The sequence below is a fragment of the Streptomyces inhibens genome (genome assembly GCF_003389455.1).
Taxonomy (GTDB): domain Bacteria; phylum Actinomycetota; class Actinomycetes; order Streptomycetales; family Streptomycetaceae; genus Streptomyces; species Streptomyces inhibens.
Genome location: NZ_QUAC01000077.1, coordinates 57,547 through 115,217, shown reverse-complemented (window position 1 = coordinate 115,217; position 57,671 = coordinate 57,547). Strand labels below are relative to the sequence as shown.

The window sequence follows — 57,671 nt, the reverse complement described above, 5'->3', positions numbered from 1 at the left end:
CCCCTACGCCCAGCAGCAGCAAAATCCCTACGCCCAACCACAGCCACAACAGCAGCCGGGGCCATACCAGCAACCCCACCAGCAGCAGCCGGGACCGTACACCCAGCAGCCCCACCAGCAGCCGGCCCCCCAGCAGCAACAGCAGCACAACCCGTACGCCCAGCCACAGCAGCCCGGCCCGTACCAGCAGCAACCGGGTCCGTACGCGCAACCCCAGCAGCAGAACCCGTACGCCCAGCCGCAGCATCAGCCGAACCCCTACGCCCAGCAGCCGCAGCAACAGCCCGGGCCGTACCAGCAGCCGAACCAACAGCAGCCCGGCCCGTACGCCCAGCCCCACCAGCAGCAGCAGCAGCAGCCGGGACCGTACACACAGCAGCCTCACCAGCAGCCCCAGAACCACAACCCCTACCAGCAGCAGGCCCCGCAGAACCCGCAGCACCCCCAACACCCGGCAGCAGCCCCCGACACCGCGGCCGGCACTTCACCGACCCCGGATGCCAACCACCCGGACAATCGGCCCGAGACGGACGCAACCGACACCACCCCGCGCCCCGACACGGACGGACGCGCACCTGCCCAGGAGACGACGGACTCCCAGGCGCCCAACGATCCGGGGACATCCCCCGATCATGTTGCGGACAACGACGCCGAACGCCCCGACCAAGCCGAACGCCCCGACGACTCCTCTCGACCGGAGGAGAACGCCGAAGGCAATGAGGTCCCCTCGGAGCACAAGGCCGAGTCCGACAACCAGGACCAGGCCGACCACACCGAACATGCCGACCACGGCAATCCGTCGGAGGACTCAACCCACTCGGACCACTCGGACCACGCAGAAAACTCGGACCACTCCGACGACTCGGACCGGTCCGACCAGGACGACCCCACCCCCTCCTCCGAAACCCGCAACCGCGAGCGCCCGGGTGGCCTCGACGGCCCCACCGACGAGCACCAACAGCACGTCCAGGACTCGATCCCCAAGGACGAGAACGGCGAACCACAACGCCACCCCGACCCCGACGACGGCAACTGGGTCAACTCCATCAACGACCCCGGCCCCGACGCCCCCGGCCGCAACAACAACTGCGTCGACGCCGCCCTCGCCACCGCCGACACCTACTCCGGCAACCCCACCGCCGCCGCCCACCGCACCCCCGACACCAACCCCGACGGCACCCCCTCCGACCGCGGCGAGAACAACGGCCGCGACCGCATCGAAAACACCCTCGGCGCACGCTTCAACGACTACGGCAACGGCCGCGACGCCTTCAACCGCCTCGAAAACGACCTCCGCAACTCCGGCCACGGCTCACAAGCCGTCATCGTCACCCAGGACCGCAACGGCCGCGCCCACGCCTGGAACGTCGTCAACCACAACGGCAAAATCACCTACGTCGACGCCCAAACCGGCAAACGCAGCGACAAGCCCCTGCACGACGGCTCCAACGGCGTCCACGCCATCCCGCTCGACGCCAACCGCCAACCCGCCCCGAGCACTAAGGCCACTCCCTCCCGGGACGCGGCAAACAACAACCGCCGACCGGCCGCCGAACCCGCCGGCAGTGGCGACGGCAAGAAGCACAAGCTCTCCCCCGACGACATGGAGATCGACGAGGGAGCCGCCCAGAAACATCAGAAGCCGAACGACTACACGCCGGACAACACCTCCGACGTGGACATGCCCGATGCCGACGACCCGCACCACCAGACTGCAAGTGAGTCGCGCAAGGCACGAAACGAAGACCTTCCGCAGCCTGAAGCGTCGGACCTGAAGCATTCGAACCGTCCACCCGACACGTCCCAGGGTCTGGTGCGGGAGCACGAAAGCGTCGGCACCCCGGTCCACAGGATCGAGCTGCACCCCGAAAACCCTGCGGATAATCCTGCCTACACACACCTGCGCGAATGGGCGAAAGACGGACGTCTGGCCAACCTCCTGGAGGTGGCCGCCAATAGGCGAGCCGCCTACGTGGACGTCACGCAAGGCGTCGCGGATGCCAGGAATGCTCTCCACGACGCCCGAGCGGAGCACGCGAAGGCACTCAAGGAAAACGACGAGAACCCGAGCGACAAGAACGCGCAAGCCCTGGCGGATGCCGCAGCGAAGTACGAACAGGCAAAGCAGGATCACGCGGCCGCACGGGATGCCGTCAAGGACACGGACATACCTCCGACCGCCTTCACGGAGAAGGAACTCCGAGAAATCCTCGGCCCCGACTTCTCGCGTATGAATGACGGCCATCGACATGTCGTCATCGCCACCGTGGCCCGCATGAGCTTGGCATTCCACGCGAACAACAGCGTAGGAAGCAGCCCCGAGCGTGCACCCGACGGCCAGACGCCTTACAAGGGTGCGGCGCGGCAGCAGCAAAAGGACCGGGAAGACCCGGCAACGGAGTTCGACGAGTCGGCCGCCGCCGCCCGCCGAGCGAATACGGCAAGCGGAAAGGGGAAAGCCAACCTCATACCGCCGAAGTATCGCGAAAAGGGAAGCGCGGCCTACAAGGCGATGCAGGACCTCCAGCGAGCAAAAACGGGTTCGGACAAGGCAAACATCACGCCGCGCTTTGCGACGCTCCTCAAAGACGCAAAAGACAATGTCCCCGACTTCTCCGAAAAGAACTACGCCGTTGTGGAAGTCGTGGACTCCGACGGCAACAGCACATACATTGTCGATTCGTCAGTTCCTGCCCAGAGCGACGGAGCAACTCCGCGCCATTCCGAGCGACACATTCTCCAGTGGATAAATCGCCTCAATGCGACCAAGGGGAAGGAGGGCTATACCATAGCCGGGCTCTACACCGAGCGAGAGCCGTGCGGAACCCCCAAGGAGAGCCCGGGGCACGCCGACTGCTCGCTGGAGCTGCGCAAGGCACTGGCCGAGCAGAAGATTCCGGTATATTACAGCACCACATATCGCGAGGACACCGATGGACGCGCTGAGGCACAGCAAGAGAAGCGCGCCGAGCTGGAAGCCAATCGCGACAAATTCATCGAGGAGAACAGCCACCTCTCCGAGGCGGACCTGAAGAAGCAACTCAAGAAGGAGGGGCTCACTGACGCGCAGATAAATACTCGAGTCAAGGAAGCACGCTCGGATAATGAAACAGAGATGTCGGCGGAGATGGAGAGCCATCTGCACGTCATCAGTGAACTCTGGGCGCACACCCGAATCTCGATGCTGAATCGCAAGCAAGCAGGGACGTCAGTAGAGGCATAATGGGCAACCAGGAACGGTCACCGAACATCACGTCGAGCGAGGATGCCGTTTCCCTCATCACCGAGTGGTGGGGGGACGAGCGCCCCGGCGGCAAGTGGATCCATGTGGCGGACACTTCAGGGCGCGACGGCGCCAAGGTTCTGCGTGAGGTCCACCGCACCATCGCCGGTAGTGTTCTGCTGGATGCCACCGGGCGTACCGCCGAAGAGTTGCACACCGAAATACTCGGGGTTCTTGGCGTTGACCTCTCTGCGGGCAGCCGTCGAAATTGGCGCGTGTCGGTGCGGAGACTGGAAGAGCCTCGGCTCGTCCTCGTCATCAACGCTCATCGGGCAGGAGTCACTCGCTTCTCGTACGAGCCGGAACGCCTCCTTTCCCGAACAGTTCAGGGATTGAGCGGCGGCAAGGCTGGACTGGTCGTTCACAGCGGGCCGTTGCGGCGCTCCGTACGCGCACCCGTCGCGGTGCATGTGGAGGGGCCGGAGTCCACGCATCGCGACTGGCCGCAGCCTGTCCGTGCGCTGGCCCTGTCGGAACCGCGCGTCGTGCCCCTGCGCATGTGGGCTGAGCTCACCGCCGCTCTGACCGGCGAACAGCTGACGGAGTCAGCCCTTCTGGAGGTCTTGGAGGAGTTTCCGGCCGAGCTTGCCTCCGACGAGAGCGGCGTCCGGTTCACGGACGAAAGCCTCGCCGAAGAACTGCGCCGCAATGCCGGTGAGCGGGACGTCGAAAACGTCAACCGGCACATGGTCCAGTGGCTGCGTGACATCTCTCCGGAATTCCAGCACCCGGAAGGGTGGAGCAAGCACGGCCACGAAGGCGCCTATGTCGCGACCGGACTTGCCATGCATGCCGCACGTGCCGGCTATTACCAGGGGATTCCCGCAGACTACGAAGGGCCTGCGAGGGTCTTCGGTGATCTGCTCCAGGACGGGCAGGCAATAGCGAACGTCTCCCAGCTCCTGCTGCTGGACGCCGCTGCCTGTGCGAGCTTCGGCACTCTTCCCGGCAACTCGGCCGCTGCGGACGCCTCCTACCTTTGGCTGTACGGCATGATTCCGGCCGCGCAAGGAGAGTGGGCTGCCTGGCTGCACCTCATGGCCACCGCACGCGGCGATGACGCGTTCGCCTCCGCCATCGCCGCTTCGGGCGTGGACCTCCCGTGGAAGGCGAAGTGGACGCAGTGGCGGCCGCCAGGTGCCTACCACCATCGCTACCTCTCATTCCGCGCCTGCGACGGCATGACCGAAGTGCAGTGGCAAGGACGACCAGCCATTGCCGGCCTCTACGACGCCGACGAGTCCACGACTCTCTGGGACCCCCTCACCGGCCGGCTGTTGGCCGGGCCTTGGTACGGAGAGGACATTCCGGAGGAGCACCTTCCCGACCTGTCGTGGCCCGATGAAGAGGAAGATTCGGGACCCACGACGTTTGACGAGCTTTTCGAAGCCATGCCGGACGAGCCTGCGGTCCACGACCTGCTGCTCGCCGCTCCCCCGCTGGTCCTTGAGGAGGTGACCGTCCTGGGTGGTGTCGGCGGCCTGTTCGCCGTCAAGCCCGCGGCAGGAGAAGCCTTCACCGGGACCAGCTCACCTGAAGTGCGTCCCCTCTCCGGCCCGTACGTGGCGGCAAATGAAACGACGCCCGTCGACGCACCACCGCCCGGTCCGGCGGACCTGATCGAGTTGTACGGCGCCGACGAGTTCCGGAAGTTCGGAGAAGGAAAACTCCCCACCGGACTCACCGACCCGGCAACCCGGCGCACTCTCACCGACATCGGCCTGCCCGCTGTGGATGAGAGCGGCATGGCGATCTACCCCTGGGGATGGGCCGGCCGGCTGCCCGAAGCCTTGGAACAGGTCTCCTGGCCGTCGGGCATCAGCGCCCCGGAAGGGGCCGGTCCGCTCTTCCAGATCGGGTTCTGGATGGGTGGCGACCTGGTCATCGACGGCCACTCAGGTCAGGTGCTCCGCATCCCCACAGAGCCGGATGAGGAACATCTGGCGGCCTTGCCCGCGGCCTGCAGTCTGGAGAGCTTCCTCACCCTGGTCGGTTTGTGGGTCACCGGCCTTCGCCTCAAGGCCGTCATCGAGGATGACGACGAGGTCCACCTGTTGCGGCAGCACGTGCAGAGCGCCCAGTTGCTCGTCGATGAAACAGGCGCGGAAGCTCCCGCGTGGTCGTACGCCTTCCTTAACGACTGACACCGTGAGAGGGCTGACCAGCGCGCCGGCACGAGAGAAAGGGGCTTGGCCGAAGCATGGGCATACCTCCTGAAGCTCACCACCCCGCACGTGCCGTCACCGTCGTCAGCGACTGGTGGCAGGGTCTTCGCAGCCCGGTGGCCCGCCAGCATTTCTTGTCGACCCGTCCGGAACGAATGGCGGGGCGATTCTGCGAGAAGTCCACCGGCGCGTCGAAGGCAGTGTCGTCGTGGACGCCCAGGGGCTCACCACGGAGGAGGTTCACAAAGAGGTCCTCGTCGCCCTCGGGGTGGACGCGTCGCAGGGCAGCCGGAGTCGCTGGCGGAACTCTCTGCGGGAGATCTCCACAGCTCGTCCGGTGCTGCTCGTCAATCTTCACCGGGCGGGCCCGACCCGGCGTTCATACGAACCAGAACGTCTGATCTCCCGAACCGTCCCGGGCCTGAACAGTGGCAATGTCACCGTGCTGGCGCATACCGCTCCGCGCGACCTCCCCGAGCGGTCCGAGGCGATCTTTCGACTGCCGGAGAGCGAGACCGCGGAAGGGCTGGAATCCCCTCTTCTGCGGGCTGGCCCTGGCCGAGCCCCGCGAAGTGCCGATGCGGATATGGGCTGAATCGGCGAGCGCCCTGACCGGTGAGCCGGTCGCCGAGACGGCCCTCAGCCGGCTTGTCGACGATCGTTCCGATCTCCTAACGAGTGACGGCGCTGTACCGGCCCACGTCGGGCGGCACAGCGGTGATTGTCAGGCGCCCGTTCACAACGACGTTTCCTACGGCTGGGCCATCGGCGGCCGGTGACAGCCGAGGCGCCGGTGATAACCGAGCCGCCGGTGATAACCGAGCCGCCGGTCGGTTCGTAGAGATGCAATGCGCGCTTCACGGTCGTGCGGCAGAGTGGCGGTTGCAGCGTGCAGTGATCGACGATCAACAGGAAGCAACAGACGGCGGGTTACGAGCGCAGCGGGCGACGGGCCATGGCGGGGATCGAGAGACGGCGAGTGCTGGCGGCCGGCGGCGGGATCGCCCTGGCGGCGGGCTTGGCCACTGCGTGCGGGTCCAACACCGGCCGCAACGCCGGGGGTTCGGGTCCCGAGATCAGTCAGTGGTACCACCAGTACGGGGAGCCGGGGACCCAGCAGGCCGTGAAGCGGTATGCGGCGGAGTACAAGAAGGCCGAGGTGCGGGTGCAGTGGCGGCCCGGGGATTACGACCGGCAGACCGCGGCCGCCTTGCTGACCGACTCGGGGCCGGATGTCTTCGAGGTCAACGGGCCGTTACTGGACCAGATTCAAGGTGGGCAGGTCGTCGATCTGACCGATGCGGTCGAGCCGGTCAAGGACGACTTCAACCAGGCCGTGCTGGCGCCGAAGATCTGGCAGGACAAGATCTGGGGCATCCCGCAGGTCGTCGATATGCAGCTGCTCTACTACCGCAAGAGTGCGCTCAAGGATGCGGGGGTGGAGCCTCCACAGTCGCTCGACGAGTTGGTGGACGCAGCCAAGAAGCTCAGCACGAAGAAGAGCAAGGGGCTTGTCCTGGGGAACGACGGTGGGGTGGGGGTGCTCAGCGGGACTCCCTTGTTCGCTGCCGGGCTGAGTCTGATCAGCGAGGACGGCAAGGTCGGGTTCGATGATCCGGCGGCGGCCCGGACGCTGGGGAAGATCCGGCAGCTGTACGCGGACAAGTCCTTGCTGCTGGGGGCGCCTACGGACTGGTCCGATCCGGCCGCGTTCATCCAGGGGCTGACCGCGATGCAGTGGTCGGGACTGTGGGCGTTGCCGCAGATCAAGAAGGCGCTCGGGGACGACTTCGGCGTCCTGCCGTTCCCGAAGGACGGCTCAGGGGGCAAGCCGGCCGTCCCGGTGGGGGCGTACGGTTCGGCGGTCAGTGGGCGCGGCAAGCGCAAGGCGGAGGCGAAGGCGTTCGCCAAGTGGTTGTGGGTGGACCGGACCGACCTCCAGCAGGACTTCGCGTTGTCGTACGGCTTCCATATCCCGGCGCGGATCTCGTTGGCGAAGAAGGCCAAGCAGCTGCGGAAGGGTGCGGCGGCGGACGCGGTGCGGTATGCGACGGAGTACGGGCATGCCGAGCCGTTGCCGTGGACAACGGCGGACCGTACGGCGTATCAGGACGCGCTGAGCCGGATCATCAAGGACGGGGCCCATCCGGAGAGTGAGCTGAAGGCCGTGGTGTGGAAGGTGAACGCCGAGCTCCAGCGGGTCAAGGAGGACCGCGCCCGCCTCAGGGAGGCGTACGAGGAGCGCAAGGATGCCATGCAGGCGGAAGCGGCCGCACGGAACGCCGACGATCCGGACCGTGAGAAAGTCAAGGCAGAGTATGACCGTGACATGAGCCAGTACCGTGGTGAGTTGTTGCGAATTTGGATGGCGGCAGCACGGGCCAAGGACGCTGGTGTGGTGCCGCCCCAGACAGCCCCCTGAGTTGACCGGAGTGCAAGAACGTGGGGTCACCTCCAACTGCCCTTGGGGAGCTGGAAGCTTGGCTCAGTGAGCCGCGGCGCAAAAGCGGCGTGCTCGTATTGCGCGGCGCCACCGGTTCCGGTGCAGGGCCGGTACTCGACGACGTCCGTCGACGTGTGCCCGACGCAGTGCTCGTCGACTGTGTCCATCTGAGTGCCGAGGAAGTGGCGATTCATGTACTGCTCGGTCTGGGGGTAGATCCGGAGGCTGCTTACGAACGGCGATCGAGCCTCTGGAGTACGCAAGGGCTCATCAATCGTGATGCGGTCGTGCTACTGGCCAACGCCCAATGGGCAGGGCCCACGATCACATCGACGGAGCCCGGGCGTGTGCTCCGTATGGTCGCGGAACGCTTCGGGCGCGATGACCGCAGGTGTCTGCGAATCGTGGTGGAAGGTGATACCGAACGTGCCCGGATCCCCCACCGCCGCCACTTGCAGGAGGTATTGCTCACTGGCAGCGACGAGTCGGGCAGCGCCGGAACTCCTCAAGAGGCCAGTGCCGTGTCGCAAAACCGTGCCGTTCAGCTCCTCTCTGCGGCCGAGACGCCGACGGTTGCCTTTCCTGTGTGGTCAGCGCTCTGCGAAGCTTTGGAGCACCGCACGGACGAGGGAGAACTGCGGTCACTCGTCGCCCAGTACCCGGACCATCTGGCTGTAGGAGCTGCCGAGGACGGCACCGAAAGCGTTGCATTTACCACACCAGTGGTGCGGTCAATGGCTCGCGCGGCAAGTGCCCTCTCTCCCATGGAGCAGCAGCGCCTTTTCCGTCACCTCTCCGCGCACGCCGGCCCGCCCGAGCTGGCTCGCTACGCCGCTCAGGCTCTGCCGCTGCACGCGGCGCTCGGCGGTGCCCTCGAGGAGTTGCTGGGCAATGGAGAGATGCTTGCCCGAATTGATCGCTACGGGCTGCTGCAAGGACTGGCAGCGGCCTGGCCGGCCGGTGTGCCACAGGGCACTCTCGCAACGGATATTCACTATCTGGAAACGCAGCGAGTTGATCCCGTCTCGAATGGCGAGTGGGATTCCTGGTTGCATTGGGCGGCTGTGAACCGTGGGCAACGCGATATCGCAGACGGACTCGCGAGCGCTGGCGTCGATATGCCCTGGCGGACGCTCTGGTCCCATCAGCGGCCGTACGCCGTATTCGGTCCGGTGGACGGCGAAGTGGGACGTGTCGACCAGGTGCGCATTCAGCGCAGGGATGAAGTCCCGGTCGCCGTCATACGGCGGGTCGTCCAGTACGACGACATGGGCGGGCCATTGAATGAGCAGTATGTGGAGCGTGTCTTCACTCTCGATGACGGCACGGAGGTGGGCGCGGAGAGGGTCGTACGGATTCCGCACACCCAGGACACGCCCAGGCCGGCGGAGTTCCAGGAAGACGCAGCGCTACCGGCGCCCAGAACTCCCGACGTCAACAAGAGCATCAGGCCTGCCGGGCCAGGTCGCTGGGTGATCGGTGGACAAGGCGGACTCTACGCAGTGAACGTAGTGGCCTCGGCCGATTCCGAAACGGGAGTGTGGGGCGGCGGACCGTACCTCGGACCTGTGACAAGAGCGGCCACATGGCAGTGTCCTGAGGAGGCGCTTGCCGATGACGCCCCTTCGAAGTCATGGCTGGAGAGGGTTTTCGGTACCGGAAGGTGCCGGACAATTGCCGACGCCGAGCTGCCCGACGGGCTGCGTAATCCAACGGCCCGAGAGTTCTTGAGCACGATTGGCCTGCCGTACCTGAACGGACAGACCCCGTTTCTCTCCTTGCTTCCCCTGGACGAACAAGGGCTCCCGGAATTCGAATGGCCAGAAGACGCCCCGGACCAGAGGCCGATGGCCCCTTCTACCGGATCGGCTCATGGATGGGAGGAGCCGTGGTACTGGACGGATCGAGTGGAGCAGCCCTCCAGGACACGGAGAGCGGTTATTCCACAGTCCTCTTGGCCGGCAGCCTTCCGCAATTCGCCACGGTGCTACGGCTCTACTGTGAGTACCGCATCAGTTGGTTGCCCACCCTCGCTGAAGCCGTGGATGCCCGGTGGAGCCTCAGGGAATGGGTCGAGGAAATCGACCCCGCCACGGAGACCGGCGATCACTGGGACGAGGTTTTTGAAGGCGAATTGGACGATTCCGGATCGTACTGATGGACGTCCGACCTCAGCGCCCTTGCGAATAGCACAGATGAGCAGTACTTCTGCGGGTGCCTCCGTGTGATTCATGGAGGCAGGGTGGCAGCCCGCGCCCGGCCTACGCGGTCTGGTTTTGCTTGAGCTCCGGTTCGCACCGGACCGCTTTGCCGACGGGGAGTGGGGGGATGCCCCGGCGGGCTGAGGGCCTACGGCTGCTGCGGGGAGACCATGGGTCGGGTGAGGGGTGGCTGATGGGTGATCAGGGAATGTGGTAGGCCGTTCCGGGGTTTGGTTCGTAGAGATGCAATGTGTGTGTCACGGGCGTGCGGCAGAGTGGGCGGTCGCACCGTGTGGTGATCGACGATCACCGGCAGGCAGCAGGTTACGAGCGCAGGGGGCGACGGGACCATGACGGGCATCGACAGGCGGCGGCTGCTGGCGGCCGGGGGCGGGGTGGCTGCTGCGGCAGCGCTCGCCACGGCGTGCGGGTCCAACACCGGGCGGGGCGGCGGGGGTTCGGGGCCGGGGATCAGTCAGTGGTACCACCAGTACGGGGAGCCGGGGGTCGAGCGGGCCGTGAAGCGGTATGCCGCGGCTTACGACAAGGCCAGTGTCTCGGTGCAGTGGCGGCCGGGCGACTACGACCGGCAGACGGCGGCGGCGTTGCTCACCGACGCGGGGCCTGATGTGTTCGAGGTCAATGGGCCGTTGCTGGACCAGATTCAGGGGGGCCAGGTCGTCGATCTGACGGCCGAGGTCGAGCCGGTCAAGGATGACTTCAACCAGGCCGTGCTGGCGCCGAAGATCTGGCAGGGGAAGATCTGGGGCATCCCGCAGGTCATCGACATGCAGCTGCTCTACTACCGGAAGAGTCTGCTGAAGGACGCGGGTGTTGAGCCGCCGCAGACGCTCGATGAGTTGGTGGACGCGGCGAAGAAGCTCACCACGAAGAAGGCCAAGGGGCTGTTCCTGGGGAATGACGGTGGGGTGGGGGTGCTCGGTGGGACGCCGCTGTTCGCCGCCGGGCTGAGTCTGATCGGGGAGGACGGGAAGGTCGGGTTCGATGATCCTGCCGCGGCCCGTACGCTCGGCAAGATCCGCCAGCTGTACGCCGACAAGTCGCTGCTGCTCGGCGCCCCCACGGACTGGTCCGATCCGGCCGCCTTCATCCAGGGGCTGACCGCGATGCAGTGGTCGGGGCTGTGGGCGCTGCCGCAGATCAAGAAGGCGTTGGGGGACGACTTCGGGGTGCTGCCGTTTCCCAAGGACGGAGCCGGTGGGAAGCCTTCCGTGCCTGTCGGTGCGTACGGTTCCGCCGTCAGCGCGCGCAGCAAGCGCAAGGCGGAGGCGAAGGCGTACGCCAAGTGGCTGTGGGTGGACCGCACCGAGTACCAGCAGGACTTCGCGCTCTCGTACGGCTTCCACATCCCGGCCCGGATCTCGCTGGCGAAGAAGGCCAAGGAGCTGCGGGAGGGCGCGGCCGCGGATGCGGTGCGGTTTGCGACCGATCATGGCTATGCCGAGCCGCTGTTGTGGACGACCGCGGACCGTACCGCCTACCAGGACGCGCTGAGTCGGATCATCAAGGACGGCGCCAACCCGGAGAGTGAGCTGAAGACCGTGGTGCGGAAGGCCAATGCCGAGCTTGAGCGGGTCAAGAAGAAGTGACGGGAGTGACAGGAGCGGCTGAAGGGGCGGTCAAGGACGTACCGGGCGCGCGGGCCGCGGTGGTGCCGGGCGGCTTCGGGCGCCCCTCCCTCGGTGCCCGGCTGCTCGGCCCGCAGCGCCGCAACCTCTGGTTCTGGGCCTTCGTCGGGCCGTTCGCCATCGGGCTGGGGCTGTTCACCTACGTACCGCTGGTGTGGAGCGTCTATCTCAGTTTCTTCGATGCGCACAACACGGTGAGTCCGACCGGCGAGGAGTTCGTCGGGCTGGACAACTACGCGTCGATGCTGACCGATGACGCGTTTCTCGGCAGCCTGGGGACGTTCCTGCTGTTCACCGTCTTCATCGTGCCGGCCACGTACGCGCTCTCGCTCGCGCTCGCGCTGATGGTCAACCGGCTGCGCTTCGCCCAGGCGTTCTTCCGGTCGGTGTTCTTTCTGCCGACGGCCTGCTCGTATGTCGTCGCGGCGGTGATCTGGAAGCTGTCGATCTTCAACGGGGTGCGGTTCGGGCTGGCGAACACCGTGCTGGGGTGGTTCGGCGCGGATCAGACCGCCTGGCTGTCCACCACCGATCCGCCCTGGTACTGGCTGGTCATCGTGACCGTACGGCTGTGGCTGCAGGCCGGGTTCTACATGATTCTGTTCCTGGCCGGGCTGCAGCGGATCTCGCCGCAGTTGTACGAGGCGGCGGCGGTCGACGGGGCGCGGCCCGGCTGGCAGACCTTCCGGCACATCACCTTTCCGCAGTTGCGCGCCACGTCGGTGGCGGTGGTGCTGTTGCTGGTGATCAACGCGTTCCAGGCGTTCGACGAGTTCTACAACTTGTTGAGCGATGCGCGGGGTTATCCGCCGTATGCCCGGCCTCCGTTGGTCTATCTCTACTACACGGCGCTGGGGCGGGATCAGAATCTCGGGCTGGGGAGTGCGGGCGCGGTGATTCTGGCGCTGATCATCGCGGTGGCGACGGTGGTGCAGGCACGCTGGTTCGGCCTCGGCCGCAAGGAGGACTGAGCACCGATGCATGACGCTCTGACCAGGGCCGGGCGCGCGCTGCGGGTCGTCGTCCTGATCGCCCTCGCGCTGCTGTTCCTGATCCCCTTCTATCTGCTGGTGCGCAACGGGCTGGCGACCGAGCGGGACATCACGGCGCCCGATTGGAGGTTCTTCCCGCACGCTCTGCAGTGGTCGAATCTGACCGAGGTCTTCGACGACCCGAGCCTGCCCATGGGGCGGGCGCTGCTGAACTCCACGCTGATCGCGGTGTCGACGACCGTGGGGACGGTGGTGCTGGCCTCGCTCGCGGGGTACGGCCTGGCGCGGATCCCGTACCGGCACGCCAATGTCGTCTTCTACGCGATCCTGGGGACGCTGATGGTCCCGGCGGCCGTGACGTTCGTGCCGAGCTTTGTGCTGGTGTCGTCGCTCGGGTGGATCTCGACGCTGCGCGGGCTGGTCATTCCGACGCTGTTCAGCGCCTTCGCCTGCTTCATCTTCCGGCAGTACTTTCTGGGCTTCCCCAAGGAGCTGGAGGATGCGGCGCGGGTCGACGGGCTCGGCTACTGGCGGACGTACTGGCGCATCGTCGTCCCCAACACCCGGCCGGTCTTCGCCGCGGTCGGCACCATCGTCTTCATCGGCGCCTGGAACGCGTTCCTGTGGCCGCTGGTGATCGGGCAGGACCAGGAGGCCTGGACAGTACAGGTGGCACTGTCGACGTTCACCACCGCGCAGAACCTCAATCTGCATGAGCTGTTCGTGGCCGCGGCGGTCTCGATCGCCCCGTTGGTGGTCGTCTTCCTGCTGCTCCAGCGGTACATCGTGGCGGGGGTGGAGCGTAGTGGGATTGATGACTGAGGCCTCGCGCAGATGGCTGAGGCCTCGGTCGGATGACTGACGCCTCGCGCAGACGACTGACGCCTCGGTCGGATGACTGACGTCTCGGTCATCGATGCTCCATGCATTGATGGCGGGGGCATGGGGTACGGTGCGTGGCATGAGCACGCACCCGATCTCCCGTGAGGGGGAGCCGCGCGACCGCGGCCCCCACGGCGAGTGCGCGCCCCGCGGCCTGAGCTTTCTGCGCCGCCGCGGCCGGGTGGGGTCTCCCCCGGCCGGTTGTCGCTGTACGGCCTGACTTGAGGGACGGCCTGACGGCCTGACCTGCGGGACGGCTCGGCTCGGCCGCCGCCACGCGACATCACTCCCCTCTCCCCCAGCACGGCTTTCTCTGCCTCACCTCCTCCCCCCAGCGCGCCTCCCCCTTCCCTCCAGGAGGACCAGTTGACGACCCTCGCCGATGTCACCCCCGCCCCCACCCCGCCTCTCCGCCCGCACCGCATCCCCGCCGACGGGCTGTACGAAGGGCCTCGCCCCCTGCGCCGTACGCCCGACGGATGGGAGGACCGGCCGTACGAGCTGTTCGAGGTCGTGCCGCAGGCCGCCACCATCGGGGCCGAGATCCGCGGGCTCGATCTGTCCCGGCCGCTGTCCGAGGGCCTGCGCGCGGAGCTGAACCGGGCGTTGCTGGAGTGGAAGGTGTTGTTCTTCCGGGGCCAGCATCTGAGCTCCGCCGCACAGCGCGAATTCGCTGGTAATTGGGGGGAGTTGGAGACCAATCCGCTGCTGGCTCCGGGCGATTCGAAGGATGTGGTCCGGTTCGACAAGGCGGCCGGCGGGGCCCCTACGTTCGAGAACGTATGGCACACGGATGTCACGTTCCGGGAACGGCCGGCGCTGGGTGCGGTGTTGCAGTTGCGCGAGGTGCCGCCGGTGGGCGGAGACACGATGTGGGCCGATATGGCGGCGGCATACGACAATTTGCCGATGGAAATCAGAGCCCTGATCGATGGGGCACATGCGGTGCACGACTATCTCCCGGGCTTCGCACGCTTCTGCACCGCGACCCAACTCGCGCCATTCCAGGCGGAGTTCCCACCGGTGGAGCATCCGGTGGTGCGCCGCCACCCGGAGACCGGGCGGCGGATGCTGTTCGTCAACGCGTCCTTCACCACCCGGATCGTGGGGTTGGCGAAGGCGGAGAGCGACCGGCTGCTGCGGGTGCTGTTCCAGCAGGCGCACGTCCCGGAGTACCAGGTGCGGTGGCGCTGGCAGGCGGGGGACATCGCGTTCTGGGACAACCGTGCCACCCAGCACTACGCGGTGAACGACTACGGGACGCACCGCCGGGTCGCCGAACGGGTCGCCATCGCCGGCGATCGCCCGTACTGACGGCGAGACGATCGCCCGTAGTGGCCGCGGGCCGCACCCGATCGCAAGCCCTGCCCGGCCACGGACCCTGCCTGACCTCCGGCCCCGCCTCACCGACGCGTCTCACGCCAGCCGTTCGTACGCCGGCCCCTCCGCCTGGCGCGCGCCGCGCAGCAGGGCCGCGCCCAGCGGGGTGAGGGTGTGCAGCACCGCGTTGCCCTGCCGCAGGGTGACCAGGAGGCCGGCGTCGCGGAGGACGGTCGCGTGCTGGCTGGCGGAGGCGAGCGAGACATCGGCGCGGCGGGCGAGTTCGCTGGTGGTGCAGCCGACGCCGACGCCCTGGAGTATCGCGGAGCGGGTCTGGCCGACGAGCCGGCCCAGGGAGCGTTCCGGCGCGACGTGCGGGGTGAGCCGGGGCGCCTGGTGCTCGACGGGGTAGACCAGAACGGGCGTCAGATCCGGGTTGTGGAAGGTGACGGGGGTGCGGCGGCAGAAGTACGAAGGCAGCAGGAGCAGCCCCCGGCCGCCCAGATGCAGATCGCGGTCCACCGGATAGTCGGCCTCCAGCACGGGCGGGCGCCAGCGCATCATCGGAGGCAGCGAGGCGAGCAGCCGGTCCGCGCCGCCGTCCAGCAGCGCCCGCCCGCGGGTGGCCCGGTCGGCCTCTATTCGGCCCTGGACGCGCGACCAGTACGGGGCGACCGCCGCCTCGTAGTAGCGCTGCAGTACGCCGGCGAGCCGGCCGAGGGCGCGGGTGTCGCCGTCGGCCATCGCCCGTATCCACGACGGGAGCGGACGGGTGGCCGTGGAGAGCCGGGAGAGCTCGTCGCAGAGGCGCGCGGCGGGTGTCTCGCGCAGTGCGGCGAGTGCGTCGGCCATCCCCAGGAGCCCTTCGGCGGGCGTCAGGAAATCGGGAAAATAGCCGCGCGTGGGCACGAGTGGCGCCAGCAGTCGCGCTTCGCCATTCAACTTTCCGCGCGTTTCCGATCGCCATTTGCCGAACGCCGAATCGTCACGTCTGTCACGCAGGCGATGAAAGCTTAAGACGGTCTCCCACAGTGCGTCCGGGCGTGCCGCAATGCGCACACGGGCCAGATCGAGTCCACTGAAATGGACGCGTAACACCGAACCCCCACCCTTGGTTTCCTCAGTCGGCCCCCGGCACGCCTGAGTATGCACGCCAACACACCCGGTCACCATGCCCTTTTGGCCAGACTTGAAAGTGGTCGCGCCACCCGGCGGGCCGGAGGAATGCTTGTACTCAATTCGACGGCGGCGCGAACGGCCCGGATTGCTCGATCCCGTGGGGGGTGATGGGCAAACAACCGACCGCTCGGCAGCCCCGTTGAAGGCCGCCTTCCCACGCCGACTGGGGTGGCGGCAGCTCCCGAGGGGGGAGTCCGGAGAAAGCGAGGGCGGCACCTCCGCACAGGTGCCGCCCTCGTCGGGCTGACCTGCGCAAAGTCCCCTCGACAGGGCCCTGATGTACCTCAAACACCTCCGCACCCGACCGGGTGAACTCCCCCACTCGTACGAGCGACATCGTACGACCACCAAGAGTGCCTGCTGCAACGCTCTCCGCGTGCACGAGTCACCAGTGCTCGGGCATCGCGTCCTCAAGAAGGAGTCAACCGTGAGCGTTCGCCGTTTCCTGCCGACTGTCCTCGGCGCCGTAGCCCTCATCTTCGGACTGTCCACCGCCGCCGCCCCGTCGGCCGCCGCCGACCCCTGCGGGTTCTACAAGACCGGCAGCGACGCCTTCTACAACCACTGCACGAGCGACGGCTCACGCGTGGTCATCAAAGTGAAAGTGGCATGGGGCCCCGACTACGAGCGCTGCGTAACCCCCGGCAAGACGTGGCTGGGTTCGGCCGGCAAGATCCAGGGCGCGCACTACGTCGGCCGTACCTGCTGACCCGGCATGACGGCGGGCCCGGGGCGCCGCGCCCCGGGCCGCGCAGATAACAGCGCAGATCACACCGCAGATCACAAAAAGTGAGGGCGGCACCTCCGCACAAGGTGCCGCCCTCATCAGGGTGCCGGAGCCGACAGCCAGGCGGCTGAGGGTCGGTGCCTACGGTCGGCTCCGGTGGGTCTGGTCCAGGTCACCGCGAGCGCGCTCGGCGCCCGCGGTGACCCGGCCGGATCGGTCAGCGGCTGTCGCTGCCCTTCGACTCGGCGGCCGCGCGGCCCGCCTCCAGTCGTGCGACCGGGATGCGGAACGGGGAGCAGGAGACGTAGTCCAGGCCGACCTCGTGGAAGAAGTGGACGGACTCCGGGTCGCCGCCGTGCTCACCGCAGACCCCGAGCTTGAGGTCGGGGCGGGTGGCCCGGCCGGCCTCGGCGGCGTTGCGGACCAGGGAGCCCACGCCGTCCTTGTCGATGGTCTCGAAGGGGCTGACGCCGAAGATGCCCTTCTCCAGGTACGCGGTGAAGAAGCTGGCCTCGACGTCGTCGCGGCTGAAGCCCCAGACCGTCTGCGTGAGGTCGTTCGTACCGAAGGAGAAGAAGTCGGCGGACTCGGCGATCTGACCGGCCGTGAGGGCGGCGCGGGGCAGTTCGATCATCGTGCCGAGGGGGAGCCGGAGGTCGACGCCGTGGGTCTTCTCGACCTCGGCGATGACCTGCTCGGCCTCCTCGCGGACGATCTCCAGCTCCTGGACGGTGCCCACCAGCGGAATCATGATCTCCGCACGCGGGTCGCCCTTGGCGTTCTTGCGCTCGGCGGCCGCCTCGGCGATGGCGCGCACCTGCATCGCGAACAGACCGGGGATGACCAGACCGAGGCGCACACCGCGCAGGCCGAGCATCGGGTTCTGCTCGTGCAGCTTGTGCACGGCCTGGAGGAGCCGCAGGTCGTTCTCGTTGGCGTCCTTACGGGCCTCGGCGAGGGCGACGCGTACCGACAGCTCGGTGATGTCGGGCAGGAACTCGTGCAGCGGCGGGTCCAGCAGCCGGACCGTCACCGGCAGCCCGTCCATCGACTCGAACAGCTCGATGAAGTCGGCCTTCTGGAGCGGCAGCAGCTGGCTGAGCGCAGCCTCCCGGTCGGTCTCGGTGTCGGCCAGGATGAGGCGCTCGACCATCTCGCGGCGCTCACCGAGGAACATGTGCTCGGTGCGGCACAGGCCGATGCCCTGGGCGCCGAACCGGCGGGCGCGGGCGGCGTCCTCGGCGTTGTCGGCGTTGGCCCGTACGCGCAGCCGGCGCACCCGGTCCGCGTACGCCATGATCCGGTGGACGGCCTTGACCAGCTCGTCCGCGTCGTCGGCGCCGGCGTGCATCCGGCCCTCGAAGTACTCCACGACCGGGGACGGCACGACCGGCACCTCGCCGGCGTAGACCTTGCCGGTGGAGCCGTCGATGGAGACGACGTCGCCCTCCTCGATGACGGTGCCGTCGCTGGTCGTCATCTTGCGGGACTTGGTGTCGACCTCCAGCTCCTCGGCGCCGCAGACACAGGTCTTGCCCATGCCGCGGGCGACGACGGCGGCGTGCGAGGTCTTGCCGCCGCGGGAGGTGAGGATGCCCTCGGCGGCGATCATGCCGTTGAGGTCGTCGGGGTTGGTCTCCCGGCGGATCAGGATGACCTTCTCGCCGGAGCGCGACCACTTGACGGCGGTGTACGAGTCGAAGACGGCCTTGCCGACCGCCGCGCCCGGGGAGGCGGCGATACCGCGGCCGATCATCTCGGACTTGGCGCCCAGGTCGAAGCGGGGGAACATCAGCTGCGCCAGCTGCGCGCCGTTGACCCGCTGGAGGGCCTCGGCCTCGTCGATCAGGCCCTGGTCGACGAGCTGGGTGGCGATCCGGAAGGCGGCACCGGCGGTGCGCTTGCCGACCCGGGTCTGCAGCATCCACAGCTTGCCGCGCTCGATGGTGAACTCGATGTCGCACAGGTCCTTGTAGTGCGTTTCGAGCGTCTCCATGATCTGCATCAGCTGGTCGTACGACGCCTTGTCGATCTGCTCCAGGTCCGCGAGCGGGACCGTGTTGCGGATACCGGCGACGACGTCCTCGCCCTGCGCGTTCTGGAGGTAGTCGCCGTAGACGCCCTGGTGGCCGCTGGCGGGGTCGCGGGTGAAGGCAACGCCGGTGCCGGAGTCGGGGCCGAGGTTGCCGAAGACCATCGAGCAGACGTTGACCGCGGTGCCGAGGTCGCCGGGGATGCGCTCCTGGCGGCGGTAGAGCTTGGCGCGGTCGGTGTTCCAGGAGTCGAAGACCGCGCGCACGGCGAGGTCCATCTGCTCGCGCGGATCCTGCGGGAAGTCCCGGCCGGTCTCCTTGGCGACGATGTCCTTGAAGTGCGCGACCAGGTTCTTGAGGTCGGCGGCGTCGAGGTCGACGTCGACGCGGACGCCCTTGGCCTGCTTGGCCTCCTCCAGCGCGTCCTCGAAGCGTTCGCCGTCGACGCCCAGCACGGTCTTGCCGAACATCTGGATCAGGCGGCGGTAGGAGTCCCACGCGAACCGCTCGTCGCCGGCCTGCGCGGCGAGGCCGGAAACCGATGCATCGGAGAGGCCGATGTTGAGGACGGTGTCCATCATGCCGGGCATGGAGAACTTCGCACCGGAACGCACCGATACGAGCAGCGGGTCGTCGGCCTGGCCGAGCTTCTTGCCCATCTTCTGCTCAAGGGCGTCGAGGTGCTCGGAGACCTCGGCACGCAGTGCCGCGGGCTCGGTGCCGCTGTCGAGGTAGACCTTGCAGGCTTCAGTGGTGATCGTGAAGCCCGGAGGGACGGGAAGTCCCAGGTTGGTCATCTCGGCGAGGTTCGCACCCTTGCCACCGAGAAGGTCCTTGAGGTCTTTGTTGCCCTCGGTGAAGTCGTAGACGAACTTCGCGGACGAAGGCTGGGTTACGTGGGGATCTTGTGTTTCCGGCACGGCACTGACTCCTCGCCGACGGGCTGCCCTGACGGCGAGGAACATACCCAGATCGAAGGCGTATGGGTACGTCCACTTGGTCGACATACGTGTGTAACCAGTCGTCCGCCAGCAGATCGAAAGTGATCACGCATCCGGCAGACAGTTCATTACCTGAATGCATCACTCCGCTACGCGTTCGGATTGGGCAAAGTGTGCTACTCACTGCGACGGATGGGTTAATCAATCGAACGCATGAGCCGTGGCACCCGGTGCCACCATTGGAGAGGTGGAGCCCTGTCATTAACGCTCATCTGAGCCCACCCCCTATCAGGCGTGGCGAGAATCACGCGCTCATGTGTGACTCGGTCCCATCATTTGGACCCCCCTGGGCTACCTGATCAAGGAATGCGTCCACCAGGGCGCGCGCCCGCTCCCGTACGGCCGGCAGATCTGCGCGCAATTCGGCCACCAGTTGCTCCGGGTCGACCCCCAACTCGGCCGCGATCTGCGTCCCGTCCTGGTCGAACCAGGCCTGTAGCACCTCCGGCGTCAGCTCCGGATGGAACTGCACCCCCCAGGAGCGGCCGCAGACGAAGGCCTGCGGGCCGACGTCATTGCGCGCCACCTCCCGGGCGCCGGGCGGCAGCAGCCAGCGCTCGCCGTGGAACTGGAACCAGGGGCCGGGCCCCACCAGTTCCGGTTCGTCGGTCGCTATCCGGCTCCAGCCCAGCTCGAAGCGGGGCGCGGCCTCGATGTCCCCGCCCAGCGCCGCGGCCAGCGCCTGACTGCCGAAGCAGATGCCGAGCACGGGTATGCCGGCCTCGTGCGCCGAGCGCAGCAGGGCCAGTTCGGCCTCGATCCAGGCGTTCCTTCGTGCCACCGACCACGGGGCGCCGAGCGTCAGGATCAGGCCATAGTTCTCGGCCGGTGGGAACGCCACGCCGACGTCCGGATTCGTATACCGCTCGGCCGGCACGACGAGCAGTTCGTCGAGCTCATAGCCCCGTTCGGCCAGCCGCTCGCCCACGTGGCCGGCGGTGGACAGATGGTCGTGAACGATGACCAAGGCACGCATGGTCGGCACTCCCCTCCCGTTTCGATGAGCCGTACGGTTAGCCGTTTGGACTCAAACTTCATTATCGCCGTTCTCGGTGCCGCTTGCCCAGGAGTAGCGGGAGTACCGCCAGCGCCGCGAGCAACGCGCCGGCCGTGACCGGCAGTGCGGTTGTGTGCAGGGCGTCCGCCGATGCGGCCGCCGTCCGCACCGCGGTGGCTCCGCCGGCCCCGTGCCGGTCGGCGAGGGCCAGGAAGATGCTCCCGTACGCCGCGACGCCGACCACCTGCGCGAGCTGCGGGACGGTGGTGAGCACCCCGCTGGCATCCGAGGCATCGGCCGGGGCGATCTTGGACAGGGCCAGGGTCAGCAGCGGGCTGGTGGTGTACCCGAGGCCGAGCCCCCATACGAGTTGCAGCACCGGCAGTACGAGACCGCCCTGGCCGCCCTGGCGCATGGCCAGTCCGATGCCGAGGTAGCCGGCCGCCGCGAGGGTGCAGGCCACCGCGATCATCGGCAGATGCCAACGGGTGGGCAGCTTCTGCCAGGTGAGGCTGCCGGTGGCGACGCCGAGGGCCAGCGGTGCGAAGGTCAGGCCGGCGCGGGTGGCGGACTCGCCGAGCCCCGACTGCAGATGCTGGGAGAAAGAGAAGAGAAAGCCCGCATACCCGGCCATACCGAAGAACAGCGAGGTCGCGCCGCACACCAGATGGCGTGACCGCAGCACCCGGCCGGGCACCAGCGGCGCACCGCCCCGGCGCGCGACCGCCCGCTCGACGACGACGAACAGCGCGAACATCGGGGCCGCGGCGGCCAGACAGACCGTCGTCCACAGCGGCCAGCGCTGCTCATGCCCCAGGACCAGCGGTACGACCAGCAGCAGCAGCGCGGCCGTCAGCGTGACCAGGCCGGGCAGGTCCAGGCCCTTGTCCGACCGGGGCAGCCCGCGGGGCAGCAGCCGTACCGCCGCGAGCAGCAGCGCGAGCCCGACGGGCACATTGATCAGGAAGACCGGCCGCCAGCCGGTGCCGAACAGATCCGCGCTGACCAGCAGCCCGCCGGCGACCTGGCCGACGACCACGGCGACGGCGATCACCGTCGCGTACAGGCTCAACGCCCGCGCCCTGGCGGGCCCTTCGAAGGTCAGCTGAATCAGGCTGTAGATCTGCGGGACCATCAACCCCGCGCCGATGCCCTGCACCACACGCGCGGCGATCAGCACACCCGCCCCCGGTGCCAGCCCACACCCGAACGAGGCCAGGGTGAAGGTCGCGAGCCCGATCAGGAAGACGGTCCGGAATCCGTGCCGGGCGCCGAGCCGGGCCCCGGTGATCAAAAGCGCCGCATAGGAAATCGTATAGCCGGAGACGATCAACTGGAGTGCGGAGCCGGTGGTATGGAGGCCGGTCCGCATGGTCGGGGTGGCGACATTGACCACGGTCGCATCCAGCAGCGCCATGAATACCGCGCCGAGGATGACGACGAGAATTCCGGTGTGCTGCGAGCGCTTTCCTTTCCGGGTGGCGGGGGATTGTTGTTTCCCGCCGTGCATTTCCCGGGTGTCGCCGTATGCGCGTTCCTGTGTGGTCTCACTCATGGCAGCGATGATCAGCGCCGGTCCATTCGGGTACCAGATATCCGGTGATCCTGGTACCGGCGGTATCTGGCACAGCATGACGGCGTCCCGCAAGATGGTGCGGTGTCCACCATCACGACCCGTTCCGCGGCCGCCGCCTCCCGGCGCGGTGAACTCGCGGCGTTTCTGCGGCTCCGCCGGGAGCGCATCGCGCCGAAGGACGTGGGCCTGCCCGGCGGCCCGCGGCGCCGTACCCCGGGGCTGCGGCGTGAGGAGGTCGCCCAGCGCGCCGGTGTGGGAGTGGCCTGGTACACCTGGCTCGAACAGGGGCGGGCCATCAACCCGAGCGTGCAGGTGCTCGATGCCATCGCCCGCGCGCTGCTGCTCGACCCGACCGAGCGCGACCATCTGCACCGGCTCGCCGGCGTCCCCGGCGCCGCGAAGTGCACCCCGGCGCGGCAGCCGCTGCCGCCCGAGGCGCAGACCATTCTGGATTCCCTGAGCCCGTTGCCGGCGAGCATGGTGTCCGCCGGCTATGACGTACTGGCTTTCAACGAGGCCTATGCGGCGCTCGATCCGCGGATGGTGCTGCTGCCGCCGTCGGACCGTAATGTGTTGTGGCGCCTTTTCACGGCGGACGAGAACACCCAGCCGCTGGTCGACTGGGAGCGCGAGGTCTCTTTCATGGTCGGCCAGTTGCGGGCCGAATTCGGCCGGCGGCTCCATGACCCGGGCTGGCGCGCGTACATCCGGAAACTCTCCGAGGCCAGCCCGCTCTTCGTGGAAATGTGGGCCCGGCACGAAGTCTCCGCGCCGGTCACCCATCGCAAGGGATTCCGGACGGTCGACGGCCGCGAGGTCACCATTACCGCGACCGGTTTCACCACTGCCGCGGTCCCGGACGCCAAGATGTGGATCTATACGCCGGCCGGCCCGGAAGCGGTCCGGGTGATCGATGAACTCCTCGTCCGCTACCGGGAGATCGGCGCCGCCGGGCTGGTCGCCGAGGGAGCGGAGGGAGCGGAGGGGCCGGGGAGCTGACGGGGGACCGGAGCGGCGAGCAGCTCGGTGCGGCGAAGGGCTCAGCGGCGGGGCGGGCGGATGCCGCGGAATTCCCAGTCGCCGCCCAAAGCGGTGGAGAGGACTTCCTCGGAGGCGGTGGGCTGGGCGCCGACGTCGGTGCGGAGGGCGGTCGGCCCGCTGACGATGCGGTTGGACAGCCGGCCCAGGCCCTCGGCCTCGACCTCGACGAGGTCGCCGGGCTGTACGGGGCGGGAGTTGGCGGGCGTACCGGAGAGCAGCACATCGCCCGGGTGGAGGGTGATGGTGCGGGCGATGTCGGCGACGAGGTAGTGCATGTCCCAGGTCATCTCGTCGGTCGAACCGTCCTGGACGAGCGCGCCGTTGACATAGGTACGCAGATATTTGCCGTGGAAGTCCCAGCCGGTGACCAGGCCCGGGCCGAGCGGGCAGAGGGTGTCGGAGCCCTTGACGCGGAGCATGGAGCCGGCGTCGGTGTCGCGGAAGTCGTGCAGGCCGAAGTCGTTGGCGAGGGTGTAGCCGGCGATGTGGTCGCCCGCGTCGGCCGGGGAGACATTGCGGCAGGTGCGGCCGATGACGACGGCGATCTCGCCCTCGTAGTTGAGGTAGTGGCAGCCCTCGGGACGGACGACGGCGCCGTGGTGGGAGTTGAGGGCGGAGACCGGCTTGTGGAAGTAGGTGGGGGCGGGCGGGAGCGTCGTACCGAACTCGGCCACCCGGCTGCGGTGGTTGAGGTGGACGGCGATGACCTTGGACGGGACGACCGGGGGGAGGTGGTGGGCCCGGTCGGTCCTCACCCGGCGGCCGTCGGCGGCGAGCAGCTCGTCGCCCTCGCGGACGACCTGGACGGCGGCACCGTCGAGGAGGATGCGGCGGTATTCGGTGGTGGTCACTGGGCTGCCTCGCTCCTGTCGGTGGTCCAGCCCTGGGCCGGGCGGTCGAACCAGAGGTGGATCTGGCCGGTCCCGACGGAGTTCTCGTACGCGCTGTAGGCCCGCGCGGGTGCGGTGCAGCGTTCCTCGCCGAGCGCGCCGATCATCATCAGGTAGTGGCCGAAGCGGGCCTCCGGCCGGTGTGTGAGGAACTCCGGCATGGTGCGGAGGACCTGGGCGTGGTCGCCGCGTGCGAACCATGCGATGCGCCGTTCGTCGGCTGCGCGCGCCTCGGGCGTACGGATGTGTACGGGGTCGCTCGCCTCGTGGTCGCGCAGTTCGCGCAGCGGCCAGAAGGTGTGCGAGAGAGCGCCGGAGGCGATCAGCAGCACCCTGCGGCCGGGGAGCGCGGCGATACCGTCGGCGAGCGCCCGGCCGAGCCGTAGATGGTCCTCGGTGTCGCCGGTCTGGCAGACGCCGATGGAGAGCCAGCGTTTGTCGGGCAGGCCCTTGCCGAGGTGGTCCCAGAGGTTGATGGTCGCGTAGTGGACGGGCAGGTGGGGATCGTCGACGGGGGTGATCCAGGTGCCGTGTCCAGCGGCGAACCGGGCGACGGAGTGGGCGAGTTCGGGGTCGCCGGGATAGTCGTACGGCATCCGGCACATACCGCGCGGCAGCTCTTCGGAGGTGAAGAGGCCGGCCCGGCGCCGCTGGGCGGCGACGACGAATTCGACGGTGGTGGCCCAGTGGGAGTCGAGGACGACGACGGTGTCGTAGTCGGCGGTCTCGAAGACCTCGGTGCGCAGCCGGCGCAGGCCGGGGACGAGGCTGATCTCGTCGCCGTTGTTGAGCTCTCTGCGGGTGGCCTCGGGCAGCACGATGGTGGGGACGTGGGCGAGCAGTCCGGCGCCGATGATCTCACCCATGCCGGGGCCCGCCGATCGGTGCGGTGACGGTGTGCTTTGCGGTGACGGTGTTCTTGAGGTCGCAGTAGAAGTCGAAGCTCCAGTCGCCGCCCTCGCGGCCGATGCCGGATGCGCGGGAGCCGCCGAAGGGTGCGGCAAGGTCGCGTACGAAGAAGCAGTTGACCCAGACGGTGCCGGCGACGAGCCGGGCGGCGACCCGGTCGGCGCGGGCGCGGTCGCCGGTGGCGAGGGTGGCGGCGAGCCCGAAGCGGGTGTCGTTGGCGAGCGCCACGGCCTCGTCCTCGGTGGTGAAGGTCTGCAGGGTGAGGACGGGCCCGAAAACCTCTTCCTGGACGATCTCGGAGCACTGGGCGACATCGGTGAGGAGGGTGGGGCGGTAGTAGTTCCCGCCGAGGCCGTCGTGGGGGCCGCCGCCGAGCAGGGCGCGGGCGCCGTCGTCCAGGGCGCGGCGGACGAAGCCGTCGATCCGGGCGAGGTGGTCGGGGTGGATGGTGGGGCCGATGTCGGTGGCCTCGTCGCGCGGATCGCCCTGGGTGAGGGCGCGCGCCTTGGCGAGGAAGCGCTCCAGGAAGGCGTCGCGGACCGGCTCCTCGACGAGCAGCCGGGTGCCGGCGAGGCAGACCTGGCCGGCGTTGTCGTATTGCTCGACGGCGAGGTCGGCGGCCGGCTCCAAATCCGCGTCGGCGAAGACCAGCAGCGGTGATTTGCCGCCGAGTTCGAAACTGGTGGGGACGAGGTTCGCGGCGGCGGCCGCGGCGATCTTGCGGGCGGTGGGCACCGAGCCGGTGAAGCTGATCCGGCGGACGTCCGGGTCGGCGGTGAGCGGCGCGCCGGCCTCGGCACCGTAGCCCTGGACGACGTTGAGGACGCCGGCCGGCAGTCCGGCCTCGGCGGCGATGTCCGCGAACAGCGAGGCGGTCAGCGGGGTCCATTCGGCGGGTTTGAGGACGACGGTGTTGCCGGCCGCGAGCGCCGGGGCGATCTTCCAACTGGCCAGCATCAGCGGGGCGTTCCACGGGGTGATCAGGACGCAGGGGCCGGCCGGGTCCCAGTCGATGTGGTTGGTGTGTCCGCGCCCGGTGCCGGAGGCAGGGGCAGGAGTCGTGAAGTCGTCGTGGCCCAGGGCCAGCAGCCGGTCGGCGAAGAAGCGCAGGTTGTGGGCGACGCGGGGCATCACACCGCGGCGGTGGGAGCGCAGCAGCGCGCCGTTGTCGGCGGTCTCCACGGCTGCGAGGTCCTCCAGGCGGGCCTCGACGCCGTCGGCGACGGCGTGCAGCAGCCGGGCGCGTTCGGTGCGCGGGGTCGCGGCCCAGCCGGGGAACGCCTCGCCGGCGGCGGCCACCGCGGCCTTGGCCTCGGCCGGGCCGCCGCGGGCGATCTCGGCGAGCGGGGCGCCGTCGATGGGCGAGTGGTCGGGGTAGGTCGCGGCGGAGGCGATGCGCCGGCCGCCGATCCAGTGGCGGGTGTCGACGGGGACGCCGGCCACCATGGCGGTGTGCGGGGGTGCGGGGCGAGCCGTCACTCACGACCTCCATTTTATTTGACCTCAAACAACGTAGGAGGCGGCGAGGCAGGGTCAACCCCTCGGCTCCTTTGCCCGTCGGCCGCTCCGCCGCGGTCGCGGGTCCTCGCCGTCCAGCAGTTCCAGCCGCCGTTCCTCGCCGCGGGTCTCGACCTGCACCACGATCCGGCGCAGCAGATCCGCCAGGTCCAGCGACTCGTCGTTGCTCAACCCCTCGGTGACAAAGGCTTCTTCGGCGTTGAACTCCGGGAACACCCGGGCCATCAGCCGCTCACCTTCGGGCGTGAGGGAGAGCAGGGCGAGCCGCCCGTCGGCCGGGTGCCCGGTGCGCTCCATCAGGCCGCGGGCCTGGAGGGTGCGGGCGACGCCGGTGAGCGTGCCTTTGGAGATACCGGCCTCCTCGGCGACCCGGCGGGTCTCCATCTCGCCCCAGATCCACACCACCCACAGCACCACGAAGGAGGTCCAGGTCAGCTCGGCGCTGCGCAGCACGGAGTTCTCGAAGTGCTGCCGTACGGCGGCCGCGGCGCGGTAGATGTTCGCCACGGCGGCCATCTGCTCGTGGCGGATGGGGGTGTCACCGAGCTTGGCCTGTACCGCCTTCTCCGTGTCCCCGATGGAACGGTGCCCGCTCACCACAGCATCTCCCTAGCGTCTTTCCCGATGCCGGCCGCTCCCCGGCCGGATCCCTCGCCGGGCTTCGTTTACGGCCGTAGGATCTGCCGCACCCGCATCCCGTACGGACTCAAACGATATCGCGGTCCAGGCCTGCCCGCCCCTTGCCCGTACGCCGACACGCCGCGCGCCGCCTCCGCCCCGCTGGTCGGCGCTTCGGCGGCCCGCTCCCCCATTTGCGGGAGCGGGCCTCAGCATCCGGCGCCCGACGTCCCGCTCTCCAGCAGCGTCCCGCCGTTCCAGCACACGCCCACCTGCCGGTAGTACGCGCCGATCGGCTCCTCGACGCGCAGCGCGGCCAGCTCCTCCGTAGGCGCCTCGAACAGCTCCAACTCGGCGTCCGCCGACCAGGGTTGACCGCCCTCGAAGGACTCCGCCCCGGAGGCGATCAGCTCGTCCAGGGCGAGTCCCTTGCCCGGCTCGATCGAGGGCAGCGAGCGGTGGTGGGCCATCGGGTGCCCGTTGACGAAGCCGTTGGAGTCGGACGGCTCGCGCAGTGTGACCACGGCCTGGGCCAGCCGCCGGTCGGCTGCCGCCAGCGTGGCGCCGAAGACCGCACCGGCCTCGATACGCGGCGCCGGGCCGTACGGGTGCGGGCGGGTCAGCTGGATCGAGCCGAGTTTCTTCGGGTAGCCCTGGTGGTTGCCGCGGGCGAGGGCGAAGTCCTTGTCGACCCAGATATAGACACAGCGCGAGTAGGTGTTTCCGCGGTAGGAGCACCGCACGACGGCGAAGCACTCCTTGTACTGACTGCGGACGGGGTCGAGCAGCTCCTCCTTCGACGCCCCGCAGGACTGCCAGTCGGCCCAGATCAGCGCGACCGCGCCGGGGTCCTCGGCAGCCAACTCCAGGGGCGCGGGCAGCAGTTCGGCGACCCGGGCCGGACCGGTGCGGTACTCGACGGTGAGCAGATCGCCGGAGTAGTACCAGGGCGGGGCGGGGACCGGGGACGAGCGTCCGGTGGCGGTCCTGGGCGGGAAGAATCCGCGGACGGCGGGCACGGTGCCTCCTGGGAGCAGGGAGTCATTTGGGGCCGTACGTTATGCCGCCGAGGCCTACTTGTCACCAGCCCCGACGGGCGAGCACATTCAGCACGCCCCCTTGTGCGGCCTCCCGCACCTCCATACCGTTTGATCCCAAATAACACCCCTCCCTGCTCCCCTCCCCACTCCCCCTCCCCGCTCCCTCCCGCCGACATCGACCGCCCTCCCGATCCGTCCAGAAAGGCTGGGGTCCGGTGCGCGAACCACAGACCGAGCAGTCCCCCGCAGCTACCGCCGAGGCGCTGTCCGCCCAGGGCATCGACATCGTGCGCGTCGTCTATCCCGATCTCATCGGAGCCGACCGGGCCCGCGACCTCCTCGTCGATCAGCTGCCGGCCGCCTGCGGCCACGGCCTCGCCTTCTGCCGCGCCGTCTACCACACCAGCCCGCAGGGCGATGTGGTCCCGATCGCCGGCGGCCTGGAGGCGGGGCTGCCGGACATCACCGTACGACCGGATCTCGCCACCCTCGCCCCGCTCCCCTGGGAGCCCGGCGTCGCCTGGTGTCTGGGTGACGCCCACGACCCCACGACCGGCGGACCGGCCCCCGAATCGCCCCGCGACCTGCTGCGCCGCGTCCTGGCCCACACCGCCGACCTGGGCCTGCACCCGGTGGTCGGACCGGAGTTGGAGTACTACCTGTGCCGGCCGGATCCGTCCACGCCGGGCGGCTGGTCCCCGTACGCACCGGAGCCCGGCAACGTCTACAGCGCGGGCCGGCGCGGCGACCCCGACGGCCATCTCGTCTCCGCGCTGCGCCAACTACGCACGCTGGGCATCGGCGCCACGGCCGGCAACCACGAATTCAGCGCCGGCCAGTTCGAGATCAATCTGACCCACTCCGCCGCCCTGGACGCCGCCGACCGGGCCTTCCTCTTCAAGGCCGCGGTCAAGGAAATCGCCCGTACGGAAGGCCGGTTGGCCACCTTCATGGCCAAGCCCTTCAACGCGGAGGGCGGTTCGGGCTTCCATCTGCACCTCTCCCTCGTGGACGGCGCGGGACACAATGTCTTCGCGGACGACAGCGCCCCCGACGGGCTCTCCGGGACCGCCCGGCACGCCATCGCCGGGATCCTCGCGCACGCCCCGGCGCTCGCCGCACTGCACAACCCCACCGTCAACTCCTACAAGCGCTTCGGCCCGGACTCCCTCGCGCCCTGGCTGATCGACTGGGGCCCGGACAACCGCAGCGCCATGCTCCGCATCCCCCCGGAGCGCGGCGACGGCACCCGGCTGGAGCTGCGCCTGGGCGACGCCGGCGCCAACCCGTACCTCGCCATCGCCTCCGCCGTCGCGGCCCTGGCGCTCGGCATCCGCGGCAAGCTCGACCCGCCCGCCCCGCTGGACGGCTACGGCTACCGCACCGACCTCGCCCCGAAGCTGCCCGGCACCCTCGACGCCGCCCTGGACGCGCTCACCGCGGACACCGAGCTGACCGGCCTGCTCGGCGCCGGCTTCACCGAGCCGTTCCTCGCGTACAAGCGCAATGAGATCGCGCGCTTCCAGCAGTACGTCACCGACTGGGAGTTCCGCGAGTACGCCCGTCTGCTGTGACCCGCGCGCCTCGCTCCCCCCTCGCTTCCCCTGCCGCCCCTAGGAGCCCCGTATGCCGCGCGACCTCGCCGCCGCGCCCGCCCCGCTGCCGCTCGCCGATGTCGATCTCGCCGACAACGACCGCTTCACCGATGGTCAGCTCCCCTGGCGGATGTTCGACACCCTGCGCCGCGAGGACCCCGTCCACTGGCAGCCCGAACCGGCCCCCCACCACGGCTTCTGGGCAGTCACCCGGCATGCCGACATCGTGCGGGTCGACCGCGACCCGGAGACCTTCACCTCCACCCGCTTCACCAACCTCGAAGAGGTCGACGACGACCAGATCGCCGTCCGCCGCTCCCTCCTGGAGACCGACGGCCTGCGCCACCAGGCACTGCGCCGGCTGCTGCAGAGGCAGTTCACCCCGCGCGCGGTGGCCGCGTACGGGGACTTTCTGCGCGGACTGACCGCCCGCACCCTGGACGCGGCGCTGGCCAAGGGCAGCTTCGACTTCGTCGCCGAGGTCGCCGCCGACTTCCCGATCAATGTGCTGGCCCGGATGCTGGACGTCCCCGAGGGCGACACCCGGCAGCTCATCGACTGGGGCAACCGCATCATCGGCAACACCGACCCCGACTACGCCGATGTCCTCCTGGAGAGCGCGGAGAGCGAGCGGTACCGCAATCTGCCGTTCCGCTCCCCGGCCGCCCTCGAAGTCTTCGCGTACGGAAGGGAGTTGGCCGCCAAACGGCGCGGCGGCAGCGGCGTGGACCTGGTCAGCATGCTGGTCAACCAGACCCCGCGGGACGGCATCGCGCTGTCCCGGGAGGACTTCGACAACTACTTCCTGCTGCTGGTCGTGGCCGGCAACGAGACCACCCGGCACGCCATCTCGCACACCATGCTCGCGCTGATGAACCACCCCGAGGAGATGGCCAAGCTCCAGGCCGACCCGTCGCTGATCCCGAACGCGGTCGAGGAGTTCCTGCGCTGGGCCTCCCCCGTCTACCACTTCCGCCGCACCGCGACCCGCGACGTCGCACTCGGCGGCAAACGGATCAAGGAGGGCGACAAGGTCGTGCTGTGGTTCGCCTCCGGAAACCGCGACGAGGCGGTCTTCGAGGACCCCTACCGCTTCGATGTGACCCGGCGGCACAACGACCATCTCACCTTCGGGAAGGGCAGCCCGCACTTCTGCCTGGGCAGCTCGCTGGCCCGCCTGGAGATGCGGATCATGTTCGAGGAACTGCTGCCCCGGCTCGCCGGCATCCGGCTGACCGGCCCGGTCCGCCGGGTCCGCTCCAACTTCGTCAACGGCATCAAGGAGCTGCCGGTCGAGGTGGTGCCGGCCTGACGAGAGCCGCCGCGGCTCAGCCGCCCGAGGTGTCCAGCTCCGCGTCCGCGTCCACGCCCGCGCAGTCGTACGGGTCCTCCAGCCAGCCGTCCGGCAGGACGACCCGGTTGCGGCCCGAGGTGCGGCCGCGCGGGCCGTCCGCGCCCACCGGCCACGGCTGGTCCAGGTCCAGCTCCGACAGCAGCGCGTCCAGCTCGTCGAGCGAGGAGGTGACCGCGAGGCTGCGGCGCATCTCGGAGCCGATCGAGAAGCCCTTGGTGTACCAGGCGACATGCTTACGGAAGTCGATCACGCCGCGCGCCTCGTCGCCGATCCACTCGCCCAGCAGGGTGGCGTGCCGCAGCATCACGGCCGCGACCTCCTTGAGCGTGGGCTGGGCGAAAGCGACCTCACGGCCTCCGGCCTGGGGGCCCGTGCCCTCGAAGGCGGCGACCAGATCGCCGAACAGCCACGGCCGCCCCAGGCAGCCGCGCCCCACGACCACCCCGTCGCAGCCGGTCTCGCGCATCATCCGCCTGGCGTCGTCCGCCGACCAGATGTCGCCGTTGCCGAGCACCGGGATCTCCGGGACATGCTCCTTCAGGCGCGCGATGGCGTCCCAGTCGGCGGTGCCGCCGTAGTGCTGGGCCGCGGTCCGGCCGTGCAGCGCGATCGCCGTGATGCCCTCCTCGGCCGCGATCCGCCCCGCGTCCAGGTAGGTGATGTGGTCGTCGTCGATGCCCTTGCGCATCTTCATGGTCACCGGCAGCGCGCCCGCGTTCGCCACCGCCTCACGCAGGATGGAGCGCAGCAGATTCCGCTTGTACGGCAGCGCCGAGCCGCCACCCTTACGGGTCACCTTGGGGACCGGGCAGCCGAAGTTCAGATCGATGTGGTCGGCGAGGTTCTCCTCCGCGATCATGCGGGCGGCCTTGCCGACGGTGTCCGGGTCGACGCCGTAGAGCTGGATCGAGCGCGGCTTCTCGGTCTCGTCGAAGTGGATCAGCTGCATGGTCTTCTCGTTGCGCTCGACCAGCGCCCGCGTCGTGATCATCTCGCTGACGAAGAGGCCCTTGCCCCCGGAGAACTCCCGGCACAGCGTCCGGAACGGGGCATTGGTGATCCCGGCCATCGGCGCGAGCACCACGGGTGGCTGCACCGTGTGCGGACCGATCTGCAGCAGAGACATGGAGGCGATTCCTTCGGCTTTCTTCGGCTTCCTTCGGCGGGGCGGTGCTGGCCGCGGCCGTAGCGGCGAACCGGCCGCCGCGATCTCCCATTGTCCCGCACCACGCAAGTGGCCCAGGACCGAGGCCGGCGGCCCCAGATCGCTGTAGCGTTCAAGAATGCCTCGGAGCCCGTTGTGGAACCCCGGCCGGATCAGCTCGGGTCGTCTGGTGCGTGCGATCGCAAGGCGGCGGAGCGCCTTCGTAGCGGAGCTACGCGGGCGGTTCGCCAACGCCGCGAGCGTGCGTGCCAGGCGTCCCGAGCCCGGCCGGGGTGCCACGACGGGCTCCGAGCTGAGTCGTCGACGGCGTGGGGTAGTGCTGGCGATCTGCTGTCTGAGCCTGCTGATCGTCAGCCTCGACAACACCGTTCTCAATGTCGCGCTGCCGTCCGTGCAGCGCGAGCTGCACGCCTCGGTCTCCGGCCTGCAGTGGACGATCGACGCCTACACCCTGGTCCTGGCGTCGCTGCTGATGCTGGCCGGCTCCACCGCGGACCGGCTCGGCCGGCGCCGGATCTTCGTGGTCGGTCTGGTGGTCTTCGCGATCGGCTCACTGCTGTGCAGCCTGGCGCCCGACCTGCAATGGCTGGTGGTCTTCCGTATGGTGCAGGCGGTCGGCGGCTCGATGCTCAACCCCGTCGCGATGTCGATCATCACCAACACCTTCACCGAGCCCCGGGAGCGGGCCCGCGCCATCGGGGTGTGGGGCGGGGTCGTCGGCATCAGCATGGCGGCCGGGCCGGTGATCGGCGGGCTGCTGGTGCAGAGCGTCGGCTGGCGTTCAATCTTCTGGATCAACGTCCCGATCGGCGCACTCGCGCTGTTCCTGACCCTGCACTACGTCCCCGAGTCGCGCGCCCCCAAGCCGCGCCGGGTCGACCCGGTCGGCCAGCTGCTGGTGATCGCGCTGCTCGGCTCGCTGACGTACGCGATCATCGAGGCCCCCGAAGCCGGCTGGGCGTCCCCGGAGATCCTGGCGTTCGTGCTGGTGGCGCTCGCCTCGCTGGCGGCCCTGATCCCGTACGAACGCCGCCGGGCCGAACCCCTCATCGATCTGCGGTTCTTCCACAGCGCACCGTTCAGCGGCGCCACCGTCGTGGCGGTCTGCGCCTTTGCCGCGCTCAGCGGCTTTTTCTTCGTCAACACGCTGTATCTGCAGAACATCCGCGGGCTGTCCGCCCTGGACGCCGGGCTCTACATGCTGCCGATGGCCGGTATGACGCTGATCTTCGCGCCGCTGTCGGGGCGGCTGGTCGGCAGCCGCGGCCCCCGGCTGTCGCTGCTGCTCGCCGGCGTCATGATGGGGGCGAGCGGGCTGCTCTTCGCGGCATTCGACGCGGAGTCGACGAACGCCCTGCTGTTCACCGGCTATGTGCTGTTCGGCATCGGATTCGGCCTGGTCAACGCGCCGATCACCAACACGGCGGTGTCCGGGATGCCGCGCGCCCAGGCCGGGGTGGCGGCCGCCGTCGCCTCCACCAGCCGGCAGGTCGGGCAGTCGCTCGGCGTCGCGGTGATCGGCGCCGTACTGGCCGGCGGGGCGCATGCCGCCGCCACCGCGGACGAATTCCTCGCGGCCGGCCGCCCGGCCTGGTGGATCATCGCCGGCTGCGGCGCGGCGATCCTGCTGCTCGGCGCGCTGACGACGGGCCGGTGGGCGCAGGCGACGGCCGGCCATACGGCGGCGCTGTTCGAGGACGAGGCGCGGGACCACCGGACGGCGGACATGCGGTCGTAGGCGGGGCCCGGCCGCCCGGCTCGGGCCCCTCGGCCCGTACGGTCACACCGCGACCGGCGCCGCCAGCTCCTCCAACTGCACCAACCGCTCACGGGACGTCTCGTCCACGGGGGTGTAGGACAGCAGCTTGGGGCCGGGGTTGGGCCCCGTCCACAGGCTCGTGGCGGACAGCTGGAGCACGCCCACCCGCGGATGCCGGAAGAGCTTGACGGAGCTCATCGGGCGGATGACCTCGTGCTGTGCCCAGATCTCACGGAACTCGGGCGAGGCCTCCGTCAGCCGGGCGACCAGCGCCTTCCAGGGCGGCTCGGCGACATGCTCGGCCATCGACGCCCGGAATTTGGCGGCCATCACCCGCATCGTGGCATCCAGATCGACCACGCTCGCCCGCCACTCGGCGTTCGTGAACGCCAGCCACATGCAGTTGCGGTCCTCCTCGGGCAGCGCGTCGAGATCGCACATCAGCCGCCCGTAGGTCCTGTTGTAGGCGAGGATGTCGAACCGGCTGTTCTGTACGACGGCGGGGAACGGCGCGAGCTGTTCGAGGATCTGCCGCAGTTCGCGCGGTACGCCCGTGCACTCGGTGCCCGGCAGCGGGTCGACCGCCCCGGCCAGCGCGAACAGATGGCTGCGCTCGGCGCGGTCGAGCAGTAGCGCACGGGCCACCGCGTCCAGGACCTGCGGCGATACATGGATGTCCCGGGCCTGTTCGAGCCAGGTGTACCAGGTGACCCCGACGGCGCCCAGATGCGCGACCTCTTCGCGGCGCAGCCCAGGGGTGCGCCGACGGGCGCCCCGCGGCAGCCCGACCTGCTCGGGCGTGATCCGCTCCCGCCGGCTGCGCAGAAAGGCGGCCAGCTCGGCCCGGCGGGCGGTGTCGTCGCGCGGGGCGGTGCCGGGGCGCGGGGCGGTGCCGGCGCCAGGGGGTGTGGCAGCCTGCGGCATGGTCACGTCGACGGTCATGCTTCCAGCGTGCCGCAGTGCCCAGCCGGTTGCCAGGTAGCACTGGTACCAGGATAAGGACACTCTGGTACCCGTCTGGGCGGTCGACGATCGTCGACTCCGTGAGCGATACCCGAGCCCAGACCACCACTCCGGAAGCCCCGGCCACGGCCCTTGCCGCCCCGGCCACCGTCCCGGGCGCCCGGACCCCGGCAGCCCGGACCGCCCCGGCGACCCCGGAGGCACCGGCCACTGCGGCCACCACCCGCCCCACCCCGCAGCAGCACCCGGCACCCACCGTGCTGACCCCGCTCGGCCTGCTGACCGTCCTGTTGGGCGCGGCCCTTCCCCTGATCGACTTCTTCATCGTCAATGTCGCCCTGCCGACCATCGACCACGATCTGCACGCGGGCCCCGCGATGCTGGAGATGGTGGTGGCCGGCTACGGCGTCGCGTACGCCACGCTGCTGGTCCTCGGCGGACGGCTCGGCGACATGATCGGCCGCCGCCGGCTGTTCCTGTGGGGCCTGTCCACCTTCGGTCTGACCTCCCTGGCCTGCGGTCTTGCCCCGGACGCCGGGACGCTGGTGGCCGCCCGGGTCGCCCAGGGCGCGGCGGCCGCGCTGCTGCTGCCGCAGGTACTGGCCACCATCCAGGCCACCACCACCGGCAAGCGGCGCGCCAAGGCGGTCAGCCTCTACGGCGGCACGGCCGGTATCTCCAGCGCCGTCGGCCAGGTGCTCGGCGGTCTGCTGGTCTCCGTCGACCTGGCGGGCACCGGCTGGCGCGCGGTCTTCCTGGTGAACGTCCCGATCGCCGCCGCGGCCTGGCTGCTGGCCGCCCGTACGGTCCCCGAGACCCGCTCCCCGCACCCGAGCCGGGTCGACGGCCTCGGCACCGCACTGCTCGCCACCACGCTGATCACCCTGCTGCTGCCGCTGACCGAGGGCCGGGCGGCCGGCTGGCCCGTGTGGTCCTGGATCCTGCTGGCCGTCTTCCCCTTCGCCGGCACCGCGTTCATCCTCGTCGAGCGCCGGGCCGAACGCGCCGGCCGTACGCCGCTGGTCCCGCCCTCGCTGCTGCGCATCCCCTCCGTGAACAGCGGACTGACCATGATCGTCCCGTTCTCGCTGGGCTTCGGCGGCTTCATGTTCGTGGTGGCCGTCGCGCTCCAGAACGGTCTGCACTACGGCCCGTTCGCGGCCGGTCTGTCGCTGGCGCCGCTCTGCGTCACGTTCTTCCTCGCCTCGCTCGCCGGCCCGCGGCTGGTGCTGCGCTTCGGGCGGCGGGTGGTGATCGCCGGCTCGCTGATCCAGGGCACCGGGCTGATCGCGCTGGCGCTGACCGTGTACGCGGGCTGGCCCGGCATCTCGGTGGCCGGCCTCGCGCCGAGCATGGCGGTGCTCGGGCTCGGGCAGGGCATGGTGCTGCCGGTCCTGATGCGCATCGTGCTGAGCGAACTGCCGGTGGCGCAGGCGGGCGTGGGCGGCGGCGTCATGGTCACCACCCAGCAGTCCGGTCTCGCCCTGGGCGTGGCCACCCTCGGCACGCTCTTCCTCGCGCTGCTGCCGGCCGTCGGCGTCCGCGATGCGCTGCTCACCGCGCTGCTGTCACAGCTGGCGATCGTCGTGGGCACGACGACGCTCGCCCTGCGCCTGCCACGAACACTGCGCTGACCTGCGAGAAGACGGGCTGGGTGCCGGTTTCCGGATCCGCGGTGGACTCCGACTCACACATGACGGCTGACAGATATTGAAATCTGTCAGCCGTCATGTCATAGTGAATGCACGGCAGGGTCCCCCCTCCCGCATCCCCTCTCACTTTTGGAGCACGTCGTGCAGACCCGCACCCTGGGCACCACCGGCCCGCAGACCTCCGCCCTCGGCCTCGGCTGCATGGGAATGTCCGCCCTCTACGGCGACAGCGACCGAGCCGAATCCATCGCGACCATCCATGCCGCCCTCGAAGCGGGCATCACCCTGCTCGACACCGGCGACTTCTACGGCATGGGCCACAACGAACTGCTGATCAACGAGGCGCTGCGCACCGCCCCCGCCGCGGCCCGCGAGAAGGCGCTGACCAGCGTCAAGTTCGGCGCCCTGCGCACGGTCGAAGGCGGCTTCACCGGCTATGACGGCCGGCCGAACGCGGTGAAGAACTTCGCCGCGTACTCCCTCCAGCGCCTGGGCACCGACCACATCGACATCTACCGGATCGCCCGCGTCGACCCCGGCGTCCCGATCGAGGAGACCATCGGCGCCATCGCCGAGCTGGTCGAGGCCGGACACGTCCGGCACATCGGCCTCTCCGAGGTGGGCGCCGAGACCCTCCGCCGGGCCGCCGCCGTCGCCCCGATCTCCGACCTCCAGATCGAGTACTCCCTCATCTCCCGCGGCATCGAGGACGCGATCCTGCCCACCGCCCGCGAGCTGGGCATAGGCATCACCGCGTACGGCGTCCTGTCCCGCGGCCTGATCAGCGGTCACTTCAGCCGTGACCGCAAGCTCGCCGCCAACGACTTCCGTGGCAGGAGCCCGCGCTTCCAGGGCGAGAACCTCGACCGCAACCTCGATCTGGTGGATGCGCTGCGCAAGATCGCCGAGCAGAAGGGCGTCTCGGTCGCGCAGACCGCCATCGCCTGGGTGCTCTCCCGTGGCGAGGACATCGTCCCGCTGGTCGGCGCCCGCCGCCGCGACCGTCTGGCCGAGGCGCTCGGCGCCCTGGACTTCACGCTGGACGGTGACGACCTGGCCGCGATCGAGCGCGCCGTCCCGGCCGGCGCCGCCGCCGGCGACCGCTACCCCGCCGAGCAGATGGCCCACCTGGACAGCGAGCACTGACCGCCGGGGCACGCGAGGGACACCGCCAGGTACCGTCCGTAGGTATCCGGCGTACGGACCCGGCGTGCGGACCCGGGTGCGTACGCACCTCTCCGCCGCCCCCGTCCCGCCCGCTCTCACCGAAAGGCCGGCCCCGCCCCATGCCCCCCGAGACGTTGACCCCCGAGCGCATCCTCGAAGCCACCGAGGAGGTGCTGCGCCGCTACGGCCCGGCCAAGGCCACGGTCGTGGACGTGGCGCGCGCCCTGGGTGTCAGCCATGGCAGCGTCTACCGCCACTTCCGCACGAAGGCGGCGCTGCGGGAGGCGGTCACGAAGCGCTGGCTGGACCGTACGAGCGAGAAGCTGTCGAGCATCGTCACGGAGGAGGGGCCGGCCGAGGAGCGGCTGGACCGCTGGCTGACCGCTCTCTTCGAGGCGAAGCGGCACAAGGCCGGCGACGACCCCGAACTGTTCGCCACCTACACGACCTTGATCGGCGAGAGCGGCGGCGTGGTCGACCGCCATGTCACCGATCTGGAAGCCCAGCTCACCACCATCATCGAGGCCGGCGTCAGCCAGGGCGCCTTCCACACCCCCTCCCCCGCCACCACCGCCCGCGCCGTCTTCGACGCCACCGGCCGTTTCCACGACCCGTGTTACGCCCCCGAGTGGTCCCGCCCGGAAATCACCACCGACTTCGAGGCCGTCCGGGACCTGGTCCTCCGGGGCCTGCGCAGCTAGAGGGTTGCTTGCCTGCCGCGGCTCTGGAAGCTGTAGTTCTGGGAGCCGTAGCCCTGGGGGCAGTAGTTCTGGAAGCCGTAGTTCTGGAAGCCGTAGCCCTGAGAGCAGGGGGCGTCGTGCCCGGTCTCGCTATGCCTGGGGCGACCGGCCTGGGGCGACCGGCCTGAGGCGACCGGCCTGGGGCGACCGGCCTGGGGCGACCGGCCTGGGGCGGCCTGCCTGAGGCGGGTCACCTGACGCGACCGCCCCCTACGCCGTGCCCGCCGTGCCGTGCAGGAAGAGGGCCCAGGCGAGCAGGCCGAAGGCCGCGGTGTGGGCGAGGGCGCGGACGATGTTCCAGGTGACCCATCGGCGCTCGAAGCTGTCCCTGGCCGCCTTGAGCCGGTCGCGGCGGCTGCCGTCACCGGGCCCGTCACTCGCTCCGCCACCCAAGCGCCCACCCGGTCCGCCGGCCAATCCGTCACCCGGTCCGTCGCCCGATCCTTCACCCGGTCCGTCGCCCGGTCCGCCGCCCGGTCCGTCAGCCAATCCGTCACCCGATCCGTCGCCCGATCCGTCGGTGGCCCCCTCGCTCGTCTCGGCCTTGTCGAGGGCGTTGTTGAGCGGGACGTTGACTCCGCTGGTGACGAAGAATCCGGCCATGTACAGCACCAGCGCGGCGAGGATCCAGGGCAGGGCCACCCGCCCGGGCCCGTTCCAGGCCAGCACCGTGGCGAGGATCAGTAGCGGGATCGGCAGAAGAAAGGGGAGCAGGAACCAGCCGTTGATGATGGCCCTGTTGATGTTCTGCATGGCCTGTACGAAGGTGCGGTCGCCGGACCGGCCGAGGCCGGGCATCACGGCGTAGGCGAAGGCGGCGAACAGGCCGGCCATCAGGCCCGCACCGAGCGTCGCGAGGAGGAGCGTGGTGGTCTGCAGTGCCCTCGTGGCTCCTCCGTATCCGGGACGTGGGCCCGACCCTACCGAGACCGGCCCCCGCAGGGCGGCAACCCCCTGCCCACGCACGCACACCCCTGCACACGCACGCCCCTGCGCACACATGCCCCTGCCCGGGTCGGGTCTCCGGGTGGAGGCCCGGCCCGGGGGAACCGTGGCCGGTGAACGGCTACCGCTCCAGGAGGATCGAGTTGATCGGCGTGAAGTCCCTGTCGTAATACGTCCAGGGCGGCGTGGTGCCCCCGCATCCGGTGCCGTTGTACCCCGTGCAGACCCGCACCGTGGCGCCGCCGGACTGGTTGTTGAAGATGCGGTGCGTCCCGAATTGGTTGCTGAGGTTGTGGGCCCCGTAGCTGTAGTAGACGAGGGACGGGTGGCCGCCGTTCCACCCCGCGTTCTGCGGGTAGATGCACACCGCGCCGTAAGGACACCCCTCGTAGGTGCCTGCCGCCGCCGCTGCGGTTCCGGCCGTCCCGACCACCACACCCGCCGGGACGACAAGCGCCGCGACGGCCGTCGCCACCAGGCCGGCTCGCTTCAGTACGGACATCTGGGATTCCCCCTTCTCAGGCACCCCGCGAGTCGAATGTCGCGGGCACACCGTTGCAGGTGCCTGACAGCTGGTCAGCCTGTTCCAGTGGGGTGAATCGCGCAACGTTTTTCGGCTATATCCGAATACGTCCGGCCCCGCCGCACCCAGCCGCACCCCTCCCGGGAACGCTAAGCCGCCGCCCCTTCAGCCGCCCGCCCCTTCAGCCGCCCGCCCCTCAGCCGCCAACTCCCCAGTCGCCCGCCCCTCAGTCCCCCACACCAAGGAAGTGCAGTACCGCCAGCACCCGCCGGTGATCGGCGTCCGCCTTCGGCAGGTCCAGCTTGGCGAGGATGTTGTTGATGTGTTTGGCAACCGCGCTCTCGCTGACCACGAGCTGGGCGGCGATGCCCGCGTTGGAGCGGCCCTCGGCCATCAGGGCGAGGACATCCCGTTCGCGGGCCGTCAGCCGCTCCAGCGGATCGCTCGCCCGCCGTACCAGCAGCTGGGCGACGACCTGCGGGTCGAGCGCGGTGCCGCCGTTCGCGACCCTGCGCAACGCCTCGATGAACTCCTCGACGTCCGCGACCCGTTGTTTGAGCAGATAGCCCACCCCGCTGGTGTTCGTCGCGAGCAGATCGGCCGCGTACCGCTCCTCGACGTACTGGGAAAGCATCAACACAGCCGTGGTGGGCCATTTCTGACGGATCGACAGTGCGGCCCGCACCCCCTCGTCCGTGAAGCCGGGCGGCATCCGGACATCCACCACCGCGAGGTCCGGCCGGTGTTCCTCCACCGCCGCCAGCAGCTCCTGGGCGTCCCCCGCCTCGGCCGCCACCTCGAACCCGGCCATCTCCACCACCTTGACCAGCCCGATCCGCAGCAGTACGGAATCCTCGGCGATCACGGCACGCCTCACATCGGGCACGGCAGCTCCACGCTCATCATCGTCGGGCCCCCCACGGGGCTGCTCATCCGGAATGTTCCGTCCACGGACCCCACGCGCTGGGCAAGCCCCCGCAGGCCGCTCCCCTTGGACGGATCGGCCCCGCCCACTCCGTCGTCGGCGATCACCACCCGAAGTATCCCGCCGAGCCGGGTGACCGTCACATCCGCCCGGGTCGCCTCCCGCGCATGCTTGGCGATGTTCGTCAGCGCCTCGGAGACCACGAAGTACGCGACCGCCTCGACGGCCGGCGCCGCCCGTTGCGGCAGATCCGCCGGCAGATCCACCCGCAGCCGTACGGGCAGCGGTGCGCGGGCCGCGAGACCCGAGAGCGCCGCATCCAGCCCCAGCTCGTCCAGGACGGCCGGATGCAGCCCGCGCACAAGGTTGTTCAGCTCCTCGATCGCATCCTTCGCCTCGCGGTGCGCCGCATCGATGACCTCCTGTGCCTCCGGGGGCAGATCCGTCAGCGTGGCCTTGGCCAGCCCCAGGTTCAGGGCCAGCGACACCAGCCGCTGCTGTGCGCCGTCGTGCAGATCGCGCTCGATCCGGCGGCGTTCCGCGTCGGCGGCGTCCACCGCACCGGCCCGGCTCTCGGTGAGATCCTCCACCCGCTGCGCCAGCTCGTCGGACCGGCTGACGCCCAGCACCGCCCGCCCGACCAGGTTCTCCAGCCGTACGAGCCCCGCGGCCAGCGTCGGCACCGCGGTGAGCGCCAGCAGCCCCAGCACGGTGAGGTAGGAGGCCGTGGTGGTGAATCCACGGTGGGCGAGCCGCCACTCCCACGGCGCCGCCCAGACCCACACCAGTACGAGCGCCGCCGTCAGCGCCACCAGCACCAGCGCGAGCAGCAGGAATTCCAGTACGCCGAGCAGCGGGCCGACCAGCCAGTTGTAGCCGAACTGCCGCTTGGTCCGCCCGAACCGCAGCCGCGGCAGATCCACCCCGCACAGCGCCCGGAACCGCCACCGCTGCGCCTCGGTGAACCCGTATCCCGCGATCACCAGCAGAGTCATCGGCGCGGGCAGGACGAACGGGGCGGCGTCCGAGCTCCCGTCCAGGAGTCCGGCCAATTGGGTCAGCGCCCAGAAGAAGAGCAACGGCGGGGCGAGGTGCAGCGGCACCCCCGCGGCGATGAAGAGCACGTCGCGCCGCAGCCGTACAACAGCGCGCCGCAGCCGGGGTGGAATGTTCATGATCAAACGATAGGGGCGCGCGGTGGGCGGCAGCCATGAACCCTCTGCCCGGATCGGGGGTGTAGCTGGTGCCACCCCAAGTCGGAAAGCGGCGTTACTGACTGTGGCCGGCGGAAACCGGAGTCTTGATCACGAGCCCGACGGCCGGGTTCATGACACCGGAAGAGACCCCTGCCATGGCCCTCATCTCCTACAACTCCCCATCCCCCAGCGGCAGTTATCCCATCATCCGGGCGGCCCGTGGCGCCGTGCAGCTCACCGTGGCGCGCCGCTGGCAGGGCCGTATCCTGACCGGCGCCGGTCTCGCCCTTCTGCCCTGGCTCGGCTACCTCGCCGCCACCCTCCCGCCCGCGGAGGCCGCCGCCTGGGTCGCCCTCGACACCCTGGAGGCCGCCGCCCTTCTCGCCGCCGGCACCCGCCTGCTGCGCGCCGACCCGCGCCATCGCGCCCCCGCGGCCGCCGCGGCCGTCCTCCTCCTCGCCGACGCCTGCATCGACCTCGCCACCGCCGCCCCGGGCGCGGAGCTGGCCACCGCCATAGCCATGGCCGTAGGCGCCGAACTCCCCCTCGCGGCGCTGTGCGTGGCCCTCGCCACCCGCCGTACGGCCGAGCAGCGCCGCTGACGAAACCTCCGGCGCACACAAAAGCGCCGGCCGGACCCGGAAAACCGAGCCCGACCGGCGCTTGAGGTCAAACGTGGGCAACGCCCCGCGCTACATCGGCGGCGCCCCGCGAAGGCTTAGCAGCCCAGCAGCCGCCCGCCCAGGTAGGACTGGATCTGGTCCAGGGACACCCGCTCCTGCTTCATGGTGTCGCGCTCGCGCACGGTCACCGCGTTGTCGTCGAGGGTGTCGAAGTCCACCGTGACGCAGAACGGGGTGCCGATCTCGTCCTGGCGACGGTAGCGGCGGCCGATCGCGCCCGCGTCGTCGAACTCGATGTTCCAGTTCTTGCGCAGGTCGGTCGCGAGGCCCTTGGCCTTCGGCGACAGCTGCGGGTTGCGCGACAGCGGCAGCACCGCGACCTTGACCGGCGCCAGGCGCGGGTCGAGCTGCATGACGGTGCGCTTCTCCATCTTGCCCTTGGCGTTGGGCGCCTCGTCCTCGATGTACGCGTCGAGCATGAAGGCGAGCATGGCGCGGTTCACGCCGGCCGCCGGCTCGATGACGTACGGAGTCCAGCGCTCGCCGGCCTCCTGGTCGAAGTAGGAGAGGTCCTGGCCGGACGCCTTGGAGTGCGCCGAGAGGTCGTAGTCGGTGCGGTTGGCCACACCCTCCAGCTCGGAGAACTCGGTGCCGCCGAAGTTGAAGCGGTACTCGATGTCAGCGGTGCGCTTGGAGTAGTGCGAGAGCTTCTCGGCGGGGTGCTCGTACCAGCGGATGTTCTCCTCGCGGATGCCGAGGTCGCGGTACCAGTTCCACCGCTGCTCCATCCAGTACTCCTGCCACTGCTCGTCCTCGCCCGGCTTGACGAAGAACTCCATCTCCATCTGCTCGAACTCGCGGGTCCGGAAGATGAAGTTGCCGGGCGTGATCTCGTTGCGGAAGGACTTGCCCATCTGCGCGATGCCGAACGGCGGCTTCTTGCGGGAAGTCTGCTGCACCTGGGCGAAGTTGGTGAAGATGCCCTGCGCGGTCTCGGGGCGCAGGTAGGCGACCGAGGCGGTGTCCTGGGACGGGCCGAGGTGGGTGGAGAGCAGGCCGGAGAACTGCTTGGGCTCGGTGAAGCCGCCCTTGTTGCCGCAGTGCGGGCAGTTGATGTCGACGAGGCCGTTCTCAGGGAGCTTGCCGTGCTTGGCCTCGTATGCCTCCTCCAGGTGGTCGGCGCGGAAGCGCTTGTGGCAGGAGGTGCACTCGGTGAGCGGGTCGGTGAAGGTGGCGACGTGGCCGGACGCCTGCCAGACCTCGGGGGCCAGGATCACCGACGAGTCGAGACCGACGACGTCTTCGCGGGAGGTGACCATGGCGCGCCACCACTGACGCTTGATGTTCTCCTTGAGCTCGACACCCAGCGGACCGTAGTCCCAGGCAGCCCGCGAGCCGCCGTAGATCTCACTGCAGGGGTAAACGAAGCCACGGCGCTTGCTCAGGCTGACGATGGTATCGATCTTGTCGGCGGCCACGGTGCTCTCTTCATTACGACGACGAACGATGGATGGGCGGCGCCCTAGCGTCTCGATGTGGGGTGGTGGTTGGGAGACGGCTGGGCGAATAGTTCAGGGTACCGGCGGCCGTGCCCCCCGGACCAAATCGGTTCCGGCGACTGTCGTCCCGCTCACACCCACCCCGCGCTTTGTTGACAATCGTTTCCAACTTTGTTGAAAATGAGTGTCATGAACATACGCCGTCACATATCCACCGCGGCCGTCGCCGGAGCCTCGGTGCTCGGCCTGCTGGCCCTGTCCGCCTGCTCCCCCTCGGGCAGCACGCACACCGCGGACGGCAAGCTGAAGGTGACAGCGTCCTTCTACCCCATGGAATTCCTCGCCCAGCAGATCGGCGGGAAGCACGTCGAGGTCTCCGACCTCACCAAGCCGGGCGTCGAGCCGCACGACCTGGAGCTCACCCCGCAGCAGACCGGCCGGCTCGGCGAGTCCGGCGCGATCGTCTACCTCAAGGGCCTGCAGCCCGCCGTGGACGACGCGGTCAAGCAGTCCGGCGTCAAGAACGTCGCCGACGCCGCCGCCCTGACCTCCCTCGAAGAGCACGGCACCGAGGTCGACGGTCACCACCACACCACCGGCGACAACCACTCGCACTCCGAGGCCGAGGGCGGCAAGGACCCGCACATCTGGCTCGACCCCGTGAAGTACGCCGAGGTCGCCAAGGGCGTCAACAAGACCCTCGCCAAGGCCGACCCGGACCACAAGGCCGACTTCCAGAAGAACACCGACACCCTGGTGAAGAAGCTGGAGGCGCTGAACAAGGAGTTCCAGGACGGGCTGAAGAAGCGGGCGTCCGACACCTTCATCACCACCCACGCGGCCTTCGGCTACCTCGCCGAGCGCTACGGCCTCACCGAGGAGGCCATCAGCGGCCTCGACCCCGAGTCCGAGCCCAGCGCCAAGCGCATCAGGGACCTGCACTCCCTCGCCACCGAGCACCACGTCTCCACGATCTTCTTCGAGACGATCGCCAACCCGGCCACCGCCAAGGCCCTGGCCGGCGATCTGCACCTGAAGACCGATGTCCTCGACCCGCTTGAGGGCATCACCGCCAAGTCCCGCGGCAAGGACTACTTCGGCGTCCAGCGCGCCAACCTCGCCGCGCTGCAGAAGGCTCTCGGCAGCAAGTGAGCCGGCCCGCTCAACCACCCCGGCATGTGACGGAGGTCACCGTGAACCAGCCGCTCCCCCAGCCGGTCATCGACCTGCGCGGCGCCACCGCCTCGCTGGGTGCCCGCCCCGTGCTGCGCGGCGTCGACCTCACCGTCCACACCGGTGAGGTCGTCGCGCTGCTCGGCGCCAACGGCTCCGGCAAGTCCACCGCCGTACGGTCCGTGATCGGCCAGGTCCCGCTCACCGGCGGCGAGCTGTCCCTCTTCGGTACGCCGTTCCGCCGGTTCAGGGACTGGGCCCGGATCGGCTACGTGCCGCAGCGCACCACCGCGGCCGGCGGTGTCCCCGCCACCGTCCGCGAGGTCGTCACGGCCGGCCGGCTGGCCCGTACGAAGCTGGGCATCCTGCGCAAGGCCGACCGGGCCGCGGTGCACCGTGCGCTGGAGCTGGTCGGGATGGCCGACCGCGCCAAGGACTCCGTCAACGCGCTCTCGGGAGGACAGCACCAGCGCGTGCTGATAGCCCGCGCGCTGGCCGGCGAACCGGAACTGCTGATCATGGACGAGCCGATGGCCGGCGTCGACCTGGCCAGCCAGGAGGTGCTGGCGAGCGCCCTGCGCGAGCAGGTCGGCCGCGGCACCACGGTCCTGCTCGTGCTGCACGAGCTCGGCCCGTTGGAGCCGCTGATCGACCGCGCGGTGGTACTGCGGGACGGCTGCGTCGTCCACGACGGCCCGCCGCCCGAGGCCGTGGGCCAGCATGCGCTGCCCGGCCACGACCATGTCCACCCGCACGCCGACGCCGCCGCGGAGCCGATCCGTACCGGCCTGCTGAGCTAGGGGCCGCTGAGCTCATGGAAATCCTGAACTACGCCTTCATGCAGCGGGCCCTGATCGCCGCCCTGATCGTCGGTATCACCGCCCCCGCCATCGGCATCTACCTGGTCCAGCGCCGCCAGGCCCTGATGGGCGACGGCATCGGCCATGTCGCCCTCACCGGCGTCGGCCTCGGCTTCCTGCTCAACCAGAGCCCCGTCTGGGTCGCCACCGCCGTCGCCATCGTCGGCTCCATCGTCATGGAGCTGATCCGCTGGTACGGCAAGACCCGCGGCGACCTCGCACTGGCCATGCTGTTCTACGGCGGTATGGCGGGCGGTGTGATGCTGATGAACCTCTCCGACGCCGGCTCCAACGCCAACCTCGGTACGTACCTCTTCGGCTCGATCACCACCGTCTCGCCGCAGGACATGACGACGATCTATGTCCTCGCCGGCCTGGTGCTGGCGATCACGGTCGGGCTGCGCCGCCAGCTGTTCGCGGTCTGCCAGGACGAGGAGTTCGCCCGGGTGACGGGCCTGCCGGTCCGGCTGCTGAACCTGCTGGTCGCCGTCACCGCCGCGGTCACCGTCACCGTCGCCATGCGCGTCGTCGGTCTGCTGCTGGTCAGCGCCCTGATGGTGATCCCGGTCGCGGCCGCCCAGCAGATCAGCCGCAGCTTCGCGGTCACCTTCGCGGTGGCCGTCGCAATCGGTGTCGCCGTCACCCTTACGGGCACCACCACCTCGTACTACGTGGACGTGCCGTCCGGTGCGACGATCGTGCTGTTCGCCATCGGACTGTTCGTGATCTTCACCGCGCTCGCCGCCCCACTGGCGAAAAAGCGCGCCAGGGCTGCCGCTGAGGCCGCCAAGGGGTGCACCCTGGAGGTACCCGGCAGCCGTACCCCCGACGACGTCAGCGTGAGCGGCTAGGTGGGTAGCGTCGTGTCGGCAGGTAGCGGTACGCGTAAGCGTCCCACCGGAACCCCGGTCATCACCTGGCACAATGGCGGGACGCATTGCAGGGGGAAGTCCTGAGGCCTTAGGGAGGCAACGGTGGCGACGAGCGCGGGTTCTCCGGTACGCGGCCGGTCGACGCGGCAGCGGACCGCGGTGTCGGCCGCACTCGACGAGGTGGACGAGTTCCGCAGCGCCCAGGAGCTGCACGACATGCTCAAGCACCGGGGTGACTCGGTCGGGCTGACCACCGTCTACCGGACGCTGCAGTCACTCGCGGACGCCGGCGAGGTCGATGTGCTGCGCACCAGCGACGGGGAGGCGGTCTACCGCCGGTGCAGCACCGACGATCACCACCATCACCTGGTGTGCCGGGCCTGCGGCAAGGCCGTCGAGGTCGAGGGCCCCGCGGTGGAGAAGTGGGCCGACCAGATCGCCACCGAGCACGGCTTCCAGGACGTCGCGCACACGATCGAGATCTTCGGGACGTGCGGCGACTGCGCCGACCGCTCCGGCAAGGAGCACTGAACACGCTCCGGACGCTGACAAACACGAGAACGGGCCGCCTCCGATGACCACGGAGGCGGCCCGTTCTCGCTGTTCTCAGGTGGCCTACCGCCCGTCGGGCTCCGGCGCCGCCCCGAACCTGCGGTCCCGCTTCGCGTACTCCAGGCACGCGTCCCACAGATTCCGCCGGTCGAAGTCCGGCCACAGAATGTCCTGGAAAACCATCTCGGCATAGGCGCTCTGCCAGATCAGGTAATTCGAGGTCCGCTGCTCACCGGACGGGCGGACAAAGAGATCCACATCCGGCATGTCCGGGTAGTACATGTACTTCGCGATGGTCTTCTCATTGACCTTCGACGGGTCCAGCTTCCCGGCCTTTACGTCTGCGGCAATCGCCGCCGCCGCATCCGCGATCTCCGCGCGCCCGCCGTAATTCACGCAGAAATACAGCGTCATCGCGTCATTGTTCTTGGTCTGCTCCTGGGCGATCTGGAGCTCCTGCACCACGGACTTCCACAGCTTCGGCATCCGGCCGACCCACCGGATACGAATACCCAGCGCGTCCATCTCGTCCCGGCGCCGCCGGATCACATCCCGGTTGAAGTTCATCAGGAACTTGACCTCGTCGGGCGACCGCTTCCAGTTCTCCGTCGAGAAGGCGTACAGCGAAAGGTTCTTCACGCCCATCTCGATGCAGCCCTTGAGGACGTCCAGGACGACGCCCTCGCCGACCTTGTGGCCCTCGGTGCGCGGCAGCCCGCGCTCCTTGGCCCACCGGCCGTTGCCGTCCATGACGACGGCCACATGGTTCGGGACGAGCTCACCGGGGATCTTCGGCGGCCGGGCACCGGAGGGGTGCGGCTCGGGCCTCTCGTACTCGCGCCGGTTACGGCCCAGAATCCCGCGTCGTGCCATGCGGCCCACGTCTCCTATGTGTCGCTTCGAGGGGTTCGTTATCGCTTGTGTCTGTTGCTCTACTGCTCTACGTACCGGAGGGAGCGCAGGCCCCGCTCCAGATGCCAGTGCAGATACGCCGTGACCAGCCCGCTGCCCTCGCGGGCATGGCGCGCCTCGCAGGCGTCCGCGGTCTCCCAGTCGCCCGTCAGCAGCGCGCTCAGGAGCCCAATGGCCTCCGAGGAGGGTACGACGCTCCCCGGCACCCGGCAGTCCCCGCAGATCACACCGCCCGCCGCCACCGAGAAGAACCGGTTGGGACCGGGCAGCCCGCACCGTGCACAGCTCTCAAAACTTGGCGCATAACCGTTCACCGCGAGCGAGCGCAGCAAGAAGGCGTCCAGCACCAGATGCGGTGCGTGCTCACCGCGGGCCAGCGTCCGCAGCCCGCCGACCAGCAGCAGATACTGCTGTACGGCCGGCTCGCCCTCGTGGTCGGTGAACCGCTCGGCGGTCTCCAGCATCGCGGTGCCGGCCGTGTAGCGGGCGTAGTCGGTGACGATCCCGCCACCGTACGCGGCGATCGTCTCGCTCTGCGTACACAGCGGCAGCCCGCGCCCCACCAGCTCGCTGCCGCGCGCATAGAACTGCACATCGACATGCGAGAACGGCTCCAGCCGCGCCCCGAACTTCGACTTCGTCCGCCGCACCCCACGCGCCACGGCCCGCACCCGCCCGTGGCCACGGGTGAGCAGCGTGATGATCCGGTCCGCCTCACCCAGCTTCTGGGTGCGCAGCACGATGCCGTCGTCGCGGAACAGACTCATGGCGCCCATTCTCACCTATGGGGCGGGGGCGGGGGGGGCCGCGGTCCCTCAGGCCCGCTCGCCCCGGGAGCGCTCCGCCAGCGCGTCGGCCAGCTGCCGGGCGACCTCCATCGAGCACCGCCCCAGTTCGACGAGCGGCGGCATGTACCGATGCGCGATCGAGACGGGGTCGGGGCGCAGTGACGGCAGGACGACTCCTGCGCGGGCGAGGGCTTCGCGCAATTCCGTCGTCACGGTTTCCACTTCCTTGAGCTGCTGCATGATCGTCCGCACTTTCCGCGAGGGGTTTCACTGTTTGCATGCAGAGCGTGACGCTGCGGAACTACGCTGCGCAATGAGATCGGCACTACAGCTGCCTTGCACGCAAAGAGAGTCAGCCATGGCCAATGCCTCGCGACAGGCAGCATGGGAATTCTGGGGCGCGGAACTCAAGCGACGGCGCGAGGACGCCAAGCTGACTCAGGACGCGCTGAGGCGGATGGTCTTCGTGTCCGGCGCATACATCGGCCAGTTCGAGCAGGCGATCCGCAAGCCGCAGCTGGATGTGGCGATCCGGATCGACGAGGTTCTACAAACCGACGGTTTTTTCGAGCGGACCTGGCGGAAGCTGATCGACGACAAGCGGTACGCGGACTATTTCGCGGCTGCGGCGGAGCTGGAGCAGCTGGCGACGAAGATCTGCGAGTTCGAGTCGATGATCGTGCCCGGGTTGCTACAGACAGCGCCGTACACGCGCGCAGTCACACTCGCGAACAACCCGCTCGCGGCCGACGAGTACATCGAGGACAAGGTCCACGCCCGGCTCGATCGGGCGATCATCCTCAAGGAGGCCACACGGCCCTTGTATTGGGCAGTCCTACATGAGGCCGTACTACGGGTGCCGGTGGGTGGACCGGGTGTGATGGCCGAGCAGTTGGAGCACATCGCGCGGCTCGCACGCGAAAGGAAGATCCTGTTGCAGGTCCTCCCGTTCGCGGCGAGGGCGCACCCACTCATGGGCCGCATGCTGACGCTCATGGAGTTCGAGGACGCCCCGCCAACCGCCTATACAGAAGGCGTGTATTCGGGGAATTTGCTGGACGATCCGGCCTTAATGAAACGCGTTCAGGAGAGCTACGATCAGGTCAGGGCCGCCGCGCTGTCGCCGGAGGCGTCCCTGACCCTGATCCGATCGGCGGCGGAGGACTACAGACGATGCGCGAGTTCGACCTGAGCACCGCTAAGTGGCGCAAGAGCAGCTACAGCGACGGCAATGGCGGCAGCTGCGTCGAGGTCGCCCACGACTTCCCGGGCGCCGCCCGCTGGCGCAAGAGCAGCTACAGCAACGGCGAGGGCGGCAAGTGCATCGAGGTCTCGGACGACCTCCCCGGCCTCGTTCCCGTCCGTGACAGTAAAAACCCTCACGGCCCCGCAATCGCCTTTGCGGCGCCCGCCTGGTCCGAATTCATCTGCGCCGTCAAGAACACGCAATTCCGGGCCGTCTGACCGGCCTTCACCAAGCGCGCACAACAGAGACACAGCGGCCCCGCCATCTGCCCTGGATGACGGGGCCACATCACGTTATGGTCCGGGTCATCGCGGGCGGAAGGTGACCTTCCGTACTTCTCAGTCGCCCCCTGGATCTGCCCCTCACGGCACGTCAACTGCCCGGTAGCATCCGGTGATGTTCGGCGACACGACGCCGTGAATGGCCGGCCGACCCAGTCAGTACCCCAATTGAGGATCTCGATGACATCCATACCGGAGGCGCTGTTGTGGTGCCTCAGTGCAGGTACGGCCGCCGCCGTGGTCCTGGCGGCGCTCTCGATCCGGGCGAGCGGACAACGCAAAGCCCTGAGAGCGCGCCTTGCCGCCGCTGAGGAACAGAACAGCGCCACGCTCCACAGCAATACGGAGCTGTCGGCCCGGCTGCGCGCCACCGAGGCCGAGATCCGGCATCTGGCCGGGACCCGGCTCCCCGACCTGACGATGGCGCTGGCCCACCCGCATGTGCCCGTGCGGGGGCTGCTGGACGCGCGGTTCGCCGGGTCGGAGACCGACCAGGCGCTGAGCGCCGTACTGGAGCAGGTCAGCGAGGCCATCACCAGCGAGCGGACCCGCGTCGACGCGGCCGCACAGTCCACCCTCCGGGGCGCGACCACCACCATCCAGGCGCTGCTCTACCAGCTCCAGACGGCGCTTCAGGAGATGCAGCACCGCTACGACGACCCGGACGTCGCCCAGGACCTGCTGAACGCCGACTTCCTCAACGAGCAGGCGCTGCGGCGTATTCAGGCCACCGGTGTCGTGTGCGGCGCCTGGCCGGGGCTGACCCGGGAGGACTCCTACCTCGCCGAGCTGGTCGTCGGCGCCAGCTCCCGGCTGCGCGGCTACGAGCGCGTCACGATCAGCAATCAGCTGCGCGACCCGGTCGCCGTCGTCGCGCGGGCCGTCGAGCCGATCGCGATCACCGTCACCGAGCTGCTGGCCAACGCACTGCACCACTCGCACCGTGAACTGCCCGTCACCGTCACCCTCCAGCAGGGCAACCGCGGCGCCTCGGTCATCATCGACGACTACGGCGTCGGTATGCACGACGACGAGATCAAGGCGGCCATGGAGCTGCTGGCGGGCGACGACAACCTGCTGCTCACCCAGCTCGGTGACCCGCCGCGGTCCGGTTTCGCGGCGGCCGGTCAGCTGGTGCGCCAGTACGGCTACGGCGTGCATGTCGAGCCGTCGCCGTACGGCGGTGTGCGGGCGGTCGTGTACATCCCGGGCGACCCCCTCCTCACCGTCCTCGACGAGAGCGCCCAGCCCATGTCCGTGATGGCTCCCCTGCCGCACCGTTCCGGTGTGCCGGACCGGTCCGCCTCCATGCTGCCGACCGGCGCCACGGCGTCCGCTCCCACCGCTCCCGCCCCGGCCGCAGCACCCGCCCCGGCCACCGCGCCGGCGCCCCGCCAGGCCGACCGGTTCGATCCCGCGCCGCCGGCCGAGCCGGCCGCCCCGGCCGAGGGTGAACTCCCGCGCCGGCGCCGCCGTAAGCCCGTATCCGAACTCGATGAAAGTGCATCGCGCACCGAATCGTTTCCCGAGCGCTCCCCGGAGGAGACCGGAACCCGCTGGGCCGCGCTCCAGCGCGGCACCGAAACCGGCCGGGCAGCCGCTCAGTCAGAACCCCCTCGCAGTCCCGAAGGGAACGCCCAGTCATGAACAGCCCCACCCGCCGCCGTGTTGCCGAGGACAAGTCCTGGGTGCTGGCACCTCTCCTGGAGTTGCCGCATGTTATCCACGCTGCCGTCATCTCCGGCGACGGCTTCATCGAGGGCGCCTCGCCGGGCCTGGAGCGTGACTCCGCCGAGGGTGTCGCCGCGATGATGTCCGCGCTCCAGGGCGCGGGGCGTGCCGTCACCGCGGCGTTCGCCGGCAAGGACGACACCCGGCTGCGGCAGACCGTCATCGAGTCCGACGAAGGCTTCGTCTTCGCGATCCCGGCCGGCGAGAACACCTGCCTGGCCGTCTTCGCCGACCCGGAGGTGAACATGGGCGTCGTCGCGCACCATATGCAGATCCAGGTGACGACCCTGGGCAACAAGGTCATGAACAGCCCGGCCCGGGGCACCGGTAACCCGGCATGACCCCGCGCCAGAGCAGCGGAAGGCGCCTCGTACCGGCCTATCTTGCGACCGGCGGACGCGCCCAGCCCAGCCGCAACACCTTGGACCGGCTCACCCTGCTGCACGGCGTGGGGATGCCGATCACCAGCGAGGTACGCCCGGAAGAGCACCGCATCCTGGAGCTCCTGGAGCCCGGGGCGCTGTCTCTGGCCGAGGTCGCCGCCCACCTTCACCTGCCCGTCAGCGTGGTGAAGGTGCTGGTGGCCGACCTTGTCGATGCCGGGCGGCTGCACGCCCGTGTCCCCATTCCCGAAGCCGAGCAATACGACCGGCACATCCTGGAGAGGGTTCTCGATGGACTCCGCTCTCTCAAGTGCTAGCGCCGGCACCGGCGCGAGCACCGGCAACATGTACCTCTCCGGCGACAACCAGACACTGGTCAAGCTGCTGGTCGCGGGCCCGTTCGGGGTCGGCAAGACCACGCTCATCCGTGCGCTGTCGGAAACCCCGCCGCTGCACACCGAAGAGGTCATGACCCAGACCGGCGCGATCGTCGACGATCTCGCCGGTGTCCGGGAGAAGACCACCACCACCGTCGCCATCGACTTCGGGCGGCTGACCCTGCCCGGGGACCTGGTGCTGTATCTGTTCGGCACGCCCGGACAGAAGCGCTTCCGTCCCCTGTGGCAGGACATCGCCCGCGGCGCACTGGGCGCCCTCGTCCTCGCGGACACCCGCCGGCTGGCGGACTCCTTCGAGGTGATGGACATCGTCGAGGAGGCCGGGCTGCGCTATGCCGTCGCGGTCAACACCTTCCCCGACGCGCCCCAGTACGACGCCGAAAAGCTCCGCGAGGCGCTCGATCTGCACCCCGAGACGCCGCTGGTGCTGTGCGATGCCCGCGACCGGCAGCAGTCCGTCGATGCGCTGATCGCGCTCGTCGGACATGTCCTGGCCCACACCCCCGAGGAGAACCCGAACCCGTGACTTCCCCGCACCAGCCGGGAGCCGCACCGCCACCGGGCTGCCCGGCGCACGCCGCGGCACCGCAGGCACCGGCCCAGCCCGACGCGCAGACGCCGGTGAAGCTCTACGGACCGGAGTTCGCCGCCGACCCGCACCGCACCTACGCGCACCTGCGCCAGTACGGCGCGCTGGCGCCGGTCGAGATCGCGCCCGATGTGACCGCGATGCTGGTCACCGACTACCGGGCGGCGCTCGACCTGCTGCACGACGACACCACCTGGTCCAAGGACTCCCGGGAGTGGATGACCACCGTCCCGCCGGACACGCCGGTCATGCCGATGCTGATGTGGCGCCCCAACGTCTTCTGGACCGACGGACCGGCGCACGTCCGCTACCGGGACGTCATCGTCGACAGCTTCCGGCTCGTCGAGCCGCATGAGCTGCGCGCCCGTGTCCACCACGCCGCGGACACCCTGATCCAGCGCTTCGGCGCACACGGCGAGGTTGATCTGATCGCCGACTATGCGCGGCTGATCCCGCTGCTGATGTTCAACAACCTCTTCGGGCTGCCGGACTCGTACAGCGACCGGCTCATCGACGCCATCGCGGGGATGCTGGACGGCACCTCCCCCGAGGAGGCGGCCGCCGCCAACGACGCGTACACCCGCTACATCATGGAGCTGGTCGGCGCGAAGAAGGCGCAGCGCGGGCCGGACCTGACCTCCTGGTTCATGGACCACCCCAACGCGCTCAACGACGAAGAGCTGATCCACAACATCATCCTCACGATGGGCGCGGGCAACGAACCGCTCGCCAACCTCATCGGGAACGCGCTGTCGCGGATGCTCTCCGACGACCGCTACTACCACACCCTGACCGGTGGCGCGCTGACCGCGCACGACGCCATCAACGAGGTGCTGTGGAACGACCCGCCGATGGCCAACTACTCGGCCCACTTCCCGGTCCGTGATGTCTTCTTCCACGGCACCTGGGTGCGCAAGGGCCAGCTGGTGATGGTGTCGTACGCGGCCGCCAACAGCCAGTTCGACACCACGTCGCTGGGGACTCCGGGCTCGGGCGGCGGCTCGCACCTGGCGTGGGCGGCCGGCCCGCACGCCTGCCCCGTGAAGCGGCATGCGCTGCTGATCGCCACGACCGCCATCGAGCGGCTCACCGCCTGGCTCTCCGACATCGAACTGGCCGTGGACGCAGGCGAGTTGGCGTGGCGCAACGGTGCCTTCCACCGGGCCCTCGTCGCGCTCCCGGCCCGCTTCACCCCCATCACCCCCGACCAGGCAGGAGCCACTCCGTGGCAGAACAGGGACAGCAGCCCTACGTCATCGACCCGGTCGGAAGCGATATCCACGGAGAGGCAGCCCGCCTCCGCGAGCTAGGCCCGGCCGCGCTGATCGAACTCCCCGGCGGTATCGAGGCCTGGTCGGTCACCAGCCACACCCTGCTCAAGGAGCTGCTGACCGACGACCGGGTCTCCAAGAACCCCCGGGACCACTGGCCGGCCTGGCAGCGCGAGGAGATCCGCAGCAGCTGGCTGCAGTCGTGGATCGGCGTCACCAACATGTTCACCGCGTACGGCGCCGACCACCGGCGGCTGCGCAAGCTGATCGCCCCGGCGTTCACCGCCCGCCGCACGGACGCCATGCTGCCGCGCGTGGAGCGCATCACGCAGGCTCTGCTGGACGACCTCGCACAGCACCCCGGGGGCGCGCCCGTGGACCTCCGTGCGCGCTTCGCCCACCCGCTGCCCATGCAGGTCATCTGCGAGCTCTTCGGTTTCCCGGAAGGCGAGCCGCGCGCCGAACTGGCCCGCCTCGTCGAGGCCATCATGGACACCACGGCCACCCCGGAGCAGGCGGGCGCCACCGCCGCTGCCGTCCACACGCTGCTGACCGGCCTGGTCGACGCCAAGCGCGAGCAGCCCGCCGACGACCTGACCAGCCTCCTCGTCTCCGCGCGGGACGACGAGGGTCACCGGATGACCGAGCAGGAGCTGCTGGACACCCTTCTGCTCGTCATCGGCGCCGGCCACGAGACCACCGTCGATCTGCTGGGCAACGCCGTGTACGCGCTGCTCACCCACCCCGACCAGCTCAAGCTGGTGCTGTCGGGGCAGGTCCCGTGGAACTCCGTCATCGAGGAGACGCTCCGCTGGTCCCCCAGCATCGCCAACCTCCCGCTCCGCTTCGCCGTGGAGGACATCGAGATCCCGGGCGGTCCCACCATCCGCAAGGGCGAGGCCATCCTTCCGGCGTACGCGGGGGCCGGGCGTGACCCCGGATTCCACGGCGACACGGCCGCCGCATACGACATCCGGCGCACCGGGCAGGAACACCTCGCCTTCGGCCATGGTGTCCACCACTGCCTCGGCGCCCCGCTGGCCCGTATGGAGGCCCGGATCGCCCTCCCGGCGCTCTTCGCCCGCTTCCCCGACCTCCAACTGGCCGTACCGGCCGAGGAGTTGGAGCCAACGAGCGGCTTCATCTCGGGCGGTCTGCGTGGTTTGCCGGTCCGGCTGACGTCCGGCTGAGTTCTGCTGCGTCCGGCTGAGTCCGGCCGGCGCCGGGCCGCTCCGGCACCTCCGCCGCCGTTTCCGGCAGACGACCCCGTCACCTCGTTCTTGGTGGCGGGGTCGTTCCGATGAAGCGGCTGCCGCGCTCAGGACGGCGTACGCGCCGCCGTGAGCAACCGCTCGGTGTCGGCGGGGCGGAGCATCAGCGCACCGCCCACGGTGGTGAGGACCTCCCGCTCGGCGGGCGTGTAGGAGCCGTCGGCGAGCGCGATCCGTGCGCCCTGGAGGAGCAGCGACTCCCGTCCGGCGGGGGCGAGATGGGGGGCCAGTGGCTCCAGCGACTCATGGAGCTCTATGGCCAGCGCGGTGCCGCACGGGTCGAGGCCGTGGTGGCCGCAGTGGCCGCCGGTCACCGCGTCGTAGGTGCCGGTCAGCCGGCCGGTGTCGGCGGCGAGGGCGGCGAGGAGGGTGAGCAGCTGGTCCTCGGAGCAGTCCGTGAAACCGGCCGCGCGGACCGTGTCGACGGCGGTGTCGCGGACGGCGCGGGAGGAGGTGCCGCCGGCGGCCAGCAGCGCGAGGGTGATGGTGTGGACGGCCTCCCTGAGCATCGCGGAGAAGCGGACGGTGGTGGGGTGGTCGAGCGCGTCCAGGCCGAAGTGGCCGTGACAGGCGGAACACTCCAGGACCGGGCCGGTGACACCGCGGGAGAGGAGCGGGACGCCGAGGACGGTGAGGCGGCGTTGGCCGGTCCTGCGGAGATAGTTGCGGTCACCGCCGCAGTCCGGGCAGAAGAACTCGCCATCGGCGACGGTACGCCAGGACGTGCGCACACCCATCACACACATCTTGTGCATCTCGTCAGCCCTCCGTAAC

General features: G+C 69.4%; 49 protein-coding genes and 1 pseudogene (1 of these 50 running past the window's edge). 29 read left to right on the top strand and 21 right to left on the bottom strand.

From position 1 onward, the window contains the following. The 3 genes and pseudogenes from DY245_RS47510 to DY245_RS11200 form a co-directional block, all read left to right on the top strand. Window positions 1–3,223, top strand: partial view of a toxin glutamine deamidase domain-containing protein gene (locus tag DY245_RS47510; RefSeq protein ID WP_181923619.1) — the 3' portion only. 4,739 nt of this gene lie to the left of the window's left edge; the window shows 3,223 of its 7,962 coding nt (coding positions 4,740–7,962); its start codon lies beyond the left edge, outside the window; it ends in the stop codon at window positions 3,221–3,223. After that, window positions 3,223–5,427, top strand: a complete 2,205-nt coding sequence (locus tag DY245_RS11205) for an SUKH-4 family immunity protein (RefSeq protein ID WP_128506175.1) — start codon at window positions 3,223–3,225, stop codon at window positions 5,425–5,427. Before DY245_RS47510 ends, DY245_RS11205 begins: the two co-directional genes overlap by 1 nt. A 976-nt stretch (window positions 5,428–6,403) precedes the next feature. Beyond that, window positions 6,404–7,657, top strand: a pseudogene (locus DY245_RS11200) (ABC transporter substrate-binding protein); the annotation flags it as partial. Window positions 7,658–8,622: 965 nt separating this feature from the next. On the opposite strand, the gene DY245_RS11195 reads toward DY245_RS11200, so the two are convergent. After that, window positions 8,623–9,255, bottom strand: a complete 633-nt coding sequence (locus tag DY245_RS11195) for a hypothetical protein (RefSeq protein WP_128506172.1) — start codon at window positions 9,253–9,255, stop codon at window positions 8,623–8,625. 452 nt (window positions 9,256–9,707) lie between these two features. On the opposite strand from DY245_RS11195, the gene DY245_RS11190 reads away from it, so the two are divergent. The 5 genes from DY245_RS11190 to DY245_RS11170 all read left to right on the top strand — a co-directional run bounded on the left by DY245_RS11190 (window position 9,708) and on the right by DY245_RS11170 (window position 14,929). After that, window positions 9,708–10,049 carry an SUKH-4 family immunity protein gene (locus DY245_RS11190; RefSeq protein WP_128506170.1) on the top strand — a complete coding sequence of 114 codons (342 nt, stop codon included), beginning with the start codon at window positions 9,708–9,710 and terminating at the stop codon, window positions 10,047–10,049. Window positions 10,050–10,442: 393 nt separating this feature from the next. Then, on the top strand, window positions 10,443–11,702 hold the full coding sequence (locus tag DY245_RS11185) for an ABC transporter substrate-binding protein (protein ID WP_181923617.1): 1,260 nt from the start codon (window positions 10,443–10,445) through the stop codon (window positions 11,700–11,702). A 62-nt stretch (window positions 11,703–11,764) separates the two neighbouring features. Then, window positions 11,765–12,712 carry a carbohydrate ABC transporter permease gene (locus DY245_RS11180; RefSeq protein ID WP_181923622.1) on the top strand — a complete coding sequence of 316 codons (948 nt, stop codon included), beginning with the start codon at window positions 11,765–11,767 and terminating at the stop codon, window positions 12,710–12,712. A gap of 6 nt (window positions 12,713–12,718) precedes the next feature. Continuing rightward, window positions 12,719–13,555: a carbohydrate ABC transporter permease gene (locus DY245_RS11175; RefSeq protein WP_128506168.1), complete on the top strand. Its 837-nt coding sequence runs from the start codon at window positions 12,719–12,721 to the stop codon at window positions 13,553–13,555. 426 nt (window positions 13,556–13,981) lie between these two features. Further along, the gene (locus tag DY245_RS11170; protein WP_128506166.1) at window positions 13,982–14,929 is read left to right on the top strand and encodes a TauD/TfdA dioxygenase family protein; all 948 of its coding nucleotides are present in this window, start codon (window positions 13,982–13,984) and stop codon (window positions 14,927–14,929) included. 102 nt (window positions 14,930–15,031) lie between these two features. Here the strand turns inward: DY245_RS11170 and DY245_RS11165 are convergent, their stop codons facing one another. Continuing rightward, window positions 15,032–15,877: an ArsR/SmtB family transcription factor gene (locus tag DY245_RS11165; protein ID WP_128506164.1), complete on the bottom strand. Its 846-nt coding sequence runs from the start codon at window positions 15,875–15,877 to the stop codon at window positions 15,032–15,034. A 664-nt stretch (window positions 15,878–16,541) separates the two neighbouring features. On the opposite strand from DY245_RS11165, the gene DY245_RS11160 reads away from it, so the two are divergent. Continuing rightward, window positions 16,542–16,823 carry a DUF6355 family natural product biosynthesis protein gene (locus tag DY245_RS11160; protein WP_128506162.1) on the top strand — a complete coding sequence of 94 codons (282 nt, stop codon included), beginning with the start codon at window positions 16,542–16,544 and terminating at the stop codon, window positions 16,821–16,823. Window positions 16,824–17,058: 235 nt separating this feature from the next. On the opposite strand, the gene ppdK is transcribed toward DY245_RS11160, so the two are convergent. The 3 genes from ppdK to DY245_RS11145 all read right to left on the bottom strand — a co-directional run bounded on the left by ppdK (window position 17,059) and on the right by DY245_RS11145 (window position 22,427). Further along, window positions 17,059–19,839 (bottom strand): pyruvate, phosphate dikinase, encoded by a 2,781-nt coding sequence (gene ppdK, locus DY245_RS11155; protein ID WP_425329368.1) that lies wholly within the window; start codon window positions 19,837–19,839, stop codon window positions 17,059–17,061. 280 nt (window positions 19,840–20,119) lie between these two features. Beyond that, complete coding sequence (locus DY245_RS11150; RefSeq protein ID WP_128506158.1) at window positions 20,120–20,851, bottom strand: type 1 glutamine amidotransferase; 732 nt, start codon at window positions 20,849–20,851, stop codon at window positions 20,120–20,122. Between the two features lie 61 nt (window positions 20,852–20,912). Further along, window positions 20,913–22,427 carry an MFS transporter gene (locus tag DY245_RS11145; RefSeq protein ID WP_244942977.1) on the bottom strand — a complete coding sequence of 505 codons (1,515 nt, stop codon included), beginning with the start codon at window positions 22,425–22,427 and terminating at the stop codon, window positions 20,913–20,915. Between the two features lie 102 nt (window positions 22,428–22,529). On the opposite strand from DY245_RS11145, the gene DY245_RS11140 reads away from it, so the two are divergent. Further along, window positions 22,530–23,447 (top strand): helix-turn-helix transcriptional regulator, encoded by a 918-nt coding sequence (locus DY245_RS11140; RefSeq protein ID WP_128506156.1) that lies wholly within the window; start codon window positions 22,530–22,532, stop codon window positions 23,445–23,447. A gap of 41 nt (window positions 23,448–23,488) precedes the next feature. On the opposite strand, the gene DY245_RS11135 is transcribed toward DY245_RS11140, so the two are convergent. From DY245_RS11135 to DY245_RS11115, 5 genes are all read right to left on the bottom strand, one after another. Next, window positions 23,489–24,340 (bottom strand): fumarylacetoacetate hydrolase family protein, encoded by an 852-nt coding sequence (locus DY245_RS11135; RefSeq protein ID WP_128506154.1) that lies wholly within the window; start codon window positions 24,338–24,340, stop codon window positions 23,489–23,491. After that, on the bottom strand, window positions 24,337–25,245 hold the full coding sequence (locus DY245_RS11130; RefSeq protein WP_128506151.1) for a DODA-type extradiol aromatic ring-opening family dioxygenase: 909 nt from the start codon (window positions 25,243–25,245) through the stop codon (window positions 24,337–24,339). The genes DY245_RS11135 and DY245_RS11130 overlap by 4 nt, the downstream gene beginning before the upstream one ends. Next, window positions 25,238–26,734 (bottom strand): aldehyde dehydrogenase, encoded by a 1,497-nt coding sequence (locus DY245_RS11125; protein WP_128506223.1) that lies wholly within the window; start codon window positions 26,732–26,734, stop codon window positions 25,238–25,240. Before DY245_RS11125 ends, DY245_RS11130 begins: the two co-directional genes overlap by 8 nt. Before the next feature lie 87 nt (window positions 26,735–26,821). Continuing rightward, window positions 26,822–27,403, bottom strand: coding sequence for a MarR family winged helix-turn-helix transcriptional regulator (locus tag DY245_RS11120; protein ID WP_181923616.1), 582 nt, complete (start codon window positions 27,401–27,403; stop codon window positions 26,822–26,824). A gap of 230 nt (window positions 27,404–27,633) precedes the next feature. Beyond that, window positions 27,634–28,443 carry an acetoacetate decarboxylase family protein gene (locus tag DY245_RS11115; protein WP_128506147.1) on the bottom strand — a complete coding sequence of 270 codons (810 nt, stop codon included), beginning with the start codon at window positions 28,441–28,443 and terminating at the stop codon, window positions 27,634–27,636. 236 nt (window positions 28,444–28,679) lie between these two features. On the opposite strand from DY245_RS11115, the gene DY245_RS11110 reads away from it, so the two are divergent. Together DY245_RS11110 and DY245_RS11105 are read left to right on the top strand one after the other, a co-directional pair. After that, complete coding sequence (locus DY245_RS11110; protein ID WP_181923615.1) at window positions 28,680–30,038, top strand: glutamine synthetase family protein; 1,359 nt, start codon at window positions 28,680–28,682, stop codon at window positions 30,036–30,038. 52 nt (window positions 30,039–30,090) lie between these two features. Beyond that, window positions 30,091–31,371 carry a cytochrome P450 gene (locus DY245_RS11105; RefSeq protein ID WP_128506145.1) on the top strand — a complete coding sequence of 427 codons (1,281 nt, stop codon included), beginning with the start codon at window positions 30,091–30,093 and terminating at the stop codon, window positions 31,369–31,371. Between the two features lie 16 nt (window positions 31,372–31,387). Here the strand turns inward: DY245_RS11105 and dusB are convergent, their stop codons facing one another. Beyond that, the gene (dusB, locus tag DY245_RS11100; protein WP_128506143.1) at window positions 31,388–32,539 is read right to left on the bottom strand and encodes a tRNA dihydrouridine synthase DusB; all 1,152 of its coding nucleotides are present in this window, start codon (window positions 32,537–32,539) and stop codon (window positions 31,388–31,390) included. 355 nt (window positions 32,540–32,894) lie between these two features. Between dusB and DY245_RS11095 the strand changes: the two genes are divergently transcribed. Further along, entirely contained in the window at window positions 32,895–34,316 is a 1,422-nt protein-coding gene (locus DY245_RS11095) for an MFS transporter (protein WP_128506141.1), read from the top strand. A gap of 42 nt (window positions 34,317–34,358) precedes the next feature. On the opposite strand, the gene DY245_RS11090 is transcribed toward DY245_RS11095, so the two are convergent. Next, entirely contained in the window at window positions 34,359–35,279 is a 921-nt protein-coding gene (locus tag DY245_RS11090; protein ID WP_181923613.1) for a helix-turn-helix transcriptional regulator, read from the bottom strand. Between the two features lie 101 nt (window positions 35,280–35,380). On the opposite strand from DY245_RS11090, the gene DY245_RS11085 reads away from it, so the two are divergent. From DY245_RS11085 to DY245_RS11075, 3 genes are all read left to right on the top strand, one after another. Next, window positions 35,381–36,934 (top strand): MFS transporter, encoded by a 1,554-nt coding sequence (locus DY245_RS11085; RefSeq protein WP_128506139.1) that lies wholly within the window; start codon window positions 35,381–35,383, stop codon window positions 36,932–36,934. Window positions 36,935–37,093: 159 nt separating this feature from the next. Then, a complete protein-coding gene (locus tag DY245_RS11080; RefSeq protein WP_128506137.1) occupies window positions 37,094–38,098 on the top strand; it encodes an aldo/keto reductase in 1,005 nt (334 codons plus the stop codon). 140 nt (window positions 38,099–38,238) lie between these two features. Then, window positions 38,239–38,820, top strand: a complete 582-nt coding sequence (locus tag DY245_RS11075; protein ID WP_128506135.1) for a TetR/AcrR family transcriptional regulator — start codon at window positions 38,239–38,241, stop codon at window positions 38,818–38,820. 249 nt (window positions 38,821–39,069) lie between these two features. Here the strand turns inward: DY245_RS11075 and DY245_RS11070 are convergent, their stop codons facing one another. The 4 genes from DY245_RS11070 to DY245_RS11055 form a co-directional block, all read right to left on the bottom strand. Beyond that, entirely contained in the window at window positions 39,070–39,825 is a 756-nt protein-coding gene (locus DY245_RS11070; protein ID WP_181923612.1) for an anthrone oxygenase family protein, read from the bottom strand. Window positions 39,826–39,925: 100 nt separating this feature from the next. After that, complete coding sequence (locus tag DY245_RS11065; RefSeq protein ID WP_181923611.1) at window positions 39,926–40,306, bottom strand: hypothetical protein; 381 nt, start codon at window positions 40,304–40,306, stop codon at window positions 39,926–39,928. Window positions 40,307–40,553: 247 nt separating this feature from the next. Continuing rightward, window positions 40,554–41,192 carry a response regulator gene (locus tag DY245_RS11060; protein ID WP_128506213.1) on the bottom strand — a complete coding sequence of 213 codons (639 nt, stop codon included), beginning with the start codon at window positions 41,190–41,192 and terminating at the stop codon, window positions 40,554–40,556. 8 nt (window positions 41,193–41,200) lie between these two features. Further along, window positions 41,201–42,427: a sensor histidine kinase gene (locus DY245_RS11055; protein WP_128506133.1), complete on the bottom strand. Its 1,227-nt coding sequence runs from the start codon at window positions 42,425–42,427 to the stop codon at window positions 41,201–41,203. Window positions 42,428–42,579: 152 nt separating this feature from the next. Between DY245_RS11055 and DY245_RS11050 the strand changes: the two genes are divergently transcribed. After that, a complete protein-coding gene (locus DY245_RS11050) occupies window positions 42,580–43,050 on the top strand; it encodes a hypothetical protein (RefSeq protein ID WP_244942976.1) in 471 nt (156 codons plus the stop codon). 116 nt (window positions 43,051–43,166) lie between these two features. Here the strand turns inward: DY245_RS11050 and DY245_RS11045 are convergent, their stop codons facing one another. Next, window positions 43,167–44,549, bottom strand: a complete 1,383-nt coding sequence (locus tag DY245_RS11045) for a glycine--tRNA ligase (RefSeq protein ID WP_128506130.1) — start codon at window positions 44,547–44,549, stop codon at window positions 43,167–43,169. 210 nt (window positions 44,550–44,759) lie between these two features. Here DY245_RS11045 and DY245_RS11040 point away from each other — a divergent pair, with 210 nt between their 5' ends. The 4 genes from DY245_RS11040 (at window position 44,760) to DY245_RS11025 (ending at window position 48,006) form a co-directional block, all read left to right on the top strand. Then, the gene (locus DY245_RS11040) at window positions 44,760–45,722 is read left to right on the top strand and encodes a metal ABC transporter substrate-binding protein (RefSeq protein WP_128506127.1); all 963 of its coding nucleotides are present in this window, start codon (window positions 44,760–44,762) and stop codon (window positions 45,720–45,722) included. Between the two features lie 41 nt (window positions 45,723–45,763). Continuing rightward, window positions 45,764–46,543, top strand: a complete 780-nt coding sequence (locus tag DY245_RS11035) for a metal ABC transporter ATP-binding protein (RefSeq protein WP_128506125.1) — start codon at window positions 45,764–45,766, stop codon at window positions 46,541–46,543. 14 nt (window positions 46,544–46,557) lie between these two features. Continuing rightward, entirely contained in the window at window positions 46,558–47,454 is an 897-nt protein-coding gene (locus DY245_RS11030; protein ID WP_128506123.1) for a metal ABC transporter permease, read from the top strand. A gap of 123 nt (window positions 47,455–47,577) precedes the next feature. Beyond that, the gene (locus DY245_RS11025; protein WP_128506121.1) at window positions 47,578–48,006 is read left to right on the top strand and encodes a Fur family transcriptional regulator; all 429 of its coding nucleotides are present in this window, start codon (window positions 47,578–47,580) and stop codon (window positions 48,004–48,006) included. A gap of 84 nt (window positions 48,007–48,090) precedes the next feature. Here the strand turns inward: DY245_RS11025 and DY245_RS11020 are convergent, their stop codons facing one another. The 3 genes from DY245_RS11020 to DY245_RS11010 are packed head-to-tail and all read right to left on the bottom strand — an operon-like array spanning window position 48,091 to window position 49,940. Beyond that, window positions 48,091–48,900 (bottom strand): isoprenyl transferase, encoded by an 810-nt coding sequence (locus DY245_RS11020; RefSeq protein WP_128506119.1) that lies wholly within the window; start codon window positions 48,898–48,900, stop codon window positions 48,091–48,093. 59 nt (window positions 48,901–48,959) lie between these two features. After that, entirely contained in the window at window positions 48,960–49,706 is a 747-nt protein-coding gene (recO, locus tag DY245_RS11015) for a DNA repair protein RecO (RefSeq protein WP_128506117.1), read from the bottom strand. A gap of 48 nt (window positions 49,707–49,754) precedes the next feature. After that, window positions 49,755–49,940, bottom strand: a complete 186-nt coding sequence (locus DY245_RS11010; protein WP_425329367.1) for a hypothetical protein — start codon at window positions 49,938–49,940, stop codon at window positions 49,755–49,757. A 145-nt stretch (window positions 49,941–50,085) separates the two neighbouring features. On the opposite strand from DY245_RS11010, the gene DY245_RS11005 reads away from it, so the two are divergent. The 8 genes from DY245_RS11005 to DY245_RS10970 all read left to right on the top strand — a co-directional run bounded on the left by DY245_RS11005 (window position 50,086) and on the right by DY245_RS10970 (window position 56,816). Next, window positions 50,086–50,919, top strand: coding sequence for a helix-turn-helix domain-containing protein (locus DY245_RS11005; RefSeq protein WP_128506112.1), 834 nt, complete (start codon window positions 50,086–50,088; stop codon window positions 50,917–50,919). Continuing rightward, window positions 50,901–51,191: a DUF397 domain-containing protein gene (locus tag DY245_RS11000; RefSeq protein WP_128506110.1), complete on the top strand. Its 291-nt coding sequence runs from the start codon at window positions 50,901–50,903 to the stop codon at window positions 51,189–51,191. The genes DY245_RS11005 and DY245_RS11000 overlap by 19 nt, the downstream gene beginning before the upstream one ends. 243 nt (window positions 51,192–51,434) lie before the next feature. Next, the gene (locus DY245_RS10995; RefSeq protein WP_128506108.1) at window positions 51,435–52,901 is read left to right on the top strand and encodes an ATP-binding protein; all 1,467 of its coding nucleotides are present in this window, start codon (window positions 51,435–51,437) and stop codon (window positions 52,899–52,901) included. Beyond that, window positions 52,898–53,326, top strand: coding sequence for a roadblock/LC7 domain-containing protein (locus tag DY245_RS10990; protein ID WP_128506106.1), 429 nt, complete (start codon window positions 52,898–52,900; stop codon window positions 53,324–53,326). The genes DY245_RS10995 and DY245_RS10990 overlap by 4 nt, the downstream gene beginning before the upstream one ends. Further along, on the top strand, window positions 53,323–53,685 hold the full coding sequence (locus DY245_RS10985) for a DUF742 domain-containing protein (RefSeq protein ID WP_128506104.1): 363 nt from the start codon (window positions 53,323–53,325) through the stop codon (window positions 53,683–53,685). Before DY245_RS10990 ends, DY245_RS10985 begins: the two co-directional genes overlap by 4 nt. Then, the gene (locus tag DY245_RS10980) at window positions 53,660–54,292 is read left to right on the top strand and encodes a GTP-binding protein (protein WP_381397759.1); all 633 of its coding nucleotides are present in this window, start codon (window positions 53,660–53,662) and stop codon (window positions 54,290–54,292) included. Before DY245_RS10985 ends, DY245_RS10980 begins: the two co-directional genes overlap by 26 nt. Continuing rightward, window positions 54,289–55,665, top strand: a complete 1,377-nt coding sequence (locus DY245_RS10975) for a cytochrome P450 (RefSeq protein ID WP_128506102.1) — start codon at window positions 54,289–54,291, stop codon at window positions 55,663–55,665. Before DY245_RS10980 ends, DY245_RS10975 begins: the two co-directional genes overlap by 4 nt. Then, window positions 55,581–56,816: a cytochrome P450 family protein gene (locus DY245_RS10970; RefSeq protein WP_128506099.1), complete on the top strand. Its 1,236-nt coding sequence runs from the start codon at window positions 55,581–55,583 to the stop codon at window positions 56,814–56,816. The genes DY245_RS10975 and DY245_RS10970 overlap by 85 nt, the downstream gene beginning before the upstream one ends. Before the next feature lie 128 nt (window positions 56,817–56,944). On the opposite strand, the gene DY245_RS10965 is transcribed toward DY245_RS10970, so the two are convergent. Next, on the bottom strand, window positions 56,945–57,652 hold the full coding sequence (locus tag DY245_RS10965; protein ID WP_128506097.1) for a TerB family tellurite resistance protein: 708 nt from the start codon (window positions 57,650–57,652) through the stop codon (window positions 56,945–56,947). Window positions 57,653–57,671 lie beyond the last annotated feature (19 nt).

Bases quoted from the DNA above. Each gene is read 5' to 3' on its own strand.
- DY245_RS11030 (WP_128506123.1), top strand. From the start codon at position 46,558: ATGGAAATCCTGAACTACGCCTTCATGCAGCGGGCCCTGATCGCCGCC.
- DY245_RS11050 (WP_244942976.1), top strand. From the start codon at position 42,580: ATGACACCGGAAGAGACCCCTGCCATGGCCCTCATCTCCTACAACTCC.
- recO (WP_128506117.1), bottom strand. From the start codon at position 49,706: ATGAGTCTGTTCCGCGACGACGGCATCGTGCTGCGCACCCAGAAGCTG.
- DY245_RS11075 (WP_128506135.1), top strand. From the start codon at position 38,239: ATGCCCCCCGAGACGTTGACCCCCGAGCGCATCCTCGAAGCCACCGAG.
- DY245_RS11205 (WP_128506175.1), top strand. From the start codon at position 3,223: ATGGGCAACCAGGAACGGTCACCGAACATCACGTCGAGCGAGGATGCC.
- dusB (WP_128506143.1), bottom strand. From the start codon at position 32,539: ATGTCTCTGCTGCAGATCGGTCCGCACACGGTGCAGCCACCCGTGGTG.
- DY245_RS10995 (WP_128506108.1), top strand. From the start codon at position 51,435: ATGACATCCATACCGGAGGCGCTGTTGTGGTGCCTCAGTGCAGGTACG.
- DY245_RS10980 (WP_381397759.1), top strand. From the start codon at position 53,660: ATGGACTCCGCTCTCTCAAGTGCTAGCGCCGGCACCGGCGCGAGCACC.
- DY245_RS11105 (WP_128506145.1), top strand. From the start codon at position 30,091: ATGCCGCGCGACCTCGCCGCCGCGCCCGCCCCGCTGCCGCTCGCCGAT.
- DY245_RS11145 (WP_244942977.1), bottom strand. From the start codon at position 22,427: ATGAGTGAGACCACACAGGAACGCGCATACGGCGACACCCGGGAAATG.
- DY245_RS10985 (WP_128506104.1), top strand. From the start codon at position 53,323: ATGACCCCGCGCCAGAGCAGCGGAAGGCGCCTCGTACCGGCCTATCTT.
- DY245_RS10990 (WP_128506106.1), top strand. From the start codon at position 52,898: ATGAACAGCCCCACCCGCCGCCGTGTTGCCGAGGACAAGTCCTGGGTG.
- DY245_RS10965 (WP_128506097.1), bottom strand. From the start codon at position 57,652: ATGCACAAGATGTGTGTGATGGGTGTGCGCACGTCCTGGCGTACCGTC.
- DY245_RS11185 (WP_181923617.1), top strand. From the start codon at position 10,443: ATGACGGGCATCGACAGGCGGCGGCTGCTGGCGGCCGGGGGCGGGGTG.
- DY245_RS11065 (WP_181923611.1), bottom strand. From the start codon at position 40,306: ATGTCCGTACTGAAGCGAGCCGGCCTGGTGGCGACGGCCGTCGCGGCG.
- DY245_RS11020 (WP_128506119.1), bottom strand. From the start codon at position 48,900: ATGGCACGACGCGGGATTCTGGGCCGTAACCGGCGCGAGTACGAGAGG.
- DY245_RS11090 (WP_181923613.1), bottom strand. From the start codon at position 35,279: ATGACCGTCGACGTGACCATGCCGCAGGCTGCCACACCCCCTGGCGCC.
- ppdK (WP_425329368.1), bottom strand. From the start codon at position 19,839: ATGTTCCTCGCCGTCAGGGCAGCCCGTCGGCGAGGAGTCAGTGCCGTG.
- DY245_RS11055 (WP_128506133.1), bottom strand. From the start codon at position 42,427: ATGAACATTCCACCCCGGCTGCGGCGCGCTGTTGTACGGCTGCGGCGC.
- DY245_RS11130 (WP_128506151.1), bottom strand. From the start codon at position 25,245: ATGGGTGAGATCATCGGCGCCGGACTGCTCGCCCACGTCCCCACCATC.
- DY245_RS11005 (WP_128506112.1), top strand. From the start codon at position 50,086: ATGGCCAATGCCTCGCGACAGGCAGCATGGGAATTCTGGGGCGCGGAA.
- DY245_RS11000 (WP_128506110.1), top strand. From the start codon at position 50,901: ATGCGCGAGTTCGACCTGAGCACCGCTAAGTGGCGCAAGAGCAGCTAC.
- DY245_RS11175 (WP_128506168.1), top strand. From the start codon at position 12,719: ATGCATGACGCTCTGACCAGGGCCGGGCGCGCGCTGCGGGTCGTCGTC.
- DY245_RS11040 (WP_128506127.1), top strand. From the start codon at position 44,760: ATGAACATACGCCGTCACATATCCACCGCGGCCGTCGCCGGAGCCTCG.
- DY245_RS11150 (WP_128506158.1), bottom strand. From the start codon at position 20,851: ATGCGTGCCTTGGTCATCGTTCACGACCATCTGTCCACCGCCGGCCAC.
- DY245_RS11125 (WP_128506223.1), bottom strand. From the start codon at position 26,734: ATGGTGGCCGGCGTCCCCGTCGACACCCGCCACTGGATCGGCGGCCGG.
- DY245_RS11190 (WP_128506170.1), top strand. From the start codon at position 9,708: ATGGCCAGAAGACGCCCCGGACCAGAGGCCGATGGCCCCTTCTACCGG.